The sequence below is a fragment of the Streptomyces sp. NPDC054961 genome, assembly GCF_053609145.1.
The window spans coordinates 1,814-59,484 of record NZ_JBSGWY010000002.1 but is presented as its reverse complement, the minus strand read 5'-3'; the positions used below and the strand labels follow the sequence as shown (position 1 = coordinate 59,484).

Below are 57,671 nucleotides of genomic sequence, written 5' to 3'. Positions count from 1 at the left end.
GCGGATGGTGGGGTGCAGCCGCTCGTCGTCGCCCATCCGCTTGTTGAAGAAGTCGACGACCTCTTCGAAGAGGAGGAGCCGCGCGAAGACGAGGAAGTGGGCGGACTCGCCCTCGGACTTCATCTCGAGCTGGACGCCCTTGTCCGGGTAGACCTTGCCGCCGTACAGCAGGCAGAAGCGGGCGAAGAACCACATGTGGGCGTTCTCCTCGCCGATCATGTGGTGGAAGTACTCGGAGGAGAGGGCGAAGTCCTTCGTGTGGATCCGCGCGATGATCTCGGTGATCAGCTCACGGATGCCGTCGACGTTCAGGCTGTAGAAGTTGACGCTCTCCCACTTGCTGATCGCCCACTTCTGCTCCTCGGTGAACGACTCCGCCACCTTGGTCCCGTGGATGGAGAGCAGCTCCGGGGTCATCCAGTACGCGTTCTCCGGCAGGGTCTCCGGCCAGTCGAACATCGTGTAGGGGTCGTAGTGGTCCCGCTCGGACATGGCGACGAGCCGGTCGAGTATGGACTGCAGCTGCTCGTCGGCTTGCAGGACGGGCACGGGCGCGGTCATGGATCTGCTTCCTCTCTTAGCTGTCGGAGCCGTTGCCGGCACCGACGCCCTCGCGCGGAGCGGGCTGCTCCGCCGAGAGCTGGATGTTGGTCCGGTGGCGCGGATGGGCGAACAGGCCGTCACGGCGGTAGCCGTTCACCGGTTCGTCCGCGTGGTGTTCCGTGGGCAGCAGGCGGTTCAGCAACGAGCCGGTGAACGCCTGCGCGATCGCCGGGTGCGGGGACTCGGCGTGGTGGTCGGCCAGGATGACGAAGGCGGGGTCGACGTTCTTGACCAGGCCGTCCTCGTCCACGACCTCCAGCCACGAGTGGGCGAGGTCGAGCATGCCCATGATCCAGCCGCGCCGGGTGCGGGCCTCGAAGCCGGCCTCCCGGCACCGCTCGGCGAGCTCCAGGCACACCGAGATGCAGGGGGCGTAGCCCTGGGACAGGACCTCGTCCTTGCGCCACTGGAGTTCCTCGGGCATGCGCCCCCAGCGGAACCGGTCGGGCCCGAAGGAGGTGACGATCTCGCGCAGCCGCTCCGAACGGATCTCGCGCCGTTCGCCCGAGGTCACCAGCACCCCGGAGACCTCGAGTCCGGACGCGGCGCGCGCCGTGACGTCCTTCTCGCCGAGTGCGGCGCCCGGCCCGATCGACAGAGACTCGGTCCAGCCGCCGCTCAGTTCGGGGTGGGGCGTGGCCAGGTTCCAGTCCATCCGGCCCGGGCCGGCGTCCGCGTGGGCCGCCGGCGGCGAGAGGGCGACGGAGTAGTCCCAGCGCAGGGGACGGAACAGGGACTGCGGGTCGGCGTGCATCCAGCGCAGCGCGTAGCGCATCGTCTTCTCGGGGACGGAGTTCCCGGAGCCGGAGTAGAGCGCGAGGTTGACCAGGTCGAAGCGGTCGAAGCGCTCGGCCCCCGGTGCCCCTTCGTGCGGCAGGCCGTTGCGCAGGAGCTCGTCGAGGACGTCCGGCCCGCACTGGAGCATCTCGAGGGCGGCGTCCCGCGCCACCCATGCGTCGCGCAGCTCCGGCGGGATCACCAGGAGGTCCCGGAGGGAGTCCAGCCAGCCGTCCAGGCCCCGCGGCTCGGCCGGCCGGATCCACGGCTTGGGTGCGAAGTTCATCCGTTGCTCCCGGTGGACGTCGGGTTCGTGGGGGCGAACAGGGCGCGCAGTGCGGCCTTGTCGGGCTTTCCGTACGAGGCCGTGGGCAGGTCCCGGGCGAACTCGATCCGTACGGGCACGTGCGCCGCGCCGAGGGCGCCGCGCACCGAGGCGCGCAGTTCCTCCACGACGTCGGACGGGCCGTCGCCGGAGCCGTCCGGCCCGGTCTGCCCGGTCTGCCCGTCCGGCCCGTCCGGGGCGGCGGTGCAGACGGCGATCAGGGCCTCGCCCGTCCGCGCGTCGGGCACGCCGAAGACGGCGGCGCGCCCGACGGCCGGGTGGGCCGCCAGCACGTTCTCGACGGCCTGCGGATAGCAGTTGGTCCCGTCGACGATGACGAGGTCCTTCTCCCGGCCGGTCAGGTACAGGTAGCCGTCGTCGTCGAGCAGCCCCAGGTCGCCGGTGCTCAGCCAGCCGTCCCGCAGCACCCCTTCGGTCAGGTCGGGCCGCCGCCAGTAGCCCGCCATGACGGTGGGGCCCGAGACCTCGACCGCGCCTTCGGTACGGGGCCCCAGCGCGCGGCCGTCCGGACCGGTGACCCGGAGGGACACGCCGGGCACCGCGCGCCCCACGGAGCCGAACAGCTCGGGCCGGGAGGCGGCGGCCGCGGCGTGGTCCTCGGGACCCAGGCTGGTGATCGCGATGGCCTCGGTCAGGGCGTAGCTCTGCCGCAGCCGGGGGCCGAGGACACGGACCGCCTGTGCGAGGCGGTCCGGGGTCACGGGCGCGCTGCCGTAGCTGACGGCCGCGAGCCCGGAGAGGTCGGTGGCGGCCAGGCCGGGGTGGTCCAGGAGCCGCTGGAGGAACGGCGGGTAGAGGTACGTGGTGACGGGGCGCCCCTCGGCGGAGGCCTCGGCGATCCGCCGCAGCAGCAGATCGGCGTCGAACGCGTCGAACAGCTCGACGCTCACGTGGTGGCGCAGCAGACCGCAGGCGATGGCGCCCGCCGCGTGCGCCATCGGGGTCATGGCCAGGAAGCGCAGCCCCGGCGGGGGAGCGGCGCCCGCCCAGGCACCGGCGGCCGCGGTCAGCGCGCCGAAGGTGTACACCACTCCCTTGGGCAGCCCGGTGGTGCCGCCCGTGTACAGCACCCGGGCGATGTCGCCCTCCCGGGCCGCCACGGGGAGGGGCTCGTCCGACCGGCGGGCGGCCTCGGCGAGGAGGTCCGTCACGTCCGGGTCCGGGCCGGGGCCGAGGCCGAAGAGGAGCTTCACCCCGGCCGCCCGCGCGAGGGCGATCATGCGGTGCGCCGGCAGGATCGGCCCGGCGCAGGCGAGGACCACGGCGGCGGGGGCCGCGTCGCGCAGGACGTGGTCGGCGACCTGCTCGCCGCCGGCCGCGTACACCGGGGTGTAGCTGAGGCCGAGGAGGTGGGCGGCCAGGCCCACGGCCGACATCTCGAGGGGGTTGGCGGCCAGCAGGACGAGCCGGTCGCCGCGGCCCAGGCCGTTGTCCCGCAGGACCCGGGCCGTCCGGTAGGCCAGTGAGAGCAGCTCCGCGAAGCTCATGCTCCGCTCGCCGTGGATCAGCGCGGTCAGCTCGCCCCGGGCGGTGAACTGCTCGACGGCACTGGTGACGTACGCGGCGGGTGCGCCGGCGTCGGGGATGGTCACGGGGTCTCCCTCCCAGGGGCCGCGTCGGTGCCGGAGGTGCCAGAGGCGCCGGAGGCGCCAGAGGACGCGGCGCCCGTGGCTGCCGTAGTCGCCGCGGGGGCCGACGTGCTCGACTGGAAGCGGCATGCGGCGCCTCCGGTGCGCAGGCACTCGACGCGGTGGTCGTCGACCTCGGTCTTCAGCCCCTCGAACCAGCCCGCCCGCATCTGCGGGCACGGGCAGTCGTAGCCCTCCAGCGTTCCGGCGCGCGCCAGCATCTCCAGGGCGAAGTTGCGGGTCACGGCCGTCTCGAAGGACTCCTCGCCAGTGACCTTGTTGGCGGCCTCCACGCTGTCCCCGGTCATCAGCTCGGAGATGCCGGTGAGCGCGGTGGCGAGGTCGGCGGCGCAGAGCCCCGGCCCCAGCCCCTTGTCCCGTGCGTACGCGGAGGCGATCCGGCGGGTGACGAACTGCATCGCCTCCGCGTTGATCTCGTTGGCCGCGTCCTGGCCGAACCGGCGCGCGACCCCCTGGTACCAGCGGGCGTCGTGCAGCCACCAGAACTGGCGCAGCAGGTCGGCGGTGGGCCCGTCGGCGTCGGCCGGCCCCGGGGCCCGGGATGCGGAACTGGTCACGGTGTCCTCGTCCTTCGGATGGAGGGGTGCTGGGGCGGAGGGGATGGTGGGGGCGTAGGCGGTGGAGGGGGCGGAGGGGGTGGACGTCCCGGTGGGAGCCGCGGGCCGGTGGGCTCAGATCGCTCCCGGGGCCCGGCCGAGCACGAGGCTCACGTTGTGGCCGCCGAAGGCGAAGGAGTTGGACAGCGCCGCCTCGGGCGTCGCGGCGCGGGGCGCGCCGCGGACGTGGTCGAGCGCGCACTCGGGGTCCGGCCGGTCGAGGTTGGCCGTCGCCGGGAGGCTGCCGTGGTGCAGGGCGAGGACGGTCGCCGCCGCCTCCACCGCGCCCGCCGCGCCCAGGAGATGGCCGATGGCGCCCTTGACCGAGCTGACCGGCGGCCCGTCGTCGCCGAAGACCGAGCGCAGGGCCCGCGCCTCGGCGAGGTCGCCGACCTTGGTGCCGGTGCCGTGGGCGTTGACGTAGCCGATGTCCCGGGGGGACAGGCCCGCGTTGGCCAGGGCGAGGCGCATGGCGTCGGCCGCGCCCGAACCGTCGGGCCGGGGCGAGGTCGGGTGGTGGGCGTCGCTGGTCGCGCCCCACCCGAGCACCCGGCCGTACGCGCCCGCCGAGCGGGCGCGGGCGTGGGCCGCCCGCTCCAGGACGAGGACCCCGGCGCCCTCGGCGAGTACGAACCCGCCGCGGTCCAGGTCGAAGGGGCGGCTGGCCGCGGCCGGATCGCCCTCCCCGGCCCGCGCCAGCGCCCTGGCGTTGCCGAAGGACGTGGCCACGGAGGGGGCGAGGGCCGTGTCCGTGCCCCCGCAGATCACGACGTCGGCGGTACCTTCGCGGATCAGCCGCAGCCCCTCGGCCACCGACATCGCGCCCGCCGCGCAGGCGGTCGCGAGGGAGCTGCTGAGTCCGCGGACGCCGTGCCGGATGGCGATGCGGGCCGCCGCCATGTTGGGCAGCATGCCGGGAAGCAGGTACGGGCTGACCGCGGCCCGGCCGCGGGCGGAGCGGGCGACGGCCTGCTCCTCGTACGTCGCGAGGCCGCCGGCGCCCGTGGACACCACGACGGCCACGCGGTCCGGGGCCACGTCCCGGCCGACGGTCAGCCCGCTGTCGCCGAGCGCCTCGTCCGCGGCGGCCAGGGCCATCAGGACGAACCGGTCCACCGACCGTGCCTCGGCGCGCGGCAGGAAGTCCAGGGCCGAGATGCCCGGGGCGACGCCGGCCACGTCGGCGCCGGTCGCGGCCCACTCGGGCCCTTCCAGGCGGCGCAGTCCGGAGCGCCCGGACGCCAGCCCGTCGACGAAGGCGGGCACGCCGAGCCCCAGCGGGGTGACCAGCCCGATCCCGGTGACCCAGACGTCGTACTGCTCGCGCAGGCCGCTCCTCACGCGCCCTCCCCGGCGCCGGGCGCGGGCCGTACGAGCAGGGCGCGGGCGCTTCCCGGGCCGCCGTCCGGACCGACCTGCTCCACCAGCAGGACGAGCGCCTCGTCGGCGTCCGCGCCGGCGAACAGGGAGCCGGAGACGTCCAGGGCCTCGCCCAGCGCGTCGCCGGTGGCGTCGTCGGGGCTGAAGCAGATCACCGGACCGGTGAGCTCCCAGCGCTTGGCGATGTGTCCGACCACCGCGTTGGGCACGGACTGGAAGAAGAGCAGGGGCGCGGCGGACTTGCCGGCGTCCACGGCGAGCGCGGTCGCGGTGTGGGTCTCCAGGTCGCCGCCGCGGGTGGCGAGCACGATCGCGGTACGGGCGGTACGGGCGGTACGGGCGGTACGGGCGGCCCGGTGGCCCGGCTCCGGCCGTCCGTCGCCCGCTCCGGCCCCGGGCATTGCGTGGACCTGCTCCAGACAGCGGTCGGCAGCAGCCGAGGCCATGGGACTGAAGGCCGATACGACGAACCCGGCCAGCGGAGGCGGCAGTTCGCCGTCGCCCGGGCCGGGCCACGCGGCCTCGGCCAGGATCTCCACGGCTTCCGCGCGGAGGGAGGGGGAGGAGGAGAGGGGAGAGGAGGTCATGGCGCGCTCACCACCCATGCGGTGTTGGCTCCGCCGAAGGCGGCGTTCAGGCTGAGGACGTGCCGGGGGGAGACCCGGCGGGGCTCACCGAGCACGAGGTCCAGGCGGCACTCGTCGTCGGGGCCCGTGTAGCCCGCGTTGACGGGCAGTTCTCCGTGCTGGAGGACGAGCGTGCTCACGGCGAGTTCGAGCATTCCGGAGGCCTCCAGGGCGTGCCCGTGGAGCGACTTCGTGGAGCTCACCGGCGTGGTGTCGACCGCGTCGCCGAGGGCCCGGCGCAGGGCGGCGCTCTCCGCCGAGTCGTTGGCGGGCGTGCCGGTGCCGTGGGCGTTGACGTAGCCGATGTCCTCGGGCGCCAGCCCGGCCCGGTCCAGCGCGGAGCCGATGGCCCGCGCCATGCCCAGGCCCTCGGGATGCGGCCGGCACACGTGGTGGGCGTCGCCGGCCAGGCCCCAGCCGGACAGGACGGCGAGCGGCCGGGCCCCGCGGGCAGCGGCGGCGGCCGCGGACTCCAGGACCACCGCGCCGACTCCGTCGCCGAGCAGCAGCCCGCGCCGGTCGGCGCTGAAGGAACGCAGGACGCCTTCCGGGGAGAGCGCCCGTCCGGCCGAGAACAGCGCGAAGTTGTCCTCGTCGACGAGATAGCCGGCGGACACCACGATCCGGTCCTCGCGGCCGGTGCGGATCCGTACGGCGGCCTCGAAGAGCGCGGTGCTGGCGGCGACACACGCGTTGGTGTAGGTCCGCGCGGCCTCGCGCAGCCCGCAGGCGCGCGCCAGCGCGGCCGTGGTGTCCGAGATGGCGCTCTTGCCCTGGGCGGCCAGGGGCCGGCGGGCGACGGCGGGGTCGGCGTGCCGGCCGAGCAGCAGTGGTGCCTGCGCCCGCTCCGCCGGCAGCAGCCCGGCCCGGTCGCAGGCCTCGTCCACGACGCGGCGCAGTTCCTCGTCGAGGTCGGGCGCGCCCGGCAGCGCGGCGGCGATGCCCGTGCGGTAGCGGTCCGTCGCGAAGCGGTCGAGCGGGCCGAACGCCGCCCGGGAGGCCGCGAGTCCCTGCCACAGGGCCTCGGCGCCGCGCCCGAAGGCGCTGGTGACGCCGAGCCCGGTGATGACGACCTCCCGGTCCGTCCCGCTCACGACGCGCTCCCGCCCGGCGCGGGCGCGGCGGCCAGGGCGCCGCCCAGGACCGCGACGGCGCCGTCGACCGTGTCCATGGCTTCCAGGTCCTCGTCGAGGTCGAGCCGGATGCCGTACCGCTCCTCGACGACGTGCACCAGCCATGCCAGCTGGAGGGAGTCGATGCGTTCGCCGACGGCGTCGGGAGCGCACTCGTCGTGCTGGGCCAGGAGGGCGATCACCTCCTCGCGGCCGGGAGCCAGGGCCTGGTCGCTCATACCGAGCCCGCCTCGACCGGGGCCTGCGTCGAGCGCTGCTCGACCTGGGCGATGAACGCGCCGAAGGTCATGGTCTGCAGCGCCTCCACGTCCTCGTCGGAGAACGTGACCCCGAACTCCTCCTCGACCTGCATGACGAGTTCGGCGGTGGTGAGCGACTCCAGCTCCAGGCCGTCGTCGCCGATCGGGGTGTCGTCCGTGAGACCGGCGGTGTCGAGGTTCATCGTCTCGAGGGTGTTCACTACGAATGCGCGCACGGAGGTGCTCATGACGGGGCTCCTTGTATCGGTGTTCGTGCGGGTGTGCGGGTGTGCGGGTGTGCGGGTGTGCGGGTCTGCGGGGCGTCGGGCGGCGAGGACGAACGGGGTGGTGGTGGCGGTGTCGGTGGCGGCGTCCCGGGTCGAGGTGTGGCTCGCGGTTCCGGTCGGAGACCAGCGGCGCCACGCGAGGGCGCTGCTGCGACGGGCCGCGGCCGCCGTGCTGGGCGTCGGGACGGACGAGCTGGACCTGGCCCGGGAGCCGGGCGGACGGCCGTACGTGGTCTCACGGTCCGGCCGCGTGAACGTGAGCGTGAGCCACACCCGCGGTCTGACGGCGGTCGCGGTCTGCACCGGCGGCGACGTGGGCGTGGACGTGGAGCCGGTCCGCGCGTTGCCGGCGGTGGACCTCGCCCGCCGCTGGTTCGGCGAGGAGGACGCGCGCTGGATCGAGGGCCATGACGCGGCGCTGCGGGACCGCGCCCTGCTGTGGGTCTGGACGCACAAGGAGGCGCTGGGCAAGGCGCGCGGCACCGGGCTGGCCCGCGGCGGCCGGCTGGAGCCGGTGCCGCTGCCCGCCGGGGGCCTGCCGCGGGAGCCCGCCGGGCGTCCCGTGGCCCTGCGGGAGATCTTCCCGGGAGCGGGCCTCACCAGCGCTGTTCCCGAGGCCCCCGAGGGCTACGTCCTGTGCGTGGCGGGCGGCCCGGGGACCGGAGGAGTCCCGGTGTACGTGACCCGCGCGGACGGCTGAGGAGCGCTGCGCGCCGCACGGGTGGAGGGCCGGACTCCCGCACGGTGCCCCGCGGATCACACCTGCTCCAGCGCGGCTGCCCGCAGGGCGGCCGGGTCCCGTACCGGCTTGCCGGTCGTGGTCCGGGGCAGCGCCGTCACCGTGTGGATGCGGCGCGGCAGCTTGAAGCCGGCCACGCGTTCGGCGAGCAGGCCCTCCACGGCGCGCGCGGTGACCTCCTCGTCGAGGACCGCGTAGGCCTCGATGGCCCCGTCGTGGACGACCACGGCCTCGCGCACGCCGGGGAGTTCGGACAGCGTCCACTCGACTTCGGTGAGGTCGACCTTGAGGCCGCCGACCGACACCTGCGAGTCCAGTCGCCCCAGGACGCCGAGCAGGCCGGTCCGCGGGTCGAGCGTTCCGGCGTCGCGCGTGCGCAGCCAGCCGTCGCTCCAGCGGCCCGGGTCGGCGGGCCCGAGGTACGGGCTCACCGGCCGGCGTACGAGGAGTTCGCCGTCCAGGATCTTCACGTCGATGCCGGGCGCCGGCCAGCCGGTGGCCGGGCGGTTGGCCCCGGACAGGTCGGCGGCGATGACACCCGTCTCCGTCATCCCGTACACCTCGCCCAGCGGGACCGCGTACCGGGCCGTGAAGGCCTCGGCGACCCCCGGACGGACGGACTCGCCGGCGGTGATCGCCCCGACGAGGTGGGGCAGCGGCGGGGGAGCGGAGACCGAGGCCAGCAGCTGGGCGTGGAACGGCACGCCCGTGATCACGGTCGGCGCGGTCCGCGCGGCCACGGCGCCGAGGATGCCCTCGGCGGTCATCCGCTCCGGGAGCACGATCTCCACGCCCACGTGCAGGCTGTGCAGGAGTCCCGCCACCAACCCCATGGCGTGGACCAGCGAGTTGAGTACGACCATGCGCGCCCCCGGCCCGGGCATGCCGGGGATCAGGGTGTAGCGCCGGACCTCGGCGGCGAGGTCCTCGGCCGTGCGTCCGATGACCTTGGAGGGGCCCGTCGACCCCGAGCTGAGCTGGACGAGCGCGTGCCCGGTGGCGGCCGGACGGCCGTCGGCGTACGGCTCCACGACGGCGTCGACGGCGTGGAAACCGCGCAGGGCGCCGCTGCGTACCGGACCGGCCGGGCGGATGACGAACTGCGGGGCGACCCGGCGCAGCGCCCGGTCGGTCTCGTGGCCCGTCAGCCGGTGGTCGAGCAGGACCACCTGGGCTCCGGTCCGCCAGGCGGCGAGCAGGTCCGTCAACAGCGCGAGGGAGGGCGGTAGGTGCAGGGCGACCGTGCCGCCGTCGCGCAATCCGCTCTCCGTGAGCCGCGCGTGCCGGGCGTGGACCCGGCGGCGGAGGGCGGCGCGATCCAGCCGCTCGCCCATGTCCACCGCGGGAGCGGTGTCCTCTCCATCGGTGTGCAGGAGCAGATCGTCGACCCAGTTCCCGCCGTGGTGTTCCAGCCCGGCCGTCTCGGGCCGAGGACCTCCGGAATCCCTGCTCACGAACGCACACCCCCCGTTGACCTGCTGATTCACCCTGAATGGTTCAGCGGCAACGCATAATAGAAACGGCCGCTCGGGGGCTGTCAAGTTTCATTGTCCATACGCGACAGAGGGCTTGCGGAATTGCGAATTCCTACTCCTGAGTTCTCTCGTAGAGCGCGCCGGGCTGGCCGGATTGTGTTTGACAGGGCGGGAACTCCCTGTACGGTCTCCCAGTGTTGAACGGGGAGAGCATTTGCTCCCGGGTTTCTCGTACGGGGAATCGGGAGATGTCCGGAACGTGGCGTGGAGTGAGGCCCGGTACAGCGCCCGCCCAGAAGTGGGCGGACCCTCGGGCCGCCTGGAGCCGCCTCCTGTTGCCGGCCCGATGGCCTGCGGCGGCATCTCCATCGAGGCGGTCCCTCCGGACCGCTTCGTCCGCCTGAAATCCAAGCGTCCGAATCTCTCGGTCGAACCCCGGCTGTTCTCGGTGCGCGCAATACCTTGCCGCCCTGGCCTGGTCGGATTCGACAACCTGATCGAATCCGTCCCTCCATGACCTCGTGAGGTGAGTATGCGCACTCTCCTGGTGGATAATTACGACTCCTTCACCTTCAATTTGTTCCACCTCTTGGCGGAGGCGAACGGGCAGGAACCCGTCGTCATTCGCAATGACGAGCCGGGGTGGAATATCGGCGACCTCGAGGGATTCGACAACGTCGTCCTGTCCCCCGGCCCCGGAACACCCGAACGCCCCGAGGACTTCGGGATCTGCGGCGAGATAGTCCGCGCGGCGGACCGCCCGGTCCTCGGCGTCTGCCTCGGCCATCAGGGCATCGCCCACCTGAGCGGTGCCTCCGTCCTGCGCGCCCCCGAGCCCCGCCACGGGCGGGTCTCCCCGGTGGAGCACGCCGGGACGGACCTCTTCGCGGGCATTCCCTCGCCCTTCGACGTCGTGCGCTACCACTCGCTCACCGTGGCCGACCTTCCCGAGGACGTCCTCGAGGCCACCGCGTGGGCGCCGGGCGGCCTGCTCATGGGCCTGCGTCACCGCGAACGCCCGCTGTGGGGCGTGCAGTTCCACCCGGAGTCCATCAGCAGCGAGCACGGGCTGCGGATGATGCGGAACTTCCGCGACCTCACGGCCCGTTGGCAGGAGGACCACCCCGCGGCGCGGGCCGTCCTACCCGCCGCGCCGGACACCCGGCCCGTCCGCCCCGCACCGGCCCGGCACCTGCGCGTCCTGACCGAGCGGCTGCCGACCGACTGGGACGCCGAGATCGTCTTCGACGAGCTGCTGCGCGGCGGGAACCACGCCTTCTGGCTCGACAGCAGCCGCAGCGACGGCTCCGTGGGCCGGTTCTCGATCATGGGGGACGCCTCGGGTGACCTGGCCCGCGTGGCCACGGCCGACGTCTCGGCCGGCACGGTCACCGTCGTGTCCGAGCGGGACGGCGTCCGCAGCGCGCAGGTGGCCCGGCGCCCCTTCTTCGACTGGATCGACGAGGACCTGAAGTCCCTGCGGGTGGAACTGCCCGAACGCTCCGAGAACCCCTGCAACTTCGCCCTCGGCTGGGTCGGGTACCTCGGGTACGAACTCAAGGCGCAGTGCGGCGCGGGCCCGGGCGTCCACCGCGCGCAGGAGCCCGACGCCACGATGGTGTTCGCCGCCCGCGCCCTGGCCTTCGACCACCTGACCGGCACCACGCACCTCCTCGCCCTGGCCCCCGCCGACCCCGCCGCCCAGGGCCCCGAAGCGGTCGCCCTCGACGCGTCCGCCCGCGCATGGCTGCGCACCACCGCCGGGCGGCTGCGCGCCCTCGCCGGGAGGACGGCGGACGCCGACGTGCCCGCGCAGCCCGTGGACGCCGGCGACCTGAGCCTGCGGCACGACCGGGACGCCTACCTGGACCGCATCCGGCGCAGCCAGGAGGACATCGCGGCCGGCGAGACGTACGAGGTCTGCCTCACCAACGAGCTGCGCAGCGAGGCGAAGGTGGACCCCTGGGAGGGGTACCGCTTCCTGCGCCGCACCAGCCCGGCGCCGTTCGCCTCGCTGCTCCTCTTCGAGGACCTGGCCGTCCTCAGCACCTCGCCGGAGCGGTTCCTGCGCGTGACGGCCGACGGGCTGGCCGAGTCCAAGCCGATCAAGGGCACCCGGCCGCGCGGAGCCACCCCGCAGGAGGACGAGGCCCTGCGGGCCGACCTGCGGAGCAACGAGAAGGACCGCTCCGAGAACCTCATGATCGTCGACCTGGTCCGCAACGACCTCGGCCGGTGCGCGGAGGTCGGATCGGTCCACGTGCCCAAGCTGTTCGACGTGGAGACCTTCGCCACCGTCCACCAGCTCGTCAGCACCGTACGGGCCCGGCTGCGCCCCGGGGTGAGCGCGGTGGAGTGCGTCCGCACGGCGTTCCCCGGCGGCTCCATGACGGGGGCCCCCAAGATCCGCACCATGCAGATCATCGACGACCTGGAGGAGGGCCCGCGCGGCGTGTACTCCGGAGCGATCGGCTACTTCTCCCTGTGCGGCGGCGCCGATCTCAGCATCGTCATCCGCACCGCCGTCGTGACCCCGCAGGGCATCCGCTACGGGGTCGGGGGAGCCATCGTCGCCCTCTCCGACCCGGACGACGAGTACGAGGAGACGATCACCAAGACCACCCCGCTGCTCCGCCTGCTCGGCACGGGCTTCCCCGGCGGCGACCCCGGCGGCGACCCCGGCCACGCCTCCGACGCGGCCCCCGGGGCTACGGTGGACCGATGAGCGAACGGACCCGGCAGGGCGGGGCGACCGAAGCGGCGGGGCAGGGCGGGGCACCGGCACCGGCGGCGGCCCGCGGCGAACGGCTCTTCGCCCTCACCCCCTCCGGGGCCCTGTGCGAGGTCCGCGGTACGCCGTCCCGCGGCGAGCTCCTCGCCGCGGACTCCTGGCTGGTCGCCGACGGCCGGGTCCGTGCCCTGGACCGGCACCGCCGCCGCTTCGCCGCCACCTGCGCGGGGACCGAAGGAGCCCCCGAGGGGCTCCTGGAGGCCTTCTGGACCGCCATGACGGCCCTGCTGCCCCGCGATCCCGGCCCGTGGTTCCCGCGCGTCGAGCTCGAGCGGGCGGCCGCGGACGCGCCGCCGGACACGGTCCTGCCCGGCGGCCACCGGCTGCTCCTCCGGCTGCGCCCCGCCCCCGCGCGCGGCACGTCCGCCCGGGTCTGGGGCCTGCCCGTCCGCGATCCCCGCCGGGCGCCCCGGCACAAGGGGCCGGACCTGGACGCGCTGGCCGCCGTACGGGCGCAGGCGGCGGCCGCGGCCGCGGACGAGGCGCTCCTGGTCACCGCGGACGGGGTGGTACTCGAAGCCGCCAACTCCTCGCTCCTGTGGTGGGAGGGCGACGCGCTGTGCCACCCGGCCGCCGAGCTGCCCGTCCTCCCCGGGGTCACCGCCTCGCTGCTGCTGGAGCACGCCGCGCGGACGGGCGTGGAGGTACGTCCCTGCCGGCGCCGGCTGTCCGCCCTGGCCGGGCGGGAGGTCTGGGTGGTCAACGCCCTGCACGGACTGCGCCCCGTCACGGCCTGGCCGGGGGGCTCCCTCCCGGCCGGCGAACCGGTGCGGGCCGCCGTCTGGCAGACGTGGCTGGACGGCCTCGGGGAGCCGCTGCCGGGGTGAGCGCGGGAGCCGCGCCGCCGCCGACGGCCCGCCCCGGCCGGTACGGGCCTCAGCCGGCCGGTTCCAGGATCCCGGAATCGGCCAGCAGATAGCCCAGTTGGGCCCGGCTGCCGCTGCCCAGTTCCACGGAGACCTTGCGGATGTGCTCGGCCACGCTGCGCCGGCTCATCCCCAGGCGCCGGGCGATCGTGCTGTCCGTCTCGCCGCCGACCACCGCGCGCAGGATGGTCTGCTGGAGGTCGGTGGTGACGATCGGGCTGCGCGGCGCCGGCCCCCCGTGGGGGACCGGCGTGGAGCGTTCCCAGACCTGCTCGAAGTAGCGCGTCAGGAAACGCACCAGCGAAGGCTCGCTGATGTGCAGGGCGCCCCCGGCCGGCTCGTCGGACAGCGGGAGGAAGGCGTGTTCCTGGTCGCAGATGATGACGCGCTCGAGGACCTCCGCCTGGCTGCGCACCTCGCCGCCCGCCGCGGCGATCCGCTCGATGTACCCCATGGTCGGCCGGTGGGTGTGGACGGTGTGCTGGTAGACGGTGCGCTGGCGAACCCCCCGGCCGAGCGCCCGCAGGTCTCGTTCCAGGGCCGCCTCCAGCGCCGATTCGGGCCGCCCGCCGCCGGGTTGCACCGTACGCAGTTCCTCCCGGCAGCCGCCCACGGCCGCCTCCAGCACCGAGTTGATGACGTCCTTGCCGACGAGCCGGACCAGTGAGGGCCGCGCCGCGTCCCGCTCCCGCGCGTAGACGGCCTCGAAGGCGGACAGCGCCGCCCTGGCGGATTCCATGGCCCTGACCTGCTCCGCGAGCAGGTCCTCCAAGGGGGCCATCGTCGCGAACGTCGCCGCGGCGGGCGTGAGGGGGACGGCGTACGCGGGGTCCCCGGCGTCCTCCACGACGAGGTGGAGCCGCCACAGACAGGCCGGCACGTCCTCGCGGGGTACGCGGCCCTCGCGCAGCGCCGTGCGGTAGACGGCCAGCCCCGCCTCGCAGGGGCGGGGGTCCGCGGGTGATTCGCCGCAATCGTCTCCGGCTGTACCGACATGACCTCGCTTCACAACTGTGCACATTACCTTTGTGCATCCCCCCGTGCGCATGTGCCGGAGCCGGCCGGCTGCCTATGTTGGCCCGGTACTCCGTGCGCGTGTTCCGAAGGGGAAGTCACTCATGTCCGACTCGGTTCGAGCCGACCCCCTCTCGGTGCGGGTCCGTCCGTGACGTCCGGCACGGCCCTCAGGGAACGCCGCTACCGGCTCCTGGTCGGCGGCTACGCGATCTCCTCGTACGGCACCTTCCTCAACCTGATCGCGCTGAACCTGTACGTGTACGCGGTGACCGACCGGGCCCTGGCCGTCGGCGTGTTCCTGATCGTCCGCTTCGCCGCCGGGTTCCTGACCGGCCTGGTGTGCGGCCCCCTGCTCGCCCGCTGGCCGGCGAAGAGCGCCATGCTCTGGGCCAACCTGCTCCAGGCCGCGGCGATGGTGCTCCTGGTGGCGGCCCCGGACGGGTACCGCACGGCCGCGCTGTTCACCGTCTCGGCCGCGGTCGGCGGCGCCGGAACCCTGTTCATGGTCGCGTTCCGCAGCTCGGTCCCCCACATGGTCGGCGAGGGCCGCACCACGTGGGCGAACTCCCTGATGGTCAGCTGGCGTTCGCTCGCCATGGTCGCGGGCTTCGCCTCTTCGGGCCTGGTGGTCTCCCTGCTGGGCTACACCGCGGCCTTCCTCGCGGACATGGTCACCTTCCTGGTCTGCGCCCTCGCCGTCGCCCTGCTCCCCACCGGCCGGGACGGGGCGGACCAGGAGGACGGGGCGGACGGGGCGGACGGCGCGGACGGCGCGGGGAGCGGCGAGAAGGGCGACGGCCCGGCCGGCGGGACGGGGGACGCGAACGGCAAGGTCCGCTCCTCCGCCGCGCTCGCCGCACTGGCCACGGCCCCCGCCCTGCTGCTCATGGTGGCGCTGCGCGGAGTCGACGCGCTGGGCTCCTCCTCGCACAACGCGGCGCTGCCCGTGTACTCCACCCGGCTCGACACCGACGACCCGGCCGTCTTCGTCAGCGTCTTCTGGTGCGTGTGGGCCGTCGGCAACGTCCTCGTCCAGCAGGTGCTGCGCCGGTACACGAAGCGCACGCGACGCTCGGTCGGCGCCCTCGGCTTCGGGCTCGGCACCATCGCGATGTCGGCCACCTTCATCCTGGCCTTCGCCGGGTTCCCCTGGGCCGCGACCATCGTGGTCGCCGTGCTCGCGGGGGCGGCGGACGGGCTCACCGAGGTCGCGTACACCTCGCACCTGCAGACGTTGCCGAGCGGCCTGCGCACCCACGCGTTCGGCCTCTCGGCCACCGTGGAGAACCTCGGGTTCGGCATCGGAATGATCGTGGTCGCCACGGCGCTCGACTCCTTCACGCCCCTGTCGGTGGTCGCCGTCGCGCACGGCGCCGCCATCGCCGTCGCCCTGGTCTTCGTGGCCCAGGTGCTGTGGCAGCGCGGGGCGTCGCGCGGGGCGGCGGGGAGCGAAGGAGAGGGGAACGGCAATGCAGGACCGGCGCGTGGCAGTCATCGGGATGGCGCTGAGGTTTCCGGGCGCTGACACGCCCGAGCAGTACTGGCGCGACATCGTCTCCGGAGCCTCGCACGTACGGCCCTTCACGGAAGCGGAGTTCGCGGCGGCGGGCCTTCCCCCGGAGCTCTACCGGGACCCGGACTTCACGGGATCCAGCGCGCTCCTGCACGGCATCGACGGCTTCGACGCCGCCTTCTTCGGGATGAGCGGCCGCGAGGCCACCCTGACCGATCCCCAGCAGCGGCTCTTCCTGGAGTGCTGCCACCACGTCCTGGAGGACGGCGGCTACGCCGGCACCGCGGACCGGGTCGGCGTGTACGCGAGCACCGGCTACCGCCTGTACTCCCTGCACAGCTACCTGGCCGCCCAGATCGGCGCGCCGGGCCAGGGCGCGGACTGGGCCGAGGTCAAGCAGATCCAGGTCGGCAACTACGCCGACTTCACGGCCAACCGGGCGGCCTTCCGGCTCGGCCTCGAAGGCCCGGCGGTGAACGTGGCGACCGCCTGCTCCAGCGGGCTGGTCTCCGTCCACCTGGCCGCCCAGGCGCTGCTCGCGGGCGACGCGGACCTGATGGTGGTGGGCTCCGCCGCCCTGCACCTGCCGCAGGTCACCGGGCACCGGCACGTCCGGGGATCGACGATCTCCCCCACCGGCGCCGTACGGGCCTTCGACGCGGCGGCGGACGGCACGGTCGGCGGCAACGGCGTCGCGGCCGTCCTGCTCAAACCGCTGGCGAAGGCACTGGCCGACGGGGACACCGTGCACGCCGTCCTGCTGGGCTCCGCCGTGACCAACGACGGCGCGGGCAAGGCCGGTTTCGCGGCGCCCGGCGTCGCGGGCCAGCGGGACGCGGTGCTCGGAGCCCTGGACAGCGCGGGGGTCGCGGCCGACACGATCGGTTACCTGGAGGCGCACGGGACCGGCACCTACAAGGGCGACCCCATCGAATTCGCCGCGCTCACCGAGGCGTTCCGCCGGCATACCGACCGCACCGGATTCTGCGCCCTCGGCTCCACCAAGCCCGCCATCGGCCACCTGGACAGCGCCGCGGGCCTCGCCGGGCTCATCAAGGCCGTCCTCGTCCTGCGGCACGCGACCGTGCCCCCGCTGGTGAACCTCACCCGGCCCCATCCGCTGCTCGGCGTCGAGGACAGCCCCTTCCTGCTGCCGCGCCGGGCCTCGCCCTGGACGGCGGACGGCCCGCGCCGCGCCGGCGTGCACTCCATCGGCATGGGCGGCACCAACGCGCACGTCATCCTCGAGGAGGCCCCGCCCGCCCCGGCCAGGACCCCGGGCGCCCCGGTGCCCGGCCTGCTGCCGCTGTCGGCGCGGAGCCCCCGGGCCCTGGAGGACAGCGCCCGCGCGCTGCGGGACACCCTGCGCCGCCACCCGGACCTCGACCCGGCCGACGTGCTGACGACCCTGGGGCTCGGCCGGCGCCACCTGCGCCACCGGCTCGTCCTCACCGCGCCCCGGGAGGACCTGGCCGGGGCGCTCGACGCGTTCCTGACGGACCGCGCCCGGCGGGAGCCGGGGCAGGAAGCGGACGGGCCGGGCGGGTGGGCCGGCGCGGCCGACACCGCCCCCGGGGGTTCCCGCGGCGGCGCGAGCACGGGGAACGCCGCCTACCGCACCGGAACGGTGGAGGAGGGCCGGGCCGTCGCGCCCGCCTTCGTCTTCAGCGGTCAGGGCAGCGGCCGCCCGGGGATGGCCGCCGCGCTCGCCGGGCGGTTCCCGGTGGTGGCCGAGACCCTCCGGGAGTGCGCCCGCGTCCACCGGGAGGAGACCGGCGAGGACACCTTCCTCGAGCGGCTGGTCGACGGCGCGGGACCCCGGCAGTGGGACACCGCCTTCGCCCAGCCGGCCCTCTTCGCGTTCCAGGTCGCCCAGGTCCGGCTCTGGCGGCAGCTGGGCGTGGAGCCCGGCGCCGTCGCCGGGCACAGCGTCGGGGAGTACGCGGCCCTGTGCGCCGCCGGCGCCCTGTCCGCCGAGGACGGCATGCGGCTGCTGTGCCGCAGGGGGCGGCTCATGCAGGGCACCGAGCCCGGCGCGATGCTGGCCGTCTTCAGCCCCCTGGAGCGCGTACGCGAACTGCTCGAGGCCCTCGGCCGGCCGGAAGGCGGGCCACCCGGGCAACCGGCCTGCGGGCGGCTCGAACTGGCCGTGTCCAACGGGCCCGCCCAGCACGTGGTCGCCGGCCGTCCGCGGGCGGTGGAGGCCGCCCGCGCCTGGCTCGCCGCGCGCGGGGAGGCGAGCGAGCCGCTGCCCGTGGACCGCGCCTTCCACACCGCCCTGCTCGACCCGGTGCTGGACGCGTTGCGCGCCGCCGCCGAGCAGGCGGAACTCAAGCCGGTCCAGGTCGAGTTCGTCAGCGGGCTCGACGGTACGGCGCATCCGCCCGGATGGCTGCCCGACGCCGGCTACCTCGTGCGCCAGGCCCGGCGGACGGCCGACTTCCACGCCGTCCTGCGCACCCTGGCGCCCCGCGCCCTCCTGGTCGAGATCGGACACGGCGCGCCCCTGTCCGCCCTGGCCCGCCGCGCCGTGCCCGGTACCCCCTGCGTCCCGACCCAGCAGCGGGGCAGCGGCCCGGAGGACCTGTGGGCCGCCGTGGCCGGGCTGCACTGCGCCGGAGCGGGAATCGACTGGACGGCGCTCCTGGACGGCTGCGCGGGGCGGCGGATCCCGCTGCCCGGATACCCCTTCCAGCACCGGTCGTACTGGACCGGCCCCCCACCGCACCCCGGCCCCGCGGCCCGCTCCGGCACCACCGCGGACCACGCACACACGAACGAAGGCTCCATGGAGGACGGCATGACCGAACAGGACGTACTCGAGCGGGTACGCGAACTCACCGCGCGGCACCTCGGCTACGCGGTCGACGAGATCGGTGCCGGGCAGACCTTCATCGGCCTCGGGGCGGACTCGCTGCAGCTCATCGGCATGCTGAGGCAGCTGGAGGGCGAGTTCGGGGTGCGGCTCGCCGTCCGCGACGTCCTGGAGGACGCGGGGACGCCGGAGCTGACGGCCCGCCTGATCGCCTCGCGCGGGGCCCAGGCGGCTCCCGCGGCCCCGGCTCCGGCCCCGGCCCCTGCCCCGGCTCTGGCCCCGGCTCCGGCCCCGGCTCCCGCCCCCGCTCCGGCCCCGGCTCCCGCCCCCGCTCCGCTCACCGCCGCCGCGCCTTTCGTGACGGCCGCGCGGCACCTCGTCGCGCCGGGTTCCCCGGAGCCCGCGCCCGCACCGGCTCCCACCGCGCCCCTGGCCGTCTCCGCACCGGCGCCGGTGGCCGCGCCCGCACCCGCGCCCGTGACCGCGCCCGTGACCGCGCCCGCGCCCGCGGCGGAGTCCGTGGCCGCGTACCGGTCCGAGGTGGCCGAGCTCCGCCGCCAGATCGACGTACTGGCCGAGACGCAGGCCGCCATGCTGGTCCAGCTCTCCGAGGCGGTCGCCCTGCTCGGCGCCGAGCGCGCCCGATGACCGCGAGCGCGGCGGACCGGGCCGCGGAACTCTCCCGGCACCTGACGGCGCAGCTCGCGGCGGCCAAGGAACGCCTCGCGTCCCCCGCCCCGCAGCCCGCTCCCGCCCCCGCCCCCGCCCCGCGCCCGTCCCCGGCCGCCGGTCCGGCGCCCGAGCCGCACGGTCCGCGCGTCACGCTCCTCCCGGGCTCCGGCATGGCCGGCGACGGCGCCGACGCCGGCCAGCGCGCCCACGCCGCCGGCCTCGCCCGCCGCCTGACCGAGCGCACCCCGACCTCGAAGGAGCTGGCGCAGAGCCGGCGGGCCGTCCTCGCCGACAGCCGGGCCGTCGTCGGGTTCCGCCGCTCCACCAAGGAGACGCTGTACCCGCTCGCGGCCCGCTCGGCGCACGGCGCGCGGATCACCGACGTCGACGGCAACGACTACACCGACATCACGATGGGCTTCGGGTCCCTCCTCTTCGGCCACGAGCCCGAGTTCGTCACCCGCGCGGTGCGCGAGCACCTCGACTCCGGTCTGCGCTTCGGCCCCCGGCCCGTCGAGGCCGGCGAGGTGGCCCAGCTGCTGGCCGACCTCACCGGCCTGGAGCGCGTCGCGTTCGCCGGCTCCGGTACGGAGGCCAACTCGGCCGCCCTGCGGCTCGCCCGGGCCGCCACCGGGCGCGACCGCGTCGTCATGTTCCGCGGTTCCTACCACGGCCACATCGACTCCGTACTGGGCCGCCCCGGCCCGGACTCCGGCCGCGCCGTGCCCGTCACCCGTGGCATACCGGACAGCGCCGTGGCCGAACTCCTCGTGCTGGAGTACGGCAGCCAGGAGGCCCTGGAGACCATCGACGCGCTCGGCGACACCCTCGCCGCCGTCATCGTCGAACCGGTCCAGTGCCGCAACCCCGGCCTGCGCCCCGTGGAGTTCCTGCGCAGCCTGCGCGCACTGACCCGGCGCCGCGGCATCGTGCTGCTCTTCGACGAGATGCTCACCGGCCTGCGCCCGCACCCGCGCGGCGCGCAGCACCACTTCGGCGTCGTCCCCGACCTCGCCACCTACGGCAAGGCGCTCGGCAGCGGCTTCCCGATCGGCGCCGTCGCGGGCCGCGCGGACATCCTGGACGGGGTGGACGGCGGCTTCTGGCGGTACGGCGACGACAGCCGCCCCGAGACCGAGACCACGTTCTTCGGCGGCACGTACATGCAGCACCCGCTCTCCATGGCGGCGGCCAAGGCGGTGCTCACCCGTCTCACCGCCGAGGGCCCCGGCCTCCAGGAGCGGCTGAACGCGCGGACCGGCGCCTTCGCCGACGACCTGAACGCGTTCTTCCGTGACGAGGAATTCCCCCTGGAGCTGGCCCACTTCGGGTCCATGTTCCGGTTCACCCACAAGGCCGACATGGAGCTGCTCTACCAGCACCTGCTGCTGCGCGGGGTCTACGTGTGGGAATGGCGCAGCTTCTACCTGTCGACCGCGCACACCGACGGCGACGTCGAGCGGGTGTCCGACGCGGTGAAGGACTCGCTGCGCGCCCTGCGCGAGGGCGGCTTCTTCCCCGTCACCCGCCCGCGTTCCCTCCCGCGGGCGCGGCCGCGGCCGGCGCCCGCGCGCCCCCGGCCGGCCCCCGACTTCGGCGTGTACTTCTTCGGCGACCACCCCGACGCCGAGGGGGCGGGCCCCACCGGCGCGTACGAGGAGATCGTGCGGACGGCCCGCTTCGCCGACGAGCGCGGCTTCAGCTCGCTGTGGGTGCCGGAGCGGCACTTCCACTCCTTCGGCGGCCTCTTCCCCAACCCGTCCGTCCTGGCGTCCGCGCTGGCCCGCGAGACCAGCCGGATCCGGCTGAACGCCGGCTCCGTGGTCCTGCCCCTGCACGACCCGGTCCGGGTCGCCGAGGAGTGGTCGGTCGTCGACAACCTGTCCGGCGGACGGGTCGGCCTCGGCTGCGCCACCGGCTGGCACGCCCAGGACTTCGCCCTCCACCCGGACCGGTTCGCGCGCCGCGAGGAGATCGGCTTCGCCCACCTCGAGGACGTACGGACGCTGTGGCGGGGCGGCGCCCTGCGCCGCACGGGCGGCGACGGCCGGGAGGCCGGGATCCGGATCCACCCCCGCCCCGTACAGGACGAGCCCCCCATGTTCCTGGCCACCTCGGGGCGGAGGGAGTCCTACGAGCGGGCCGCGGAGCGCGGTCTGGGCATCGTCACCAACCTGATGAACCAGACGGTCGCGGAGCTCGCCGAGAACATCGGCCACTACCGCGCGGCGCGCGAGCGGCACGGCCTCGATCCCGATGCGGGCCGGGTGACCGTGCTCCTGCACACCTACCTCGGCGAGGACCACGCGAGCGCCCGCGCGCAGGCGCTGGAGCCGATGATCCGCTACCTGCGCTCCTCGCTCCAGATGCGTTCCGCGGCCGGCGCGCTCGGGGGCGGCCCGCAGGACGTGGCCGCGGCGAGCGACGAGGACCTGGACTACCTCTTCCGCCGCGCGTACGACCGCTACTGCGACGAGCGCGCCCTGATCGGCACGCCCGAGACCTGCACCCCGGTCGTGGACGCCCTGCGCGCCGCGGGCGTGGACGAGATCGCCGCGCTGGTCGACTTCGGGATGCCGGCCGAGCTGATGCGCGCCGGGCTCGAACACCTCGACGCGCTGCGGGCGCGCCACCACGAGGACGCCCGGCCGGCCGCCGACGCGTCCGCGCCCGCGACCGACGCCCAACGCCGGATCTGGCTCGCCTCCCAGCTGATCGGCGACCGGGCCGCGTACAACGAGGTCCAGGCGGTCCGGCTGCACGGCGTGCTGGACGAGGGCGCGCTCGGCGCCGCCGTCACGGGCCTCGTGGAGCGGCACGCCGCGCTGCGGACCGTGTTCCGGGCGGGCACCGGGGACGAGACGGTCCAGCAGGTCGTCCGGTCCGCGCCGGACATCGCGCTGCGGCCGACCGACCTGCGCGGCCGGACCGGGGAGGACGCCGACGCGGCCGTCGCCGCCGTCCTGCGGGAGGAGAGCGCGCGGCCGTACGACCTGGCCGAGGGACCCCTGTTCACCCCGCGTCTGCTGACCCTCGGCGACGAGGAGCACGTCCTGGTGTTCGGCATGCACCACATCGTCACCGACGGGCACTCCGCCACCCTTCTCGCCGCCGACCTCGAGGAGCTCTACTCCGCCGCCGTCGAGGGCCGCGCCGCCCGGTTCGGGGCGCCCGCCGGCACCACGCTCGGCGCCGCGGAGCCCGACCGGGACCCGGCCGACCTGCGGTGGTGGCGGGACCGGCTCGACCCGTTGCCGCCCGTGCCCGCCCTGCCCACCGACCGGCCGCGCGGCCGCCGGGTGGCCGGGAGCGGGGCGGCCGCGGAGATCCGGCTCGACGCCGCCCGCACCACCGGGCTCCAGGAGTGGAGCGGAGGGCGCGGCGTCACCCTCTTCGCCACGCTGCTGACGGCCTGGCAGCTCGTCCTGCGCGAACGGTCCGGGCAGGACGAGTTCGTCGTCGGCTCCACCTTCGGCCGGCGCACGCCGCAGACCGCCGGCACGGTCGGCTTCCACGCCTGCGTCCTGCCGCTGCGCGCCGCGCTGACGGACACGACGACCCTGACGGACGCCGTACGGGCCACGCGCGACGCCCTGTTCGAGGCGGACGCCCACCAGTACGTCGACCTCGACGCGCTGCTGGCGGCCGTCAACCCGGACCGGGGCAACCCGCGGCCGCTGATCACCGTGTCGGCCGATCTGGACACGGCACCGCTGACCCGGGTGAACCTGCCCGGACTGCGCGCGCGGGAGGTCGACGGCGGTACGGAGTCGGCGCCGCTCGAGATGGCCCTGATGGCCGTCCGCACCCGCTCCGGCCTGCGCCTGCGCCTGCGCTACGACGCGGACCTCTTCGACGCCGGGACGGCCGCGGCCTACCTGGGCGACCTCGACCGCGTCCTCGCGGCCATGACGGGCGGAGCGGCCGAACGGGTGCGGGACACCGCACGGGCGGCCCCGGCCCCGGCGGCGGCGCAGGCCGGGGGACGGGATGCCGGGCGGGGCGCCGGGCCGGTCGTCACGGAGGAGCTGCGGAGCCTCTGGAAGGCCGTCCTCACGGCGGACGAGGTGGCCGACGACGCCGACTTCTTCGATCTCGGCGGGAACTCGATCGCGGCGATCCGCCTCGTCAACCGGGTCCGGGACGCGCTGGACGTCGACTTCTCCCTGGCCGACTTCTTCGCGGACCCCCGGCTGGACGCGATGGCCCGCCAACTGGCCACCGGTGCGGCGCGGAAGCGGCCCGCACCGGCCGGGGCATCCGCTCGCACCGGGCCGGCCGGGGCCGCCGTTCCCGCCGCCGCCCCCGCCCCCGCCGCTGCCGCCCCCGCCCCCGCACCCGCTTCCATTCCCGCCGTCCCCGTCCCCGTCCCCGTCCCCGCCGCCCCGCTCGACGGAGGAGTCGTCGACCGGGCCAGGGTCAGCGACCAGCAGGACCGGATGATCGCCGGCCACTACTCCTTCCCGCAGCCGCAGATCTGGAACGTGCCGACCAGGATCCGGTTCCGGGGCGCTCTGGACCCCGACGCCCTGCGCACGGCGCTCACCGGACTGGTCGCCCGCCACTACGCCCTGCGCCTGCGCTTCGTCCAGGACGAGGCGCAGGACTGGTGGCAGGAGGTGCTCGCGGCCGGACCGGTGCGGCTCCAGACCGACGACCTCACCCGCCTGGGGCCCGCCCGGAGCGCCGAGCGGGCCGACGAGGTGTGCCGTCGGCAGGCCGCGACGCCCATCGACATCACCCGCACCACGCTCGCCCCGCTCCGGCTGCTGCGGGTCGCCGAGGACGAGTGGCTGCTGATGTTCACGCTGCACCACATCTGCGCCGACGGCTGGTCCCACTCGGTGCTCGTCTCCGAACTCGCCGAGCTGTACGCGGCGGCCGCCGCGGGCCGGGCGCCCGAGCTCGACGCGCCCGCCTCCCAGCCCACGGACTACGCCCGCCACCAGCGGAGGGAGAAGAGCCCCGCCGTCGAGGCTCGACGGGCCGCGCACTGCGCCGCGTACCTGCACGGCGCGCCGGTCCGGCTCGACGTCCCCACCGACCGCCCCCGGCCCGAGAAGCTCAGCGGCGACGGCGACACGGTGCGCGGGCTGCTCCCCGCCGCGGCGCGGACGGCCGTCGAAGCGCTCGCGGCCGCCCGCCGGGTGACCCCGTTCGCGGTCTGCGCGGCGGCGCTCGGCGTGCACCTGGCACGGCTGTCGGGGGAGCGGGACGTCCTGCTGAGCGTCCCGTACGCGAACCGCGAGGGCGCCGAGTTCGAATCGCTCGTGGCGCTGACCACCACGGCCGTCATGGTCCGGGTGCGCATCGATCCGGAGGAGACCTTCGCCGAACTGGTCGGCAGAACGGGCGCGGAGGCGCTGGCCGTCATGGCCAACGTCCTGCCGACCGCGCACATCATGCGGGCGATGCGCGACGCGGGGGCCATCGAGGTCCCCGACCGGGTCCCGTACGTCCTGGCGTTCCAGAACTACACCGACACCGACATCGAGATCCCCGGCCTCCGGGTGGACGTCGAGGACCTGGCCCCGCCGGTGAGCCGGGCGGAGCTGGCCTTCGGCCTCTCGCCGCGCCGGGACCCGGGCCTGGGCTACAGCACCTTCCTGGAGTACTCGGCCGACCTGTGGGAGCGGGAGACGGCGGAAGGCCTCCTGGCCTCCTACGCAGCGCTGCTCGCGGATCTGAGCGCCGACCCCGACCGTCCGATGGCAGCCCTGCTCGCCGCAGACGGCCCCCACCCGACGCCCCGAGAGGCGGAAGCCGAATGACCGCGGCCACCGACACCAGCCACGACACCAGCCACGACACCAGCCCCGCGCCCGCCGACGGCCTCCACCCCGACCGCGACCGCGGCCGGGCCGAGGACCTGCTCGCCTTCCTGCGGGAGGGCACCTCGCCCTACCACGCGGTCGCCGAGTCGGCCCGCCGCCTGGAGAAGGCCGGATTCACGGAGCTGAACGAGAGCGACGAGTGGAGCGGCCGCAGCGGCGGCAGCTTCATCGCCCGCGCGGGCGCCCTCGTCGCCTGGTACGTCCCCGAAGGCGCCCCGGCCCGTGCGCCGTTCCGCATCATCGGCGCGCACACGGACTCCCCGAACCTCCGGGTCAAGCCGACCCCCGACACCGGCTCCGCGGGCTGGCGCCAGATCGCCGTGGAGATCTACGGAGGGGTCCCGCTCAACACCTGGCTCGACCGGGACCTGGGCATCTCCGGACGGGTCACCCTGCGCGACGGCACCTCCGCCCTCGTCAAGATCGACGAACCGCTGTTCCGGGTGCCGCAGCTGGCCATCCACCTGGACCGCACGGTCAACGAGGGGCTCGCCCTCGACCGGCAGCGCCACACCCAGCCGATCTGGTCCCTGGGCGACACCGAGCGGGGCGCCCTGCTGCGCCGGGTCGCCGGCGCGGCCGAGCTGGACGCCGGGCAGATCCTCGGCTGGGACCTGATGCTGCACGACGTACAGGCCCCCGGGTTCCTGGGCGCGGAGGGGGAGTTCCTGGTGTCCGCGCGCCTGGACAACCTGCTGTCCGTGCACGCGGGCGTCGGCGTCCTCACGGCGGCCGCCGAGGCCTGGACCGCGGGCCCCGGACCGGCCGGCCCGCCGCGGATCCCGGTGCTCGCGGCCTTCGACCACGAGGAGTGCGGCAGCGGTTCCGAGACCGGCGCCATGAGCCCGCTGCTGGAGCGGGTGCTGAGCCGCTCCGTCGATGCCCGCGGAGGCGGCGGCCAGGACTTCTCCCGGGCCATGGCCGGCTCGTTCTGCGTCTCGTCCGACATGTCGCACGCGGTCCACCCCAACTTCAGCGAGCGGCACGACCCGGACACCCACCCGCTGCCCAACGGCGGCCCCGTGATCAAGGTCAACGTCAACCAGCGCTACGCCACCGACGGCACCGGCATCGCGGCCTTCGCGGCCGCGTGCGAGCGGGCCGGCGTGCCGTGGCAGCGGTTCGTCTCCAACAACGCGATGGGCTGCGGCACGTCGATCGGGCCGATCACCGCGGCCCGGCTGGGCGTGACCACCGTCGACGTGGGCGTGGCCGGCCTGTCGATGCACTCGGCGCGGGAGCTGGCCGGGGCCCGGGACCCCGGCCATCTGACCCGGGCGCTCACCGAGTTCGTCATGACGGCCTGATCCCCGGGCTGATCCCCGGGCCGACACCACCCCGGCGCGGGGGCGCGGCGCGTTCCGCGTCCCGCGCGTCCGGTCCACACCCCTTCCAGGAGAGACAGAGCGTGTCCGCGAGAAACGTCGTCATCAGGGGCGCCGCCCCGCAGGAGGCCGCGCTGCGCGTCCTGATCGTTCCGCACGCCGGCGGCGGCGCCGCGAGCGGTCTGGCCTTCGCGCGCCACGCGCCGGCCGACTGGCTCGTCGCCACGGCCCGCATGCCGGGCCGCGAGTCACGCGTCCGGGAGGAGGTGCCGGAACTGCCCGGACTGGTCGACGACGTCGTGGCCACCCTGCGCTCGCTGCCCGGCACGGCCCCGCTGATCGTCGTGGGAGTGTGCTCGGGGGCCGTCATCGGGCTGGAGGCCGTACGGGCCGTGCAGCGCGAGGACGGTGCGCGTGCCCCCGGTCCGGTCGCGGGCCTGGTGGCCGTCTCGCAGTGGGCGGTGACGGAGCGGCCGGATCCCGGCGCCCCCTCCCTGCGGGACACGGACGAGCCCGCCCGCGTCCTGGAGGTCCTCGAGGAGTTCGGCGGGGTCCCGGCCGGGCTCCGTGCCAACGCGGAGGTGCTCGCGCTGGTGCTGCCGGCCATCGTGGCGGACATGCGGGCCGTCGAGGACTACGTGTCCGGACCGGACCCGCTCCTCGCGTGCCCGCTGCTGACCGTGTTCGGCGACGGGGACGCGCTGTGCCCCGACGAGCGGACCGCCGACTGGTCCCTGTTCAGCCAGGACGTCCGCAGCGTCCTCGTCCCGGGCGGGCACATGCTGCTGGCGGAGGATCCCGGGGCCCTGGTGGACGCCCTCGCGGACAGCCTCGACCACTTCGCCGCCACCGCCTAGGGCCGGCCCGCACCGACGGCCCCGTTCTCGTTCCCACCGCTTTGCCCGATGTGAGGTTCACTTCCATGACGACCGCCGCAGCCGATCCCGGACACCGGATCGACGTCCTCCTGCTCGAACGGTGGAACCGCCGCCCCGAGCTCCCCGCGCTGATCTTCGAAGACACCGTGCTCACCGCGGGTGAGCTGAGGGACCGGGTCCTGCGGGCCGCCGACGCGCTGCGCGCGCGGGGCGTCCGTCCCGGGGACCGGGTCGCGGTCTACCACGAGCGGTCCGTGGAGTTCGTGGTGGCCGTGCTCGGCGCGGTGTTCGCGGGCGCCGCCCACGCGGCCTTCGACGTGCGCGAACCGCTGCGGCGGACCCTCGGGACGATCGAGGACTGCGCTCCGCGGGTCCTGATGACCGCCTCCGGGCTGCGGTCCCGCTTCGCCGGGGTCCCCGGCCTCCTCGTGCTGACGGACGAGGAGTACGCGGCCCCGTCCGCGCGGGAGCCGGGGCCGGGGCAGGACCCGGGGCAGGACCCGCGGCCCCTTCCCGGGTCCGCGGACGATCCCGCCGTGGTCATCTACACCTCCGGTTCCACGGGCCGCCCGAAGGCCTCGCTGATCAGCCACCGGGCCCTGGTCTCCCGGCTCCGGGCCCTGCAGGACACGCACCCCATGGACGAGCACGACCGGATGGTCCACCACACGGTGTGCACCTTCGACATGTACCTCTGCGAGCTGTACTGGCCGCTCCTGGCCGGGGCCACCGTCGTGATCGCCGCGCCGGGCCGCCAGCGCGACGCCGACCACCTCGCGGCGCTGATCCGCGACCACCGGATCACCACGTTCTACTGCGTGGTGTCCCTGCTCGAACTCTTCCTGCTGACCCGCGATCCGGCCGAGCGCTACGACGGACTGCGCCAGGTCCTGACGGGAGGCGAGCCGCTCGCCCCCGAGCTGGTCAAGCGCTTCCACGCGCGCTCCACGGCCACGCTCACCAACCTCTACGGCCCGAGCGAGTGCACCCTCTACTGCACGGCCTGGGTGTGCCCGCGCGATCCGGACCCCGAGACGGTGTTCATCGGCGCGGCCATCCGGGACACGGAGCTGTGGATCCTCGACGAGAGCGGCGCTCCGGTCCCCGAGGGGGAGCCGGGCGAACTCCACATCGGTGGCGCCGGCCTCGCCCTGGGATACCTGAACCGGCCCGAGCTCACCGCGCAGCGCTTCCTCGACGATCCGCCGGTGAGCCCGGGCGGCCGCCTCTACCGCTCCGGCGACCTGGTCCGGTCCCGCCCCGACGGGGTCCTCGAATTCCTGGGCCGCGTCGACGGGCAGGTGAAGATCCGGGGTGTCCGCGTGGAGCTCGGCGAGATCGAGACCACCGCCATCCGGTGCCGGGGCGTCCGGCAGGCGGCGGTCGTCGCGCACGGCACGGGCAGCGGGAAGAGGCTCACGGCGTTCGTGGTGCCCGAGGAGGACGCCCGGACCCGGGACCTGGCCCCGGCCGTCCGGGAACTGCTGCGCGCCTGGCTGCCGCACCCCATGGTGCCCACCGCCATCGAGACCGTCGGTGAGCTGCCGCTGACGGCGAACGGCAAGACCGACCGCCTCCTGCTGGAGGAGTGGGCCGCGAAGCGCTCGGCCGACGCGGCCGCCGCCCGCCCGGAACGGGTGGACGGGGGCGCCCCGGACGGCCCGCGGTCCGCCGGTCCCGTGGCGTCCGCTCCCGTGATGTCCGCTCCCGTGACGTCCGCGGAGGCTTTGGCGTCCGTGGTGTCCCAGGTGTGGTGCGAGGTGCTCGAGGTGGCCGCCGTCGGTCCCGACGAGGACTTCTTCGACCTCGGAGGCGACTCCTTCAAGGTCGTCCACGTCGTCGGGACGCTCCGGGAGCGGCTGGGCGCCGACATTCCGCTGGCGGCCCTGCTGACCGCGCCGGCCCTCGCGGAGTTCACCGAGGAGCTGTGGCGCATCATGGAACAGGAGACCGCACGGTGAATGCTTCCGTACCCAGACCCCTCGTCCGGTCGTTCGCCGACCTCTCCCCGCGGCGGTTCGACCGCACGCGTCCCCTGGTCACGCTCTTCAGCGGGGGCCTGGACAGCAGCTACCTCCTCCACCGGCTGACGAAGGCCGGGTTCACCGACATCCACGCCGTCAGCGTCGACCTGGGCGCCGGCGAGGACCAGGACGAACTGCGGCTCGTCACCGACCAGCTCCGGGTCAGCCTGCACGTCATCGACGGACGCGCCAGGTTCGCCGAGGAGTACGTCCGCCCGGCGATCGCCGCGCAGGCCGTGTACCTCGGCACGCACCCGATCAGCTCCTCGCTGAGCAGGCCGCTGATCGCCGAGCTGGCCATGGACGTGGCGGAGGGCCTCGGCGCGTCGGGGGTCCTGCACACGGCCAACCGCTCGCAGAACACCCTGCGCCGGCTCAACGGCGCGTTCCGCCTCCTGGGCTACGAGGGCCAGTACGGCACGCCCTACGACCTCGAACCGGTGGACCGGGAGGAGAAGGCCCGGGAGCTGGAGTCGGTCGGGCTCGTCCACATGAGCAAGCGGATCGCCAGCATCGACGCGAACCTGTGGTGCCGGGAGTTCGAGTCCGGGATCCTCGACGATCCCGAGGAGCACACGGTCCCCGAGCACCTGTACGTCTGGAGCGTGCGCGGGGAGCGGACCCCGGAGGAGGACGTGGAGATCGGCTTCGAGGCCGGCGTGCCCGTCCTGGTCAACGGGGTACGCCTCCCGCTGCGCACGCTCGTCGAGCACCTCAACCACCGGGTGGGCGCCCACGGGATCGGCCGGTACAGCGGGCTCGAACACCTCCCCGGCGGCCGGAAGGTCATGGAGCTGCGCGAGATGCCGGCCGCGGAGATCCTGCTGAAGACCTACCGCCACCTGGAGACGGCGACGCTGGACGCGGAGACCGTCCGGGAGAAGATGCACCTCGAGCAGGTGTGGGTGCGCGAGGCGCTGGAGGGGCGCTGGTTCGGCCAGCTGCGCAGGGCGAGCCAGTGCTTCATCGACTCCTGCGCCGCACGGGTCACCGGAACCGTCCGGTGGCGCCTGCGGCCGGGCTCGGCCGAGACCCGGTCGATCGTCGCCCCTTCCCCCCTCTACGTGCGCCATCGGGAGGACTGGGAAAGGGAGTCGATCCGCGAGGAGGGCTGAGCCGGGCCGAGGCCGGGCCCCGGCGCGGGCGCCCGGCCGGCGGCGCGGCGCCCGCGGTCAGGGGCTCGCGGTCGGGGCGCCCGGGCGGTGTCAGGGGAGCGCGGGCGCGTTCTTCACGTGCCGGCCGACCTCGCGCGAGACGATCTTGAAGCAGGAGTGCTCGTCGAGAGCGGTGTCCACGAGCACGCCCTCGAACTTGCTCCGGACGATCTCGAAGGCGTCGATCCGCTCGTTGAACAGCAGGGGGTCGACGAAGTCGTCGCGCTCCGCCGCGCGGGAATTGATCCGCTTGCGGGCCTCGATGAAGCTCACCCGGGTGAAGAACGCCACGTGCGGCGTGGGGAACTCGGAAATGATGTCCGAGATGACCCGCCACTGCGTGGGCGTGAACCCGCTGGAGGAGATGACCGCCTCGCAGATCGCCGAGTAGAGGTAGCGGTCGACGATGACCGCGTACCCCGCGTCGAGCAGCGGGAGGATCCTGGTCCTGATGGTGTTGAGCCGGTCGCCGGTCACCGCCAGGAACATCGAGAAGATGTCCACCCGGCCCTCGGACTCCGCCGTCAGCGGGTCCTTCTTGTACTCCGTGAACAGGCGGAGCGTCTTGGCCTCGTTGCTGGGCAGCTTGAACACGCGGACCCGGTAGCCGTTCCTGCGCAGGGTCCCCTTGAGGCGCCTGATGCTCGTCGTCTTCCCGGACCCGTCGATTCCGGAGAAGCTGACGAGCAGCCCCCGCTCGGGCCGGGGGCCGGTCGCGAGGGGAACGGGAATGCTGATCACTGTGCGCTCCGGGTGATGAGTTCCGTGATGAATTGCATGTTGCGCTGCGGGTTGAAGAGCAGCCCCTCGGATGCGTTGGGCCGGTTGGCCTTGAAGGAGGGGCCCAGTCGCCGGATGAGGTCGATGAGCCTCAGGAACCGCGCGTCGCGGAGCAGCTCGTCATGGACGCCGGGACGGAAGAAGGAGTAGTACGTGAAGTCGTTCGCGTAGAGCGGCATGTGACCTCCGTACACCTCCGGCGTGATCTTGAACGGTACGCCGCGCAGCGGGTTCCCGGGCCAGGTGGTGCCCGGCTCCCGGTCGTGCGCGGCGTCCGTGATGTGGCCTCCGGTCAGCACGCGGGCGATGTTCGACTTCTGGAACATCTCGGGGTCGCGGCCGCGGTCGGGCAGGGCGGCTATCAGCCCGTCCACGCCCGGCGCCGTCCGGATCCCGTGGATGCTGTGGGCGATGACCGAGGTCTGGTCGTCGCTGGTGAACACCCCGTCGAGGTGCCGCGGGAGGTTGAACCGGGCGTACTTCACCTCGGAGAGCGACTGCACCATGGAGATGCCGGCCTGGTGCCCGGCGACGAAGGGGCCGTGCAGGTTCATGCCGTTGTAGGTGAAAGCCGAGTTGATCATGAAGGGGAAGGAGAGGGGCCGGCCCGACTCCCGGAGCGGGGCCAGCCGGACGTCGATCGAGGCGTAGCGGAGATCGATCTCCTTCGGATCGAACCCGGCCTCCTCGATCTTGAGGTTCGCCCAGTCGAAGAACTCCGGCTTGACGTAGTCGCGTTCGATCAGGCGCGGAAGGCCGGTCGGAGGCTCCTGGTAGAGATAGTCACTCAGGCTGAGGCTCTGCAGGTACTCCTCCCGGAGGTCCTGGTCCAGATATCGCACGCTGACATCGAGAACTGCCTTGGGCACGGGCACCTCCTACTCGGTGGAATGAAACAAAGGGGCGGGGTTACGCGGTCCAGTCGAGACCGAGGTCCACGGCGCGCGCCGAGTGGGTCAGCGCGCCGATGCTCACGACGTCGACGCCGAGGGCGGAGATGTCCCGGATCCGCTCCCGCGAGACGGAACCCGAGACCTCGATGACGGCCAGCCCGCCGGTGAACTCCACGGCGGTGGCGATCTGCTCGTCGGTGAAGTTGTCGAGGATCACGATGTCGACGCCGACCTCGATCGCCTCGCGCAGCTGCTCCAGGGTGTCGACCTCGCAGGTGATGCGGGTCGCGTGGGTGGCCGCGGCCCGGGAACGGGTCACCGCCGCGGTGATGCCTCCGGCGGCCGCCACGTGGTTGTCCTTGATCAGGACCGCCGCGCCGAGGTCGGACCGGTGGCTGTACCCGCCGCCGCAGCGGACCGCGTACCGCTCCACGACCCGCAGGCCCGGAGTGGTCTTGCGGGTGTCGGTGATGCGGGTGGCGGAGCCCGGGGTCAGGGCGTCGACGAACGAACGGGTCAGGGTCGCCACCCCGCTCATCCGCTGGACGAAGTTGAGCGCCAGCCGCTCGCCCTTCAGGAGCGACTGCGCGGGCCCCGCCAGCGCCACGGCCGCCTTGCCGGCCGTGAGCAGCTCGCCCTCCCGGCACAGCTGCTCCACCTCGACCCGCGGGTCGAGCTGGGCGAAGACCTCCCGCACCAGGGCCCCGCCGCAGAAGACGAGGTCCTCCCGGGCCGCCACGACCGCCCGGCCCTCGGCCTCGGGCGGGACGCACGCGTCCGTGGTCGTGTCGCCGCGGCCGAGGTCCTCGATCAGGCAGCGGGAGACGAGCTCGCGGATGACGGGCAGTTCGAGCATGTTCTTTCCATTTCTCACGGTGGGGGGAGCGGGAGCCTTCGGAGGGTTCGGCCTCAGGTCCCCAACAGGAGGACGTCGGGCACCGCGCGCCCGGGCAGCGCGGTGCGGAGCAGGCCGTAGCCGATTCCCGCCGCGCCGTTCATCAGGCCCGGCACCCAGAGGCGGTGCGCCACGCCCGTGCGCACGTCGTCCGCGAGGACGCGGTGCGCCACGGCCGTCGCCGCCCGGCGGGCCTCGTCGACCAGGGCCTGGTCGCCGGAGCTCTCACCGGCGGTGCGCAGGGCTTCCGCCAGGCCCAGGGTGCCGTGGCACAGCGAGTCGTCGCCGACGCCCGCCCTCAGGTCCTCCCGTACGGCGGAGAGCTCCGGGCGGCCGGCGAGCCCGGCCCCGCCGAGCCTCGCGGTGGCCAGCAGCGTGCCGGCGGCGCCCCGGCACCAGGCGTTGACGCCGGTGTCCGGGCCGGTGCCGGTGCCGGTGGCCGTGTCCGTGCCGGTGGCCGTACTGGCCGTGGTGCGGCCCTCGGCCAGGGCGCGGGAGGCGGCCGCGGCGAAGCGGGGCTCACCGGTGAGGCCGGCGATCGCGGACAACGCGTAGGCCCGGCCGGCCCGTCCGTGCCCGAATCCGGGGCTCCCCATGGGCAGCGGGTCGCCGTCCAGGAGGATCTCGCCCGCCCGGCGTACGGCCTCGCGGGTCGCCTCCCCGGGTGCGGTGGCCTCGAGGGCGATCAGGGCGAGCGCGGCTCCGGCGGCGCCGCCCACGATGTCGCAGGTGTCGAAGGGCGCGCCGTCCTCGAGGTTCTGGTGTACCGCGGGCACGAGGGAGCGGGCCGCGCCGAGGAGCGCGGGCTCCTCCCACAGCCGCCCGGTCCGGGTGAGGAGGTGCAGCACCCCGCACAGGTCCTCGAAACCTCCGACGGGCATCCCCCGGAGGTCCTCCGGTTCGGGCATGCCCTCGGGATCCGCGAGGGCGTCCACGACCTCGCGCGCCATGTGCCCGTAGCGGTCGACGCCGGTGGCGGCGGCCAGTTCCGCCAGGAACAGGGCGATGCCGCTCACGCCGGAGTAGAGACCGAGCCCGCTGGACCCGACCACCCAGTACCGCTCGCCGACCAGATTGAGGTTGACCCACTCCACGACGCCGTCCTCGCCGCGGCGGACGGACGCGAGCAGCCGGTCCCCGATGCGGGAAGCGGCGGCGAGCGCGGCGTCCGGGTCCGGCTCCGGGGCGGTGTCCCGGAGCCCGCGCGGGCCCGCCGGTACGCGGTCCCGCGGAGCGCGGCCGCCCTCGTGCGCGGGCCCGTCCTCGAGCGGCCGCTCCTCTGCGAGCGGCTGTCCGGCTGCCCGCTCCCGTCCGCGCTCCTGGGCGTGTCCGCCGAGCTCGCGGGTGGCCAGCGAGGCGTGCACGAACCAGAGCTGCTCCCGCAGGTGTTCCTCGCTCAGTGCCGCCAGCCGTTGCCGGGCGGTCTCCAGTCCGCTGCGCCGGAAGAAGTCCCGTCCGACCACGCCGGCGTCGTCGGACAGCGCCGTACCGCCGGGCCTGGCGGTGAAGGAGGGGACGTCACCGCGGGCCAGCTGACGGCGCTCGCTCGCCAGGACCGCCGCATCGCCCTCCCCGTCCGGGTCCAGTGCCTCCATGAGGTACGCGCGGTCCAGGCCGTCCCGCAGCAGGTCGGGGTGGAAGGCCTCCTCCAGGACGGCCTTGTAGGCGGAGGTGTTGCGCAGGACGGTGCGGACCTCGTCGTCGGCGAACGCGTCCAGTTCGGGCAGCAGCTCGTCGCGGCCGGCGAGCAGCAGCCGGTAGCACTCCTCGAAGCCCTCGATCAGCCGCGGGAACATCGCCGACGGGTCGGCGGGCCGGCCGTCCAGGACGGGCCGGTTGCCCGACTCCGGTACGGGGAGCCGCTCGCGGACGACCCGCACCCGGTCGGTGCCGGCGCCGGCGAGGACGAGCTCGGGACGGATCTCCAGCTCGCCGGGGACGGGACCGCCCGCCATGGCGCTGATCTCCATGGCGTGCAGGCCGGTTTCGTCGGCCCGCACCACGCGCTGCGGCAGCAGTCCCACGGCGAGGACCGAGGCGCGCAGCAGCAGGTCCACGGGGTCGGCCTCGGCCGGGTCCGCGGACTCGGTGTGGAAGATCGCCTCGAGGTCGATGAAGGCCGGGTGCTCACCGGCCGCGATCAGGTTCTCCAGGTGCATGTCGGAGCAGCCCAGGACGTGGAAGAGCGCGAGGTGGGCGCCCAGCCGCCAGGCGAACCTGCCGAGGGCGTCCGCGTCGGCGCAGGGCTCGGCGTCGACGAAGGCGCTCCAGCCGTGGGCGGGACGTTCCAGGAGCTGCGAGGTCCGCAAGGGGTGGCGGGGGCCGCGCTCGTTGATCCAGTCCAGGAGCCGGTTCACGTGCGTGTCCACGGCCAGGCTGCGCGGCTTGTGGACCAGCCGGACGTACCGGGTCGCGTCGCGGAAGCCGAGGATCGCCACCGTGCGCCCGCCGCGGTGGGCGTCGCCGGCACCGAAGGTGATGTCGGCGACGTCCCGCAGGCCCTCGCCGGGGACCCCGAACCGCTCGCGGAGCTCCGCGAAGTCGGCGCTCAGGCGCTCGGCGAACTCCGCGCGGACCTCGATCCACCGCCGTACGTGGTCGACGAGGCCGCGGGCCAGTACGGGATGCCGGGCCAGCAGGTCCAGGGCCCGCGCGGGGTCCCGCAGCTGCGCGCCGAAGGCCTCGTGGCGGGCTTCGGGGGTCGCGCCGTCGAGCCGGCCCTCCAGCCGGGCGGCGTTGATCTCGAGCACCACGGTCCGCTGGACCATGGTGCGCAGGGTGGTGGCGTCCGGGGCGAACAGCGGATGCTCCTGCGGCAGCCGGTGCGCGGGTGCGAGGCGGCCGCGGAGCTCCTCGCGCGCCCAGGCCGCCAGCGGACCCAGCCAGTCCGGCTGGTCGGGGGCCGCGTCGCCGCCCGCCGAGGGGGCGGGGTGCGGGGCGAGGGGCGCGCCGGGGAACCGCTGCCAGGCGTCGACGAGTACGCGTACCCAGTCCGGCGTGCCGGGGAGCCGCAGCTTCAGCTCCCGCGGCGACTCCGCGGCCAGCAGGGCGAGTTCGCCGGGAGTGACCTCCCACCGGGCGCCCAGTACGTCCGGTCCGGTGCGCAGTCCGGGGACGAGCAGGCCCTCCTGCCACAGGCGGACCCGGGCCGCTCCGCGCTCGCGCTCCTCGGGATCCGGCTCCAGACCCCCGGCCGTGCGGCGCTCCGCAGGGGTGAGCCCCGCCCACCAGCGCGCGTCGTCGAGGAATTCGTCCAGCACCGTCTCGCCTTTCGTTCTGTTCCCGCTGGTTGTGCCGTTCCCGTCGTCGGGCTAGTCCCGGTCCAGTCCCGGTACCTCGATGTCGCCCGCCGGATGCGCGGGCAGCGCGGCGCGCGCGAGGTCGTCGAGGGAGGCGCGGAACACGGGGTCGCGCCAGGCCCGGACCACGTCCGCGGCCGTCGCCCGGGATGCGTCCGGGGCCTCTGACCCGTCGGTCACGTCGGTCACCTCAGACACGGACGGCCCCGTACGCCACCAGCTCGGCGAGGACCGCGAGGGTGTCCTCGACGGCCGTCTCCACGTCGATCTCGTACTCCTCGGCGAGGAGTTCACCGATGCGGCCCACCGAGCGCACCCCGTCGATCCGCTTCCAGAGGAACGCGGCCGTCTCCGCGAGCTCGAAGGCCTGCTCGGGAACCGCGACCACCAGGGTGCCGCGGATCTTGCGCACCCGGATGTCGGGGCGGACGGTGGGGACGGACTCGCGCGTCAACGGACCGGTCGGATCCATCAGATGTCCACTTCCATCGCGATGCCGCGGCAGACCGTGAGTACCTCGTTGACCCAGAGGCCGGGCTGGCCGGGGTCGAAGGACCGCATCGTCTCCAGGGCCCAGTACGTGTCGAACGGCAGCACGGCGGGGGCGGTGGCCCGCAGCTTGCGCGCCCGCCACTTCTCACCCGGACCGCACTCGCCCTCGGAGGCGAGGAGCGCGTCGACCGTGTAGTGGAACGCGGCCCGTGCGGAGAGCACGGCGCTGTCCAGGTCGCCGGCCTCCAGCTGGCCCACCGCGTCCTCGATGCGGGAGTCGGCCATGTTCAGGATGCGGGCCGCGACGATGGAGCGGAACGCGGAGGCCTCCGCCTCGGCGCGCCACCGCGCCAGCAGTTCCCGGCCGCCCGCCGGCACGCCGAAGGCGAGCCGGTCGACCAACTGGACCTCACGCAGCGAGAGTTCCTCGGGGCCCTTCTCGAAGGCGGCCCAGTCGACCTTGGCCAGGACCTGCTCCACCTGGCCACGGGTCCAGTACCGGACGTCCCAGCGCATCGGGCCGACGAAGGTCTCCTCGCCCAGGACGACGGAGGGCGTGAGCGGTACGGGGTGGCGCGAGGCGTCCCGGCCCGTCCAGGGCTCCTCGGAGATCACGTACAGGTCCACGTCGCTGGAGGCGTTGCCCCAGCCCCGGACCAGCGAGCCGGCCTCGAACACGCAGACCCAGGAGGCGGGCAGCAGGCCGAGCGTCCGCAGCTCCTCCACCTGGTGCGTGCGGTCATCCGACATGGACGGCTCCCTTCGGGGCGGCCTCGACGACCAGACCGAGGTCGAGCACGTCTTCCAGCTGCGGGCGCAGCCCCTCCAGGGACAGGCCGGCGGAGGCCAGCACCTTCTCCAGGGAGGTCTCCCCGTCCAGGGAGCGCAGCAGCGCGGTCAGGGCGGGTTCCTCGTCCTCGTCGAGGACGAACTCGCACGTGCCGTCGACCAGCAGGTACCAGGTACCGGGCTGGGCCGGCGCGCAGGCGAGCACGGTGTCGGAGCGCATCGCGTACACGGCCTCCGGGTCCACCGGGGTCCGCTGGAGGGTCAGTTCGCGGATCTCCTCCTCGGCCTCCTCCCAGTCCGCGTACGGATGCGTCACGGGCTGGGGGGCCTTGAACGCGGCCGCCGGGTGGACGGGCAGTTCCGCGGTCATGCGTTCCAGCAGGCCGAGGTTGACCAGCCGCAGCAGGTGTTCGACGCTGCCGTTCTCGGGGTCGCGCTCCAGGCGCCGCAGGCTCTCGCGGACGCCGTCCTGGTGGATGAACTCGCGGGCCCGCTCGGAGGAGAACGCCTCCTCGAGGAGCGCGTCCCCGCCCTGCGCCAGCATGCGGGTGAAGGTGCGGTAGGTGTGGCGCTGTCCCTCACCGTGGAAGAAGGGGACCTTGGGGCGGTTGATCAGTTCCTCGGGGAGGATGCCGACCATCGCCTCGCGCAGGATCCGCTTGTCCCAGAGCAGGTTCGCGCGCCGGGCGGCGGGAATCGAGGTCACGAGCTCGACCAGGCGGTGGTCGAGGAAGGGCACGCGGGCCTCGACGCTGTTGCCCGCGGCCGTACGGTCCTCGTGCCAGACGTTGTACTGCTGGAGGCTGCGGTACTTCCAGGCGACGAACGCGTCGTAGGGGTCGGCGAAGCCGTCGTCCCGGCCGTCGCGCACGGCCTCGTCCCTCAGCAGCGGCAGGTCCGAGACCTCCCACCAGCCCGCCATCCGGGGCTGCTTGTCCAGCGCGGTGCGGCGGGACATGGCGCCGATGTTGGCGAGGAAGTCGTCCCAGTCGCCGCCGCCGGCGTACCCGATGGCGTAGCCGCCGTTGAACTCGTCGGCCGCCGCGCCCAGCAGCATGCCCTTGATCTCGGGGTGCCGCAGGCGCGCGTGGCGGTGGAGTTCGTACTTGTAGAACTGCTCGGGGCTGCACAGGGGCGTCTCGGTGAGCCAGAGCAGGTTCTTCCACTCCTCGACCCCGGGCACCCGGTCGCGGTCGAAGAGGATCTGCTCGTTCGGTACGCCGAGCAGCTGCGCCGCGCGGTGGCTCCACTCGGCGTCGCCGTTGAGCACGGTCGAACCGGTGAGCACGCTGAAGGTCCGCAGCCCGCTCTGGCCGGCCAGCGCGGCCACGGCGGAGGAGTCGACGCCGCCGCTGAGGAAGAGGCCGAGCTCGGCGTCGGCCATGGCGCAGTCGCGTACGGACTCCGCGAGGAGGTCCCGGTAGCGGGCGATGTACTCCTCGTCGGAGGCGTCGGAGTCGGCGGCCGCGCCGGGCAGCGACCAGTAGCGGTGCTCGCGGGTGGCGCCGTCCTTGAGGTCGATCTCCATGACCGTGGCCGCCGGGGCCAGGTGGATGTCCTCGAACCAGGTGTTGACGGGCTCGTGCACCAGGGCGGGCGCCGAGCTCATCCCGTAGTCGGAGAGGGCGCCCCTCCAGTCCAGCCGTCGCGGTGTGGCGGGGTCGGCGAACAGCGCCTTGATCTCGGAGGCGAAGACGATCCGCTCGCTGTTGCGGTGGTAGAAGAGCGGCTTGATGCCGAACCGGTCGCGGGCGAAGAGGAGTTTGCCGCGCTTGCGGTCCCAGAGGACCACGGCGATCATGCCGTTGACCCGGTCGAGGAAGTTCAGTCCGTCGCGCTGGTAGAGGTGCAGCAGCACCTCGCAGTCCGACTGCGTCTTGAAGCGGGCGCCCGCGGGCAGGGACGCGGCCAGCTCACGGTGGTTGTAGACCTCGCCGTTGGCGATCAGGACGACGGAGCCGTCCTCACTGACCAGCGGTTGACCGCCGCCCACGGGGTCCACCAGGGACAGCCGGGTGAAGGCGAGACCCACCTGGTCCTCGCGCAGCAGCCGCTCGTCGTCGGGTCCGCGATGGGCGAGCGTGCACGCCACGTCGCGCAGCAGCTCGTCGGCAGCAGGGGTCAGCATGCCGCCGTCGATCCGGGCAACACCGGCGATTCCGCACATGTAATTCACCTTCGTCGTGCCCCGGGCGGTCGCCCGGGAGAAAAGCGGGTACGCGTCACGCCCTGACGGGCGTGACGCGTACTCGGCAAGGCATTTACTTGGTCATCGCGATGACCGTGCCGAAGTCGACCTTCTTGGCCGACGGCTTGATGTACTTCTTCATGAGTAATCACCTCCATTCTTAAAAGGAATAGAGGACGCAAGGACTAAGCGGTCGCCGTGGGGCAGTGCGTCGGAATGGAATATTCCGACGCGAATGCCACCCTCATCGACCGCCCCGTTTCAAACCGAGACGGTCGCCTTCGCCGACCCTGTGCCGACGTGCCCCCAAACCGGATCTACCCACGTCACAGGCGTGTCTCGACCGGCGACAGCATTGTTACGGCCTCGTAGATCATCCGTCAACCCCCTTTTGCAGCTGACCTGATGGCCTCCGAGAGGGGTCTCGAGGGGGATCGCGCGGGACATTCCTTCAATTCGGCTACCGGTTCCAATTGGTAGGGGACCGGTAGTGCGGGGAAGATCACACACGATGGTGCGGAAGAATCGGACATGCCCGAAACCGAACGGTATGCGGGGTGGTTCGGGACCCTCATACCGGCATGTCGACACGAAATCAACACGTGTTCCTGGGGGGTGGCAGTGATACAGTCGTGATCATGAATCTGCGCAAGTCACGGGATCCGAGCGGCCCCCTGGGTGATAACAGATTCCGTCTTCTCTGGTTCGGTCAGACCCTTTCCTACGCGGGCAGCGCGATATTTCCTGTCGCGCTCACCCTGGCCTTGGTGCGGGAAATCGGATCGGCCACCGACCTGGGCCTGGTCCTCGCCAGCGCCGCGGTGGGTGAAGGGCTCTTCCTCCTCGTGGGCGGGGTCTGGGGCGACCGGCTGCCCCGGCAGAAGGTGATGATGGCCGCGGACGCGATCCGCTGCGTCGCGCACGTCTACATAGGCCTCCAGATCGTCAGCGGCCACGCCGGCCTCAACGAACTGATGCTCGCGTCCGGCTGCGTCGGAGCGGCCACCGGATTCTTCCTGCCCGCCTCCAGCGGTCTGGTCCCGTCCACGGTCGAGCCCGAACTCCTGCAACGCGCCAACGCGTTCATGGCCGTGTCCCGCCGCACCGCGATGATGGTGGGGCCGGCGGCCGCCACGACCATCGCCCTCACCATCGGCCCCGGCTGGGCCATGGTCCTGGACGGCGCGACCTTCGCGGTCAGCGTCCTGACGCTCAGCCGACTGCGGGTGAAGCACACGGCGCCGCCGCGCGGGACCTTCTTCAAGGACCTCCGCGAAGGATGGGGCGAGGTCCGCGGGCGCACCTGGCTGTGGAGCAACTTCCTCGCCCACGGCTGCTGGAACCTCTCCCGGACCGTCTACTTCACCGTCGGAGCGGCGACGGTCATCACCGGCGCGGGCGGCGAGGTGGCCTGGGGGGTCATCGCGCAGGGCGCGACGGTCGGCGCCCTCACCGGCGCGCTCCTCTCCCTGCGCATCAAGACCTCCCGGCCGCTGGTCGTGGCCAACTTCTGCCTGGCGCTCGGAGCCGTCCCGCTGGCCCTCATCGCGCTGGGCGCGCACACCGCGTTCATCGCCGCGGGAGCCGCCGTCATGGCCTTCGCCCTCGGCCTGATGGGGACGCTGTGGGACACCACCGTCCAGCAGCACGTCCCCGCCGACCGGATATCCCGGGTCTCCGCCTACGACTGGCTGCTGTCCACCGCGCTCAGCCCCCTGGGCATGGCGCTGGCCGGGCCCCTGGCCCTCGCCGTCGGAGCCGAGGCGGCGCTCTACGGGGCGGCCGCGCTGATGGCCGTCTCCTGCCTGGGCGTGCTGGCCATCCCCGAGGTCCGGCACCTGCGGCCCGTCCAGGAGCGGGCCGGCCGCGAAGAGGCCGACCCGATCAGCGCGAACCCGTAGGCCCGGCATGGAGACGACCACCCCCCGCCCGCACCTGCGCGAGGCCCTCACCCAGCTGGCCGACCCCGCATCGCCGCCGGCGGCCCGGTACCGCAGCAGGTTCGCCCTCTGGGACGCGCGCGCCAGCGTGCGCGTGAAGCCCTCGCGCGTGCTGGCCCCCTCCGAGCCCGGCCGGCTCTACTTCCCGCCCGAGCTGATGCCGGTGGTCGCGCATCCGCTCGTACGGTCCCGGCCGGACGAGGTGGCCGAGCGGATCCTCACGCAACGGCTGCACCAGTACCTCTACTTCACCACCGAGCTGGAACAAGTCGCCGTGATGCCCGTGACCATGGACATCAGCCGCGGCCGCAGCGGCCTCCACCTGCCGCCCGCCATGCGGGAGGACGCCTTCAAGATCACGACGGACGAGGCCTGGCACGCGCAGTTCTCCGACGACCTGTCCCGCCAGGTGGAGGCGCGCACCGGGTTCGCCGCCTGCCTGCCGGACCAGCCGGCCTTCATGGAGCGGCTGGACCGCATCCGCGCGGAGCTCGACCCCGACCTGCGCGGAGCGGCCGACCTCGTCTTCTCCATCGTGAGCGAGACCCTCATCTCCTCCATCCTCTCCGACCTCCCCCGGGACAAGCGGCTGCCGCAGGCGGTCAGGGACCTGGTCCAGGACCACGCCGAGGACGAGGGGAAGCACCACGCGTACTTCCGCAGCCTCCTCGAGTTCTTCTGGCACGCGCTGGACGCGTCGGCGCGCGGGAGGATCGGTCCGCTGGTCCCGTCGCTGGTCACGGCGTTCCTGGAACCGGACTACCTGGCCATCGCCGACACCCTCGGGGACGCCGGATTCGGCGCCGCCGAGGCGCAGGAGATCATCGCCGAGGCCCATCCGGCCGACGTGACCGCCACGGCCATCGGCCGGGCCGCCCAGGCGACCACCCGCTACTTCACGGAAGTCGGCGCCCTGGACGCACCGGCCACGTACGAGGCCTTCGCGGCCGCCGGGCTCCTGACGGCGCGCTGAACGGTCCGTCCGCGACCGCGACCGCGACCGCGCCGCGCCGGAGCGGGGCGCGGCCGCCCGGCCCCGCCCCGCCCGGTGGCCGCCGGTCAGGTCAGCAGGCGGGCGCGCAGTCGGGCCGTGGTCCCGGAGGTGACGCCGACCTGCTCCGAGAGGTAGGCGTCGACGGAGCCGTAGCGGGCGGCGAGGTCCGCGAGGGTCAGGCGCAGCACCTCGGCGGGGGCGCGCCCGTACGCGGGCCAGCGCATGGTGCGTCCCGGGTTGGCCGCGTGCCAGTCGGCCGTCAGCCGGACGGTCGCCAGCTCCGTCAGCGCGAAGTCCGCGAGGATCTGCTCCTCGTCCACGCCCAGGAGCGTCAGGACCAGCGCGGCGATCAGCCCGGTACGGTCCTTGCCCGAGGTGCAGTGGAAGACGGCCGGCCCGGGGCCTTCGGCGAGCAGTTCGATCGTGGCGCGGATCTCCCGGACGCCGTCCAGCGCCACCTCGGCGAACCGGTCGGCCAGGAAGCGCCAGGGGTCGAGGGCCGGGTCGATCTCGGCCTGGTCGTAGGGCCGGTGTTCGATGCTGAGGTTGGCGTAGGTGAACCGCTCGGGCTCCGGTATCCGGCCCTTGGCCTCGATCTCCCACGGGTAGCGCAGGTCGATGACGGTGCGGATGCCGAGGCCGAGGAAGCGGTCCCAGTCCGCGCCGCCCAGTTTGCCGAGCGAGTCCGCCCGGTAGAGGGCGCCCCAGGCGACGGTGGCGCCGTCGGCCGTGCGATAGCCCCCGAGGTCACGGAAGTTGTGGAGTCGTTCGAACTCGATGTGTCGTGTCGTCATGGATCAGATGATCTTCCGCGTCGGCCGGATCCGCCAGGCGGTGGGCGTCGGCCCGGCGGAGGGCGCGGAGCGCGCCGGGGACTCTACGTTGGGGTAGTTCCACGGAAATCGGTTTGCGTCCGATCACCACGGTTCATGGGATCGGTGACGGCCGGCGTTTAGCCCCGGGGCCACGCGCCCCACACGAACGACGAATGAGAGCCCCGCATGGACTTCCTTCGCCCCGCAAGCTGGCAGGAGGCGCTCGCCGCGAAGGCCGAGTACCCCACGGCCGTCCCCATCGCGGGCGGAACGGACGTGATGGTAGAGATCAACTTCGACCACCGCAGGCCCGACCAGCTCCTCGACCTGAACCGCATCGCGCCGCTGCGGGAGTGGGAGGTCGGCGAGGACGTGGTCCGGCTGGGCGCCTCCGTCCCGTACACGCAGATCATGGAGAACCTCCGGGCCGAACTGCCCGGCCTCGCCCTCGCCTCCCACACCGTCGCCTCCCCGCAGATCCGCAACCGCGGCAGCGTCGGCGGCAACCTCGGCTGCGCCTCCCCGGCCGGTGACGCGCACCCCGCGCTGCTCGCGGCGGGCGCCGAGGTCGAGGTGGAGTCCGTGCGCGGCTCCCGGCTGATCCCGATCGACGCGTTCTACACGGGCGTGAAGCGCAACGCGCTGGCCCCCGACGAGCTGATCCGGGCCGTCCACGTGAAGAAGGCGGACGGCCCCCAGCAGTACTCGAAGGTCGGCACCCGCAACGCGATGGTCATCGCCGTCTGCGCCTTCGGCCTGGCCCTGCACCCGGCGACCCGCACCGTGCGTACCGGCATCGGCTCCGCGGCCCCCACCCCGATCCGGGCGAAGTCCGCCGAGGAGTTCCTGAACGCCGCGCTCGAGGAGGGCGGCTTCTGGGAGTCCGGGAAGGTCATCACCCCGTCGATCGCCCAGCAGTTCGGTGACCTCGCCTCCGGCGCGGCCAACCCGATCGACGACGTCCGCGGCACGGCGAAGTACCGCCGCCACGCGGTCGGCATCATGGCTCGCCGTCAGCTCGTCTGGACGTGGGAGCAGTACCGCGGTCCGGGCGACGGCCGCTCGCTCGAAGGAGCTGCGTGATCATGCGCGTCCATTTCACCGTCAACGGCCGTCAGCGGGAAGCCGACGACGTCTGGGAGGGCGAGTCCCTCCTGTACGTCCTGCGCGAGCGCCTCGGCCTGCCGGGTTCGAAGAACGCCTGTGAGCAGGGCGAGTGCGGTTCCTGCACCGTCCGCCTCGACGGCGTGACGGTCTGCGCGTGTCTGGTCGCGGCCGGACAGGTCGAGGGCCGCGAGGTGCTCACCGTGGAGGGGCTCGCCGGCGAGGACGGCGAACTCTCGTCCGTCCAGCAGGCGTTCGTCGACGCCGGCGCCGTCCAGTGCGGGTTCTGCACCCCCGGCCTGCTCGTCCAGACCGACGCCCTGCTGGAACAGAACCCCTCCCCGTCCGACCAGGACATCCGCGAGGCCCTCTCCGGCAACCTCTGCCGCTGCACGGGCTACGAGAAGATCCTCGACGCGGTCCGGCTCGCGGCCGCCCGCCAGGACCACGAAGGGACCAGGTAGCCATGCCCGGCGCATCCCGCATCCCCACCGACATCGTCCAGCGGTCACGAACGAGCGGCGGCGTCGGCGCGTCCACGCTCCGCCCCGACGGCACCCTCAAGGTCACCGGCGAGTTCGCCTACGCCTCCGACCTCTGGCACGAGGACATGCTCTGGGGCCAGACGCTGCGCGCCCCGCACGCCCACGCGCTCATCACCCGCCTGGACGTCTCCGCCGCGCTGAAGCTCCCCGGCGTGTACGCGGTCATGACCTACGACGACCTCCCGGCGGCCAGGAAGTACGGCCTGGAGTTCGTCGACCAGCCCGTCCTGTGCGACGGCCGGGTCCGCTTCCACGGCGAGCCGGTCGCCCTCGTCGCCGCCGACCACCCGGAGACCGCCCGCCGCGCCGCCGCCGCGATCCTCGTCGAGTACGAGGTCCTCGCGCCGGTCACCGACGAGGCGAGCGCCACCGCCCCCGGCGCCCCGGTCCTGCACCCGGACCGCGACGACCACCGCGCGCACCGGACCCCGCACCCCAACATCGTCCACCGCCAGCCGGTCGTCCGCGGCGACGTGGCGCGGGCCCGCGAGCGCGCCGACGTCATCGTGCGCGAGGAGTACGAGGTCGGCATCCAGGACCAGGCCTTCCTCGGCCCCGAGTCCGGTCTCGCCGTGCCCGCCGAGGACGGCGGCATGGACCTCTACGTCTCCACCCAGTGGCTGCACGTGGACCGCAAGCAAGTGGCCCCGATCCTCGGCCTGCCCGAGGAGAAGGTGCGGCTCACCCTCTCCGGCGTGGGCGGCGCGTTCGGCGGCCGCGAGGACCTGTCGATGCAGGCCCACGCGTGCCTGCTCGCGCAGCGCACCGGCAAGCCCGTGAAGATCGTCTACAACCGGTACGAGTCCTTCTTCGGGCACGTCCACCGCCACCCCGCCAAGCTGTCCTACGAGCACGGGGCCACCTTCGACGGCAAGCTCACCCACGTCACGGCCCGGATCGTGCTGGACGGCGGCGCGTACGCCTCCTCCACGCCCGCCGTCGTCGGCAACGCGGCCTCCCTCGGCCTCGGCCCGTACGACGTGCGGGACGTCCACATCGAAGCCGTCGGCCTCTACACGAACAACCCGCCCTGCGGTGCCATGCGCGGCTTCGGCGCCGTCCAGGCCTGCTTCGCCTACGAGTCCCAGATGGACCGGGTCGCCGCCGCACTCGGCATGGACCCGGTCGAGTTCCGCCGGCTCAACGCCATGGAGCAGGGCACCCGCATGCCCACCGGCCAGCTCGTCGACTCGCCCGCCCCGGTGGCCGAGCTGCTGCGCCGGGTCAAGGCCGTGCCGCTGCCGCCCGAGCTCCAGTGGGAGACCGCGGGCGAGGACGCGGACGTCCGCCACCTGCCGGGCGGCCTGTCCAACACCACCCACGGGGAAGGAGTGGTCCGGGGCGTCGGCTACGCGGTCGGCATCAAGAACGTCGGCTTCTCCGAGGGCTACGACGACTACTCCACCGCCCGGATCCGCCTCGAGGCCGTGGGAGGCGAGGCCGTGGCCACCGTCCACACGGCCATGGCCGAAGTCGGCCAGGGCGGTGTCACCGTGCACGCCCAGATCGCCCGTACCGAGCTGGGCGTCACCCAGGTCACCATCCACCCGGCCGACACCGCGGTCGGCAACGCCGGTTCCACCTCCGCGTCCCGCCAGACGTACGTGACCGGCGGCGCGGTGAAGAACACCTGCGAGGCCGTCCGGGCCGCCGCCCTGGAGATCGGCCGCCGCAAGTTCGGCTCCTACCACCCGGCCTGGGCGACCGCCGAACTGCTCCTGGAGGACGGCAAGGTGGTCACCGACGCGGGCGAGGTCCTCGCGGACCTGGCCGAGCTGCTGGAGGGCGAGGAGCCCATCGACATCGAACGCGAATGGCGGCACCGGCCGACCTGCGCCCTCGACCCGGAGACCGGCCAGGGCGACGGGCACGTCCAGTACTCCTTCGCCGCGCACCGCGCGGTCGTCGAGGTCGACACCGAACTCGGCCTGGTCAAGGTGATCGAGCTGGCGGTGGCCCAGGACGTGGGCAAGGCACTGAACCCGCTCTCCGTCATCGGCCAGATCCAGGGCGGCACCACCCAGGGCCTCGGGCTCGCGCTGATGGAGGAGATCCTCGTCGACCCGGTCACCGCGAAGGTGCGCAACCCCTCCTTCACGGACTACCTGATCCCGACCATCCTCGACACCCCGAGCATCCCGGTCGACGTCCTCGAACTCGCCGACGCGCACGCCCCGTACGGCCTGCGCGGCGTCGGCGAGGCGCCGACGCTGTCCCCGACCCCGGCGATCGTCGCGGCGATCCGCGCCGCCACCGGCCTGGCCCTGCGCCGGGTCCCGGTCCGGCCGGAGCACCTCACCGGGACCTGACGCGCCGGGGGAAGAGGATGACCGGCTTGATCATGCTGGTCTCCCCGGCGCTGAGCCGGTGAAGGCCTCGCCGACCCAGCCCTTCCACCCTCGCCGGAGCGATCGGGTCCGGTGGGGGGCCGTTGGCCGGGAGGCGGAGGGCCGAGCGACTCGTCCTGGCGCCGCAGGGGTCACGGCCGGCTGATCCGCACCTGGTAGCTGCCGTTGCGCAGCTCCCCGACGACCGAGACGCTGATGCCCGCCTTCTCGTCCGTGAAGGTCTCGCCCGGTTTGAAGGGCGCGTCCGAGAGCTCCGCGTGGACATTGGGCCGCCGGGTGCAGCCGCCGCTCCCGTTGGCGCTGTCGGAGACCGTGACGGGCCCGCGGCCGGTGTCCACGTCGGAGTCCACCCTGTATATGAGGACCCCGGGCTTGCAGACGGCCTCGTCGTTCCCGGCCGGGGTGCGCACCTCCAGCGCGTAGCCGGTGCTCTCCGTCACGGGGACGAAGGCCAGCTTGGTGCCGCCCGCGACGGCGAGCGGGGACAGGACGTGGTCGCTGGTCCCGGATTTCGTGGCGCAGCTGATCTGGGAGCTGTCGAGCCAGCCCAGTTTCCACTTGTGCCAGCCGAGCATGTCGTTGTTGGCGCCCCAGTCCTCGCTCATGACGTCCCAGTGCCCGACCGTGCCGCCGCCGTCGGCGGTGTAGAGGTCGGGCAGGCCGAAGACGTGCCCGTTCTCGTGGGGGAGCACGCGGTAGCCGGTCTCCCGGTAGGAGCCGGAGCCGTCGTCCTGGCGGCTGAAGACGAAGGACGTGTTGGCGAGCGGGACGCCGTCGGCCATCGGGGCCTCGTGGTTGCCCGAGAAGGTGACGGACAGGACCGTGTCGAGGGCGGAGGGGCCGGCGTTCGGCGTGACCAGGATGTTGATCAGGTCGTACCGGGAGAAGTCGACCTCGGAGTCGGCGGTCTTCACGATGTGCTCGGCGAGCTGCCGGTAGCCGGGGTCGTACGCGGACCCGCGCTCGATCCCGTAGGCCGCGAACGGCATCGGCATCCGCAGCCAGTTCCGTATGGGCGCCTCGGCCCGGTAGGTCAGCCGTCCGTAGGAGCTGGTGCGGAACCAGTCCGAGGTCTGCGGGAAGAACTCCGCCAGCCGGTCGGCCGCCGTGCCCTCGCCCTTGGCGTCGGGGAAGTCGATCATCAGGTTCAGTGCCCGGACCTCGCCGGTCGAGCGCGCGTACCCGGGAGCGGTCGGCAGCCCCTCGGACATCTGCACGCCCATCGCGCCGGCGATCCGGCACGGCGCGAGCGCGGCCTCGGCGCTGGTCGCGGCCGCCGGCCCGGACGCCGAGTGACTGCGGGAGGATATGTCGGCGCCGGCGGTCGCGGTGACGCCGAGGGCCAGCGCGGTGATGCCGACGAAAGCGCTGGTGCGGCGTGGCTTGCGTATCCGGTGGCGCGTCTGCGGCATGGAGACCGGCCTTCGGGTCCGCGGCAGCCGGCCGGGTCCGGTCTGCGCTCTGTCCGATCACCCTCCGACGGGCGCGGCGCGCCCGCGCGCCGGGAGAGGCCAAACGGGAGCGGACGACCGGGGACGCGCGAGTGACCCAGGTCACATGGGCGAACGAAATAACCGGGGAGTGCCTCCCCGTTTGCACTAGAGTCCCGCTCAAGCGGGGACCCGCTCCCCGTTTCGAGCGGCCGTACGCGTCACCGTGCCAGGGAGGCCCCGGGATGAAGAGCCCCACCCCCACCGCTCCGGCGGCCCTGCCCGGAGCCGGGTCGTGCTCCGGCTCCGCCGCGGCGGACGCCCCCGGCGCGGTGCCGCGGCCGCGCGCCGACGCCGTCCGCAACCGGGAGCGCATCCTGACCGCCGCGCGCGAGGTGCTCGTGGAATTCGGCTCCACGGCCCCTCTCGACGAGATCGCCCGCCGGGCCGGCGTCGGCAACGCCACGCTCTACCGGCACTTCCCCGACCGGCCCACGCTCGTCCACCACGTCGTGCTCTTCGTGATGGACCGGGTCACGCGGCTGGCCGAGGCCGTGCTCGCCGAGACGGTGCCCGCCGGCGGCCCGGACGCCTTCGACGCGCTCTGCCGCTTCGCGCACGGAGCCGCGGACGAGCGGATCGGCGCCCTGTGCCCCATGCTCTCCGATGACTTCGACCGGGACCACCCCGAACTGCTCGCCTCCCGCAGCGCGTTGGAGGAGGCCGTCGAATCCCTGGTGGCCGCCGGCCAGTTGGCGGGGCTGCTGCGCACCGACATCGGCGTCGGCGATCTCCTGATCGCCCTGTCCCAGCTCAGCCGCCCCCTCCCCGGCACCGCCTGCTTCGACGTGGGCCTCTTCGCCCACCGCCATCTCCAGCTGTTGCTCGACGGGTTGAGGACTCCGGCCCGCTCCGCACTGCCGGGCGCGCCGACCACGCTGGCGGATCTGAGGACGAAAACCATGTGACGCCCCGGGGCGCTCCCGCTAGCGTCGGCAGCCCGACTAAACCTCTTTTAACCTCCCTTTTCAGTCATCTCGCACCATGAAGTAGGTACCCCCATGTCAAAAACAGCCGCGCATCCGCCGCTGTCCGTCGCCGACCCCAGTCGCTGGAAGGCCCTCGTCTTCATAGCCCTGGCGCAGCTGATGGTCGTGCTCGACGCCACCATCGTGAACATCGCCCTGCCGTCCGCCCAGACCGACCTCGGCATCTCGGACGGCAACCGCCAGTGGGTCATCACCGCGTACGCGCTGGCCTTCGGCGGACTGCTCCTCTTCGGCGGGCGCATCGCCGACAAGTGGGGCCGCAAGAACACCTTCATCGTCGGTCTGATCGGCTTCGCCCTGGCCTCCGCGCTGGGCGGCGCCGCCCAGGGCGAGGCCATGATGCTGGGCGCCCGCGCCCTGCAGGGCGCCTTCGGCGCACTGCTCGCGCCCGCCGCGCTCTCGCTGCTGGCCGTCACGTTCACCGACGCCAAGGAGCGCGCCAAGGCCTTCGGCATCTACGGTGCGATCGCCGGTGGCGGTGGCGCCGTGGGCCTGATCCTCGGCGGCTTCCTCACCGAGTACCTCAACTGGCGCTGGACGTTCTTCGTCAACATCCCGTTCGCGGTCGTCGCCGCCGTCGGCGCCTGGATGATCATTCGCGAGCCGGCCGGCGGCCGTAACCGCGCGCCGCTCGACATCCCCGGAGTGGTCCTGTCCACGACCGGTCTGGTCGCCCTGGTCTACGGGTTCACCCGCGCCGAGTCGGCGGGCTGGTCGGACACCCTGACCGTCGGCATGTTCGTCGCCTCCGCGGTGCTGCTCGCCGCGTTCGTCCTCGTCGAGTCCCGCGTGAAGTCCCCGCTGCTGCCCCTGCGCGTCCTGCTGGAGCGCAACCGCGGCGGCGTCTACCTCTCGCTGGGCCTCGCCGTCATCGCGATGTTCGGCCTGTTCCTCTTCCTCACCTTCTACCTGCAGGTCGTGAAGGGCTTCTCGCCCGTCAAGACCGGCTTCGCCTTCCTCCCGATGATCGCGGGCATGATCCTCGGCTCCACGCAGATCGGCGCCCGCCTGATGACGCGGGTCCCGCCGCGCCTGCTGATGGGCCCCGGCTTCATGGTCGCCGCCAGCGGCATGCTGCTGCTGACGCAGCTCGAGGTCGGCTCCTCCTACCCGGCGCTGATCCTGCCGGCGCAGCTGCTGCTGGGCCTCGGCATGGGCACGGCGTTCATGCCCGCCATGTCCCTGGCCACGTACGGGGTGAACCCGGCGGACGCCGGCGTCGCCTCCGCGATGGTCAACACCTCGCAGCAGGTGGGCGGCGCGATCGGCACCGCCCTGCTGAACACGATCGCCGCCTCGGCGACGACCGCGTACCTGACCGACCACGCGGCCGAGGCCGCGGCGGGCGGCCCGGCCGCGAAGCTGATCCAGGCCCAGGCCATGGTGGAGGGCTACGCCTCCGCGATCTGGTGGGCGGTCGGCATCCTGGTCGCCAGCTCGCTCATCGCCCTGACCCTGATCAACACGGGCCGGCCGGGCGCGGGCGGCCCGGTCGCCGGCTCCGAAGAGGGCGCGGACGCCGAGCTGAAGGTCCCGGTGATCGCCCACTGACGGGCGGGGCCCCGGTTCCCGGGGTGCGGGAATGACTGATGACCCCGCGTCGTTCAAATTTGAACGACGCGGGGTTAGTCTTGTACCGGCGGCCCGCCCGAACCCTCCTGGAGCCCCTGATGACCACCTCCGCCCGGATGCCCGCGCTGTACCTGAGTCACGGAGCCCCGCCCCTGGCCGACGACCCGGTCTGGCCCGGCCAGCTGGCCGCCTGGTCCGCGGACCTGCCCCGCCCCCGGGCGATCCTGATGGTCTCCGCGCACTGGGAGGAGGCCCCCCTCGCCCTCGGCGCCACGGAGCGGGTCCCGCTGGTCCACGACTTCTGGGGCTTCCCCGAGCACTACTACCGGGTCCGCTACGACGCTCCGGGCGCTCCCGAGCTGGCGGCCTCCGTACGGGGGCTCCTCAAGGCCCCGGGCACCCCCGTCCAGGACATCCCCGACCGGGGGCTGGACCACGGCGCGTACGTCCCGCTCGTGGAGATGTTCCCGGAGGCCGACATCCCGGTCCTCCAGATATCCATGCCGACGCTGGACCCGCGCCGCCTGATGGAGGTGGGCCGCAAGCTCGCCCCGCTGCGCGACGAAGGCGTCCTCGTCGTGGGCAGCGGCTTCTTCACCCACAACCTCGCCGCCCTGCGCCACACCGGCCCCGGCGTCCCCGCCTGGTCGGCGGAGTTCGACGCGTGGGGCCACGAAGCCCTCGCGGCCGGCGACCTCGACTCCCTGCTCGACTTCGAGGCCAAGTCCCCGGCGGGCCGCCTGGCGCACCCGCGCACGGAGCACTTCGCCCCGCTGTTCGTCACCCTCGGCGCCGCCGAGGCCGAACTGGCCTCGGCCACCACCCCGGTCTCGGGCTTCTGGATGGGCCTCTCGAAGAGGTCCCTGCAGTTTGGCTAGGCCGGGCGCGGAGCCGTCGGGGCGGTCGCCCCGCCCGTCGTGGTGTCCCAGCGGCTCGGCGTACGCGCCGGAGTCGGTGGTCCTGGCGGTACGCGCCGGACCCGACGGCCCCCCGGTCTACCTCCCGGCCCCGCTCCCGGCCGCCGAGGTCCTGGCCGGCCTCCCGCCGGGCACCGAACCGCGCCGGCTGCTGCGCCTGGCCTCCCACTGCGTCCCGCACTGCCTGAACCGCGAGGGCGACACCTGCACCCTGGCGCTCCGCCTGACGGCGCTGCCGCAGCCCGCCGCCCCGCCCGCCCCCGCCCTCCCGGCGTGCCACCTCCGCCCGGACTGCGCATGGTGGACCCAGTCCGGCCCGGCCGCCTGCCGCGCCTGCCCGGACGTCGCCACCCGCCGCCCCGGACCGGGCCGCCCCGCCCCGCCCCGCCCCGGACCGGACCGGTGACCCCGCGGTGAACCGCCTCCCCGGCGGGTGAGCCTGCGCCGCTTTCGGCCGTAATCCTCCCTCTTCGGCCCATCCGGGCGATTCGATCGTCAGTCCAGGCAACCGGAAGCCGCCGCGGACCGTCTTCGGGGTGGGGAGTGTGGCCGGGGTGGCGCGCTCCCGGAGGGTGAACGGCGGGACGGGCGGCTGCGCCGCGTGTGACGGCAGTCTCACGGACGGCGAAGCCGTGCTCGTCCGTGACGGCTCCCGGACCGCCCGCCACCCCCGCCCTGACCTGCGCCTCTTCGGGCTCTGGCGGCATCGCCGCTCCGGTCCGTACCCGGGGGCGGGCGGGGCAGGATACTGCAAGATCTCGGAAATAAGGGAGCCGCGTGGGAATTCTGTCCCGATTCCAGTCGTTGTTTCCTTCGGAAGCGGGCACTCGGGAGAGTGTCCAGGCAGCCGCAGCACCGCGACCGAACTCATCGCTAGGGAGCACGCATGGCAACCCGCGCCGTCGCCCGCCGTCAGACCACGAGCAGCGCTCGTGCCGTGGGTGGGGAAATCGCAGACCGTGACCTGGTCGGCATGTACCTCGACGAGATCGCGCGAACCCCGCTGCTCGACGCCGCCAAGGAAGTCGAGCTCTCGCAGATCATCGAGGCGGGCGTGTACGCCCAGCAGATCCTCGAGGGAGCGGCGGAGCGCGAGGGCGAGACGCCCTCGCGGGAGGAACTGGAAGCGCTGGCCGCCGAGGGCGAGCGCGCCAAGGAAGTCTTCATCCGCTCCAACCTCCGCCTGGTCGTCGCCGTCGCCCGCCGCTACCCGCGCAGCGGTCTGCCCCTCCTCGACCTCATCCAGGAGGGCAACGCCGGCCTGGTGCGCGCCGTCGAGAAGTTCGACTACGCCAAGGGCTTCAAGTTCTCCACGTACGCCACGTGGTGGATCCGCCAGGCCATCACCCGGTCCATAGCCGACCAGTCGCGCACGATCCGCCTGCCCGTCCACCTGGTGGAGGAGCTCGGCCGGATCCGCAGGGTCCAGCGCGAGTTCGCCCGCGAGAAGGGCCGGGAGGCGGAACACGCCGAGATCGCGGCCGAACTGGACACGACCGAGAAGCGCGTCGGCGACGTCCTGGACTGGGCGCGCGACCCGGTCAGCCTGAACATGTCGGTGGACGAGGACGGCGACACGCAGTTCGGTGACCTGCTGGAAGACACCTCGGCGATCTCCCCGGAGCAGTCCGTCCTCTCCCTCCTGCGGAGCGAGGAACTGGAGGACCTGCTGGGCAAGCTGGACCAGCGGACGGCCTCGATCATCAAGATGCGTTACGGCATTGACGACGGCCGGGAGCGTACCCTGACAGAGGTGGGCAAGCAGCACGGACTGACGCGGGAGCGAATCCGCCAGATCGAGAAGCACGCCCTCCTGGAGCTCAAGCGCATGGCCCGCGACACCGGCTTCGACGCAGTGGCCTGACGCCCCCCATACGAGCCCCCGGTGCCTATCCCCCCCAGGCGCCGGGGGCTCCCTCCGTCCGGCCCCGCTACGACCCCGCGGCCTCCACCAGCCGCGCGCCCAGCCCCCGCACAGCCTCCACCACCACCTCCGGCCCGCGCACGCGAAACGGCACGCCCACCAGCGCCAGCCGCGCCGCCAGCCACTCCGGCGCGTCCGCCGTCTCGAACCGCACCCACACGCCGTTCCCGCCCCCCGGGCCGGCCCCGGGATCCGCCCCGCCCTCCGGGCGCGGCTCCGGACCCGGTCCGGTCCCTGGCCCGGCCTCCGGACCGGCCCCGGGTTCCGGCTCCGAGGCCCGGAGCCAGCCCGGAAGTTCCTCCGCGGCGCAGCCGAACCAGACGTCCACCCCGTACGCCCCCCCACCCCGCAGGCCCCGCCGCACGAACTCCACCGCGTCCATCGGCAGTTCCCGCCCCGCGAACCGCGCCCCCGTCGCGCACGGCTCGCTCATCCGGTCCACCCTGAAGGTCCGCCAGTCCCCGCGCTCCATGTCGTACGCGACGAGGTACCACCGGCTCCCGGTGCTGACCAGCCGGTACGGCTCCACGAGCCGTCGCGAGGGCGCCCCGTCCCGCGCCAGGTACGCGAACCGCAGCCGCTCCGAGCCCGCCACCGCCGACGCGATCGCGGTCAGCGTCCGCGGGGCCACGCTCGGCCCGTCCCCCCGCGTCAACGCGACCGTCGCCGACTGCAAGGCGCTCACACGGTGCCGCAGCCGCCCCGGCAGCACGTGCTCCAGCTTCGCGAGGGCCCGTACCGAGGCCTCCTCGATCCCCTCGATCGCGTGCCCGGCCCCCGCCCGCAGGCCCACCGCGATGGCGACCGCCTCCTCGTCGTCCAGCAGCAGCGGCGGCATCGCCGCGCCCGCCACCAGCCGGTAGCCGCCCTCCGCGCCGAGCGTGGCCTCGACCGGGTAGCCCAGCTCCCGCAGCCGGTCGATGTCGCGCCGGATGGTCCGGGAGCTCACCCGCAGCCGCTCCGCCAGCTCGCTCCCGGGCCATTCGCGCGGAGTCTGGAGCAGGGAGAGCAGGGTGAGCAGGCGGGCCGGGGTGTCGGTCATGGCTTCAAAATTGCCAGAGAAAGAGGACACCACCTGACCTAGATGCCGCCTAGGTTTCTCCCCATGAGCACGAAGACGCCGCAGTCATCGCCCGAAGGAAAGAACGGGCCCGTACGAGAAGAGCGGACCGAGATCCCCGCAGAGACCAGCCCGCCCCGCTCGACCGCCGCCCGGGCCACCGCGCCGGCCGCCGAAGCCCCCGCGCCGTCCGCCGACGCCGAAGCCGCCGCCGACGCCGCCCTCGACCGCCGCCGCTGGCTGGCGCTCGCCATCGTGATGACCGCGGCCTTCATGGACCTCGTCGACGTCACGATCGTCAACATCGCGATACCCCGGATGAAGGAGGACCTCGGCGCCTCCACCAGCGCCATCCAGTGGATCACCGCCGGCTACGCCCTCGCCTTCGCCGCCGGCCTGATCACCGGCGGCCGTCTCGGCGACATCTACGGCCGCAAGCGCCTCTTCCTCGTCGGCATATCCGGCTTCACGGCCGCCTCGCTGCTCTGCGGCCTCGCGCCCAGCCCCGACGTGCTCGTCGCCGCCCGCATCCTCCAGGGCGCGATGGCGGCCATGATGGTCCCGCAGGTGCTCGCGATCATCCACGTCACCTTCCCGCCGCACGAGCGCGGCAAGGTCTTCGGGATGTTCGGCGCGATCGTCGGCCTCGGCGCCGTCTCGGGCCCGATGCTCGGCGCGCTGCTCACCGAGTGGAACATCCTCGGCCTCGAATGGCGCCCGATCTTCCTGATCAACCTGCCCGTCGGCATCGCCGGCGTGCTCCTGGGCCGCGCGTTCATCTCCGAGTCCAAGGCCCCCACGGCCCTGCGCCTGGACCTGATCGGCGTCGTGCTCGCCACCCTCGCCCTGGTCATGCTGATCTTCCCGCTCACCCACGGCCGCGAGAACGACTGGCCGCTGTGGGGCTTCGTCTGCATGATCGCCTCGCCCTTCGTCTTCGGCGGCTTCATCGCCTACGAGAAGTACAAGACCCGCAAGGACGGCTCGCCGCTGGTCGAGCTCTCCCTCTTCGGCGTCAAGAGTTTCGCGGGCGGCATCGCGGTCCAGCTGACCTTCGGCATCGCGACCGGCATCTTCTTCCTGGTCTGGACGCTGTACATGCAGATGGGCCTCGGCTGGAGCGCCCTGAAGGCGGGCGCCACCGGCATCCCGTTCTCCCTCGCCGTCTCGGCGGCCGCGGGCATGTCCGTACAGAAGCTCGTCCCGCGCTTCGGCCGCAAGGTGCTCCAGGGCGGCGCCCTGGTGATGGCCTGCGGCGTGCTCCTCTACATCGGGGAGTCCCAGCGCTACGGCATGGAGATCACCTCCTGGCAGATGGCGGCTCCGCTGGTCCTGATGGGTCTGGGCATGGGCCTGATCGTCGCGCCGCTGACCGACACCGTGCTGTCCGAGGTGCCGCGCGAGCACGCCGGCTCGGCGTCCGGCCTGATCAACACCACCGGCCAGATGGGCAACGCGCTGGGCCTCGGCCTCACCTCCGTGGTCTTCTTCGGGCTGATCGACGACGACCTGGTCTTCGGGCCGCCGTACGTCGAGGCCTTCCGCAGCGCCCTGTGGTGGGTCGTGGCCGTCCTGGGCGTGATCTTCGCGGTGATGTTCATGCTGCCGCGCAAGGCGGTCCCGATGGAGCAGCGCGAGGGCGGCGCGGAGCACGACGGCGGCGGCGGACACACCGGGGAGCCCGGGGAGCCGTCCGTGGTCGCGGAGAAGCTCCCGGTCGGGTAACCCCGCAGGACGCGGGAAAAGACGGGCATGTCCGCCCTTGTCCGCGGACATGCCCGGCGTGGCGGCGCGCGAGGCGCGGCCGCACGGCGCCGGCTACCGGCCGCCGCTCACCGGACCTGCGGCGGCGGGCGCAGCGCCGCCCGCGCCCCGCCGTCGGGGCGGGACGGCGCGCC

At 73.7% G+C, this 57,671-nt stretch carries 43 protein-coding genes (1 of these 43 cut by a window edge); 21 read left to right on the top strand and 22 right to left on the bottom strand.

Annotated features, from left to right (window positions below; genetic code table 11):
• The 9 genes from ACWF9Z_RS02425 to ACWF9Z_RS02385 form a co-directional block, all read right to left on the bottom strand.
• Positions 1 to 561, bottom strand: partial view of a diiron oxygenase gene (locus ACWF9Z_RS02425; RefSeq protein WP_453596627.1) — the 5' portion only. 336 nt of this gene lie to the left of the window's left edge; 561 of the gene's 897 nt are visible here — the first part of the coding sequence; it begins with the start codon at positions 559 to 561; the stop codon falls past the left edge of the window.
• A 16-nt stretch (positions 562 to 577) separates the two neighbouring features.
• Positions 578 to 1,666, bottom strand: coding sequence for a hypothetical protein (locus ACWF9Z_RS02420; protein ID WP_453596625.1), 1,089 nt, complete (start codon positions 1,664 to 1,666; stop codon positions 578 to 580).
• The gene (locus ACWF9Z_RS02415; RefSeq protein ID WP_453596623.1) at positions 1,663 to 3,318 is read right to left on the bottom strand and encodes an AMP-binding protein; all 1,656 of its coding nucleotides are present in this window, start codon (positions 3,316 to 3,318) and stop codon (positions 1,663 to 1,665) included. The genes ACWF9Z_RS02420 and ACWF9Z_RS02415 overlap by 4 nt, the downstream gene beginning before the upstream one ends.
• Entirely contained in the window at positions 3,315 to 3,932 is a 618-nt protein-coding gene (locus ACWF9Z_RS02410; RefSeq protein ID WP_453596621.1) for a hypothetical protein, read from the bottom strand. Before ACWF9Z_RS02410 ends, ACWF9Z_RS02415 begins: the two co-directional genes overlap by 4 nt.
• A gap of 114 nt (positions 3,933 to 4,046) precedes the next feature.
• On the bottom strand, positions 4,047 to 5,312 hold the full coding sequence (locus ACWF9Z_RS02405) for a beta-ketoacyl-[acyl-carrier-protein] synthase family protein (RefSeq protein WP_453596619.1): 1,266 nt from the start codon (positions 5,310 to 5,312) through the stop codon (positions 4,047 to 4,049).
• Complete coding sequence (locus ACWF9Z_RS02400) at positions 5,309 to 5,938, bottom strand: beta-ketoacyl synthase chain length factor (protein ID WP_453596617.1); 630 nt, start codon at positions 5,936 to 5,938, stop codon at positions 5,309 to 5,311. Before ACWF9Z_RS02400 ends, ACWF9Z_RS02405 begins: the two co-directional genes overlap by 4 nt.
• Positions 5,935 to 7,071 carry a beta-ketoacyl-[acyl-carrier-protein] synthase family protein gene (locus ACWF9Z_RS02395; RefSeq protein WP_453596615.1) on the bottom strand — a complete coding sequence of 379 codons (1,137 nt, stop codon included), beginning with the start codon at positions 7,069 to 7,071 and terminating at the stop codon, positions 5,935 to 5,937. Before ACWF9Z_RS02395 ends, ACWF9Z_RS02400 begins: the two co-directional genes overlap by 4 nt.
• Entirely contained in the window at positions 7,068 to 7,328 is a 261-nt protein-coding gene (locus tag ACWF9Z_RS02390) for an acyl carrier protein (RefSeq protein ID WP_453596614.1), read from the bottom strand. The genes ACWF9Z_RS02395 and ACWF9Z_RS02390 overlap by 4 nt, the downstream gene beginning before the upstream one ends.
• Positions 7,325 to 7,597 (bottom strand): acyl carrier protein, encoded by a 273-nt coding sequence (locus ACWF9Z_RS02385; RefSeq protein WP_453596612.1) that lies wholly within the window; start codon positions 7,595 to 7,597, stop codon positions 7,325 to 7,327. The genes ACWF9Z_RS02390 and ACWF9Z_RS02385 overlap by 4 nt, the downstream gene beginning before the upstream one ends.
• A 97-nt stretch (positions 7,598 to 7,694) precedes the next feature.
• Here ACWF9Z_RS02385 and ACWF9Z_RS02380 point away from each other — a divergent pair, with 97 nt between their 5' ends.
• Complete coding sequence (locus tag ACWF9Z_RS02380; protein WP_453596610.1) at positions 7,695 to 8,336, top strand: 4'-phosphopantetheinyl transferase family protein; 642 nt, start codon at positions 7,695 to 7,697, stop codon at positions 8,334 to 8,336.
• A gap of 56 nt (positions 8,337 to 8,392) precedes the next feature.
• Here ACWF9Z_RS02380 and ACWF9Z_RS02375 read toward each other — a convergent pair whose 3' ends face one another.
• Positions 8,393 to 9,829, bottom strand: coding sequence for a class I adenylate-forming enzyme family protein (locus ACWF9Z_RS02375; protein WP_453596608.1), 1,437 nt, complete (start codon positions 9,827 to 9,829; stop codon positions 8,393 to 8,395).
• A 553-nt stretch (positions 9,830 to 10,382) separates the two neighbouring features.
• Between ACWF9Z_RS02375 and pabB the strand changes: the two genes are divergently transcribed.
• Both pabB and ACWF9Z_RS02365 read left to right on the top strand, forming a co-directional pair.
• Positions 10,383 to 12,575: an aminodeoxychorismate synthase component I gene (gene pabB / locus ACWF9Z_RS02370; RefSeq protein ID WP_453597187.1), complete on the top strand. Its 2,193-nt coding sequence runs from the start codon at positions 10,383 to 10,385 to the stop codon at positions 12,573 to 12,575.
• Entirely contained in the window at positions 12,572 to 13,468 is an 897-nt protein-coding gene (locus ACWF9Z_RS02365) for an aminotransferase class IV (RefSeq protein ID WP_453596606.1), read from the top strand. Before pabB ends, ACWF9Z_RS02365 begins: the two co-directional genes overlap by 4 nt.
• A 49-nt stretch (positions 13,469 to 13,517) precedes the next feature.
• On the opposite strand, the gene ACWF9Z_RS02360 is transcribed toward ACWF9Z_RS02365, so the two are convergent.
• Positions 13,518 to 14,516: a LuxR C-terminal-related transcriptional regulator gene (locus ACWF9Z_RS02360; RefSeq protein WP_453596604.1), complete on the bottom strand. Its 999-nt coding sequence runs from the start codon at positions 14,514 to 14,516 to the stop codon at positions 13,518 to 13,520.
• A 156-nt stretch (positions 14,517 to 14,672) separates the two neighbouring features.
• On the opposite strand from ACWF9Z_RS02360, the gene ACWF9Z_RS02355 reads away from it, so the two are divergent.
• The 7 genes from ACWF9Z_RS02355 (at position 14,673) to ACWF9Z_RS02325 (ending at position 30,700) form a co-directional block, all read left to right on the top strand.
• On the top strand, positions 14,673 to 16,049 hold the full coding sequence (locus tag ACWF9Z_RS02355; RefSeq protein ID WP_453596602.1) for an MFS transporter: 1,377 nt from the start codon (positions 14,673 to 14,675) through the stop codon (positions 16,047 to 16,049).
• A complete protein-coding gene (locus ACWF9Z_RS02350; protein ID WP_453596600.1) occupies positions 16,009 to 19,500 on the top strand; it encodes a type I polyketide synthase in 3,492 nt (1,163 codons plus the stop codon). Before ACWF9Z_RS02355 ends, ACWF9Z_RS02350 begins: the two co-directional genes overlap by 41 nt.
• Positions 19,497 to 25,295 (top strand): MupA/Atu3671 family FMN-dependent luciferase-like monooxygenase, encoded by a 5,799-nt coding sequence (locus ACWF9Z_RS02345; protein WP_453596598.1) that lies wholly within the window; start codon positions 19,497 to 19,499, stop codon positions 25,293 to 25,295. The genes ACWF9Z_RS02350 and ACWF9Z_RS02345 overlap by 4 nt, the downstream gene beginning before the upstream one ends.
• Positions 25,292 to 26,665 carry a M18 family aminopeptidase gene (locus ACWF9Z_RS02340; protein WP_453596596.1) on the top strand — a complete coding sequence of 458 codons (1,374 nt, stop codon included), beginning with the start codon at positions 25,292 to 25,294 and terminating at the stop codon, positions 26,663 to 26,665. Before ACWF9Z_RS02345 ends, ACWF9Z_RS02340 begins: the two co-directional genes overlap by 4 nt.
• 101 nt (positions 26,666 to 26,766) lie before the next feature.
• On the top strand, positions 26,767 to 27,540 hold the full coding sequence (locus tag ACWF9Z_RS02335) for a thioesterase II family protein (protein WP_453596594.1): 774 nt from the start codon (positions 26,767 to 26,769) through the stop codon (positions 27,538 to 27,540).
• 65 nt (positions 27,541 to 27,605) lie between these two features.
• Positions 27,606 to 29,522 (top strand): non-ribosomal peptide synthetase, encoded by a 1,917-nt coding sequence (locus tag ACWF9Z_RS02330; RefSeq protein WP_453596592.1) that lies wholly within the window; start codon positions 27,606 to 27,608, stop codon positions 29,520 to 29,522.
• Positions 29,519 to 30,700, top strand: a complete 1,182-nt coding sequence (locus ACWF9Z_RS02325) for an argininosuccinate synthase-related protein (RefSeq protein WP_453596590.1) — start codon at positions 29,519 to 29,521, stop codon at positions 30,698 to 30,700. Before ACWF9Z_RS02330 ends, ACWF9Z_RS02325 begins: the two co-directional genes overlap by 4 nt.
• 90 nt (positions 30,701 to 30,790) lie before the next feature.
• Here ACWF9Z_RS02325 and ACWF9Z_RS02320 read toward each other — a convergent pair whose 3' ends face one another.
• The 8 genes from ACWF9Z_RS02320 to asnB are packed head-to-tail and all read right to left on the bottom strand — an operon-like array spanning position 30,791 to position 40,054.
• The gene (locus ACWF9Z_RS02320) at positions 30,791 to 31,480 is read right to left on the bottom strand and encodes a dTMP kinase (RefSeq protein ID WP_453596589.1); all 690 of its coding nucleotides are present in this window, start codon (positions 31,478 to 31,480) and stop codon (positions 30,791 to 30,793) included.
• Positions 31,477 to 32,388 carry a hypothetical protein gene (locus ACWF9Z_RS02315; protein WP_453596587.1) on the bottom strand — a complete coding sequence of 304 codons (912 nt, stop codon included), beginning with the start codon at positions 32,386 to 32,388 and terminating at the stop codon, positions 31,477 to 31,479. The genes ACWF9Z_RS02320 and ACWF9Z_RS02315 overlap by 4 nt, the downstream gene beginning before the upstream one ends.
• 40 nt (positions 32,389 to 32,428) lie before the next feature.
• A complete protein-coding gene (gene nadC, locus ACWF9Z_RS02310; protein ID WP_453596585.1) occupies positions 32,429 to 33,268 on the bottom strand; it encodes a carboxylating nicotinate-nucleotide diphosphorylase in 840 nt (279 codons plus the stop codon).
• A 53-nt stretch (positions 33,269 to 33,321) separates the two neighbouring features.
• Complete coding sequence (gene lanM / locus ACWF9Z_RS02305; protein WP_453596583.1) at positions 33,322 to 36,567, bottom strand: type 2 lanthipeptide synthetase LanM; 3,246 nt, start codon at positions 36,565 to 36,567, stop codon at positions 33,322 to 33,324.
• Between the two features lie 51 nt (positions 36,568 to 36,618).
• Positions 36,619 to 36,786 carry a mersacidin/lichenicidin family type 2 lantibiotic gene (locus tag ACWF9Z_RS02300; RefSeq protein WP_453596581.1) on the bottom strand — a complete coding sequence of 56 codons (168 nt, stop codon included), beginning with the start codon at positions 36,784 to 36,786 and terminating at the stop codon, positions 36,619 to 36,621.
• Between the two features lie 10 nt (positions 36,787 to 36,796).
• On the bottom strand, positions 36,797 to 37,078 hold the full coding sequence (locus ACWF9Z_RS02295) for a PqqD family protein (protein ID WP_453596579.1): 282 nt from the start codon (positions 37,076 to 37,078) through the stop codon (positions 36,797 to 36,799).
• Positions 37,078 to 37,848, bottom strand: a complete 771-nt coding sequence (locus ACWF9Z_RS02290; RefSeq protein ID WP_453596577.1) for a hypothetical protein — start codon at positions 37,846 to 37,848, stop codon at positions 37,078 to 37,080. Before ACWF9Z_RS02290 ends, ACWF9Z_RS02295 begins: the two co-directional genes overlap by 1 nt.
• Complete coding sequence (gene asnB, locus ACWF9Z_RS02285) at positions 37,838 to 40,054, bottom strand: asparagine synthase (glutamine-hydrolyzing) (protein ID WP_453596575.1); 2,217 nt, start codon at positions 40,052 to 40,054, stop codon at positions 37,838 to 37,840. Before asnB ends, ACWF9Z_RS02290 begins: the two co-directional genes overlap by 11 nt.
• Before the next feature lie 659 nt (positions 40,055 to 40,713).
• Here asnB and ACWF9Z_RS02280 point away from each other — a divergent pair.
• Together ACWF9Z_RS02280 and ACWF9Z_RS02275 are read left to right on the top strand one after the other, a co-directional pair.
• Complete coding sequence (locus ACWF9Z_RS02280; protein ID WP_453596573.1) at positions 40,714 to 41,976, top strand: MFS transporter; 1,263 nt, start codon at positions 40,714 to 40,716, stop codon at positions 41,974 to 41,976.
• A 7-nt stretch (positions 41,977 to 41,983) separates the two neighbouring features.
• Entirely contained in the window at positions 41,984 to 42,988 is a 1,005-nt protein-coding gene (locus ACWF9Z_RS02275) for a diiron oxygenase (RefSeq protein ID WP_453596572.1), read from the top strand.
• An 86-nt stretch (positions 42,989 to 43,074) separates the two neighbouring features.
• Here the strand turns inward: ACWF9Z_RS02275 and ACWF9Z_RS02270 are convergent, their stop codons facing one another.
• A complete protein-coding gene (locus ACWF9Z_RS02270) occupies positions 43,075 to 43,803 on the bottom strand; it encodes a tyrosine-protein phosphatase (protein WP_453596570.1) in 729 nt (242 codons plus the stop codon).
• A gap of 207 nt (positions 43,804 to 44,010) precedes the next feature.
• Between ACWF9Z_RS02270 and ACWF9Z_RS02265 the strand changes: the two genes are divergently transcribed.
• From ACWF9Z_RS02265 to pucD, 3 genes are read left to right on the top strand one after another with little or no spacing between them, the layout of a single operon-like run.
• Positions 44,011 to 44,907 (top strand): FAD binding domain-containing protein, encoded by an 897-nt coding sequence (locus ACWF9Z_RS02265; protein ID WP_453596568.1) that lies wholly within the window; start codon positions 44,011 to 44,013, stop codon positions 44,905 to 44,907.
• Positions 44,908 to 44,909: 2 nt separating this feature from the next.
• The gene (locus ACWF9Z_RS02260) at positions 44,910 to 45,392 is read left to right on the top strand and encodes a (2Fe-2S)-binding protein (RefSeq protein ID WP_453596567.1); all 483 of its coding nucleotides are present in this window, start codon (positions 44,910 to 44,912) and stop codon (positions 45,390 to 45,392) included.
• A 2-nt stretch (positions 45,393 to 45,394) separates the two neighbouring features.
• Positions 45,395 to 47,782, top strand: coding sequence for a xanthine dehydrogenase subunit D (pucD, locus tag ACWF9Z_RS02255; protein WP_453596565.1), 2,388 nt, complete (start codon positions 45,395 to 45,397; stop codon positions 47,780 to 47,782).
• Between the two features lie 170 nt (positions 47,783 to 47,952).
• Here the strand turns inward: pucD and ACWF9Z_RS02250 are convergent, their stop codons facing one another.
• Positions 47,953 to 49,233, bottom strand: a complete 1,281-nt coding sequence (locus ACWF9Z_RS02250; protein ID WP_453596563.1) for a M6 family metalloprotease domain-containing protein — start codon at positions 49,231 to 49,233, stop codon at positions 47,953 to 47,955.
• A 263-nt stretch (positions 49,234 to 49,496) separates the two neighbouring features.
• Between ACWF9Z_RS02250 and ACWF9Z_RS02245 the strand changes: the two genes are divergently transcribed.
• The 5 genes from ACWF9Z_RS02245 to ACWF9Z_RS02225 all read left to right on the top strand — a co-directional run bounded on the left by ACWF9Z_RS02245 (position 49,497) and on the right by ACWF9Z_RS02225 (position 54,653).
• On the top strand, positions 49,497 to 50,219 hold the full coding sequence (locus tag ACWF9Z_RS02245) for a TetR/AcrR family transcriptional regulator (RefSeq protein ID WP_453596561.1): 723 nt from the start codon (positions 49,497 to 49,499) through the stop codon (positions 50,217 to 50,219).
• Positions 50,220 to 50,312: 93 nt separating this feature from the next.
• Positions 50,313 to 51,851, top strand: a complete 1,539-nt coding sequence (locus tag ACWF9Z_RS02240; protein ID WP_453596560.1) for an MFS transporter — start codon at positions 50,313 to 50,315, stop codon at positions 51,849 to 51,851.
• A 119-nt stretch (positions 51,852 to 51,970) separates the two neighbouring features.
• A complete protein-coding gene (locus ACWF9Z_RS02235) occupies positions 51,971 to 52,750 on the top strand; it encodes a dioxygenase family protein (protein ID WP_453596558.1) in 780 nt (259 codons plus the stop codon).
• 76 nt (positions 52,751 to 52,826) lie between these two features.
• The gene (locus ACWF9Z_RS02230; protein ID WP_453596556.1) at positions 52,827 to 53,195 is read left to right on the top strand and encodes a hypothetical protein; all 369 of its coding nucleotides are present in this window, start codon (positions 52,827 to 52,829) and stop codon (positions 53,193 to 53,195) included.
• Between the two features lie 480 nt (positions 53,196 to 53,675).
• Positions 53,676 to 54,653 (top strand): sigma-70 family RNA polymerase sigma factor, encoded by a 978-nt coding sequence (locus tag ACWF9Z_RS02225; protein WP_453596554.1) that lies wholly within the window; start codon positions 53,676 to 53,678, stop codon positions 54,651 to 54,653.
• 67 nt (positions 54,654 to 54,720) lie between these two features.
• On the opposite strand, the gene ACWF9Z_RS02220 is transcribed toward ACWF9Z_RS02225, so the two are convergent.
• Positions 54,721 to 55,755, bottom strand: a complete 1,035-nt coding sequence (locus ACWF9Z_RS02220; protein ID WP_453596552.1) for a helix-turn-helix transcriptional regulator — start codon at positions 55,753 to 55,755, stop codon at positions 54,721 to 54,723.
• Positions 55,756 to 55,818: 63 nt separating this feature from the next.
• Between ACWF9Z_RS02220 and ACWF9Z_RS02215 the strand changes: the two genes are divergently transcribed.
• Positions 55,819 to 57,498 (top strand): MFS transporter, encoded by a 1,680-nt coding sequence (locus ACWF9Z_RS02215; RefSeq protein ID WP_453596550.1) that lies wholly within the window; start codon positions 55,819 to 55,821, stop codon positions 57,496 to 57,498.
• Positions 57,499 to 57,671: the final 173 nt, after the last annotated feature.

Excerpts from the sequence above, each read along its gene's own strand:
- ACWF9Z_RS02390 (WP_453596614.1), bottom strand. The coding sequence starts at position 7,328 with ATGAGCGACCAGGCCCTGGCTCCCGGCCGCGAGGAGGTGATCGCCCTC.
- ACWF9Z_RS02340 (WP_453596596.1), top strand. The coding sequence starts at position 25,292 with ATGACCGCGGCCACCGACACCAGCCACGACACCAGCCACGACACCAGC.
- ACWF9Z_RS02260 (WP_453596567.1), top strand. The coding sequence starts at position 44,910 with ATGCGCGTCCATTTCACCGTCAACGGCCGTCAGCGGGAAGCCGACGAC.
- ACWF9Z_RS02385 (WP_453596612.1), bottom strand. The coding sequence starts at position 7,597 with ATGAGCACCTCCGTGCGCGCATTCGTAGTGAACACCCTCGAGACGATG.
- ACWF9Z_RS02295 (WP_453596579.1), bottom strand. The coding sequence starts at position 37,078 with ATGGATCCGACCGGTCCGTTGACGCGCGAGTCCGTCCCCACCGTCCGC.
- ACWF9Z_RS02420 (WP_453596625.1), bottom strand. The coding sequence starts at position 1,666 with ATGAACTTCGCACCCAAGCCGTGGATCCGGCCGGCCGAGCCGCGGGGC.
- ACWF9Z_RS02220 (WP_453596552.1), bottom strand. The coding sequence starts at position 55,755 with ATGACCGACACCCCGGCCCGCCTGCTCACCCTGCTCTCCCTGCTCCAG.
- asnB (WP_453596575.1), bottom strand. The coding sequence starts at position 40,054 with ATGTGCGGAATCGCCGGTGTTGCCCGGATCGACGGCGGCATGCTGACC.
- pucD (WP_453596565.1), top strand. The coding sequence starts at position 45,395 with ATGCCCGGCGCATCCCGCATCCCCACCGACATCGTCCAGCGGTCACGA.
- pabB (WP_453597187.1), top strand. The coding sequence starts at position 10,383 with ATGCGCACTCTCCTGGTGGATAATTACGACTCCTTCACCTTCAATTTG.
- ACWF9Z_RS02400 (WP_453596617.1), bottom strand. The coding sequence starts at position 5,938 with ATGACCTCCTCTCCCCTCTCCTCCTCCCCCTCCCTCCGCGCGGAAGCC.
- ACWF9Z_RS02290 (WP_453596577.1), bottom strand. The coding sequence starts at position 37,848 with ATGTCGGATGACCGCACGCACCAGGTGGAGGAGCTGCGGACGCTCGGC.
- ACWF9Z_RS02215 (WP_453596550.1), top strand. The coding sequence starts at position 55,819 with ATGAGCACGAAGACGCCGCAGTCATCGCCCGAAGGAAAGAACGGGCCC.
- ACWF9Z_RS02345 (WP_453596598.1), top strand. The coding sequence starts at position 19,497 with ATGACCGCGAGCGCGGCGGACCGGGCCGCGGAACTCTCCCGGCACCTG.
- ACWF9Z_RS02240 (WP_453596560.1), top strand. The coding sequence starts at position 50,313 with ATGTCAAAAACAGCCGCGCATCCGCCGCTGTCCGTCGCCGACCCCAGT.
- ACWF9Z_RS02250 (WP_453596563.1), bottom strand. The coding sequence starts at position 49,233 with ATGCCGCAGACGCGCCACCGGATACGCAAGCCACGCCGCACCAGCGCT.
- ACWF9Z_RS02275 (WP_453596572.1), top strand. The coding sequence starts at position 41,984 with ATGGAGACGACCACCCCCCGCCCGCACCTGCGCGAGGCCCTCACCCAG.
- ACWF9Z_RS02265 (WP_453596568.1), top strand. The coding sequence starts at position 44,011 with ATGGACTTCCTTCGCCCCGCAAGCTGGCAGGAGGCGCTCGCCGCGAAG.
- ACWF9Z_RS02235 (WP_453596558.1), top strand. The coding sequence starts at position 51,971 with ATGACCACCTCCGCCCGGATGCCCGCGCTGTACCTGAGTCACGGAGCC.
- nadC (WP_453596585.1), bottom strand. The coding sequence starts at position 33,268 with ATGCTCGAACTGCCCGTCATCCGCGAGCTCGTCTCCCGCTGCCTGATC.
- ACWF9Z_RS02245 (WP_453596561.1), top strand. The coding sequence starts at position 49,497 with ATGAAGAGCCCCACCCCCACCGCTCCGGCGGCCCTGCCCGGAGCCGGG.
- ACWF9Z_RS02280 (WP_453596573.1), top strand. The coding sequence starts at position 40,714 with ATGAATCTGCGCAAGTCACGGGATCCGAGCGGCCCCCTGGGTGATAAC.
- ACWF9Z_RS02365 (WP_453596606.1), top strand. The coding sequence starts at position 12,572 with ATGAGCGAACGGACCCGGCAGGGCGGGGCGACCGAAGCGGCGGGGCAG.
- ACWF9Z_RS02270 (WP_453596570.1), bottom strand. The coding sequence starts at position 43,803 with ATGACGACACGACACATCGAGTTCGAACGACTCCACAACTTCCGTGAC.
- ACWF9Z_RS02330 (WP_453596592.1), top strand. The coding sequence starts at position 27,606 with ATGACGACCGCCGCAGCCGATCCCGGACACCGGATCGACGTCCTCCTG.
- ACWF9Z_RS02225 (WP_453596554.1), top strand. The coding sequence starts at position 53,676 with ATGGCAACCCGCGCCGTCGCCCGCCGTCAGACCACGAGCAGCGCTCGT.